This window comes from Mesorhizobium sp. KACC 23794, from assembly GCF_052180275.1.
Classification (GTDB): Bacteria; Pseudomonadota; Alphaproteobacteria; order Rhizobiales; family Rhizobiaceae; genus Kumtagia.
In genome coordinates this window covers 5,649,675-5,706,611 of sequence record NZ_CP197465.1, presented here as the reverse complement: position 1 = coordinate 5,706,611, position 56,937 = coordinate 5,649,675, and the positions used below count along the sequence as shown (strand labels likewise).

Sequence of the window (56,937 nt, the reverse complement as noted above, 5' to 3'; positions counted from 1 at the left end):
TGTCTCCTCATCACAGCCGCAGATTTTGGCGGCTTCAGCAGGGGTGAATCGCCACACTTCGATGAGCGACAGGGCCTCACGCATGGTCCGCGGCAGACGCATGAAGCGCGTTTGGAAGTCATCGTCTTCCCCTGAAGGCTGTCGCTTCCCAAGCGATGGCAAGGTCAGAGCAACCATCCCCTGTCGCAGGAATTCACCACGCAAGACGCTGAACGCAGCGACCTTGAGCGCGAGACCTCGCACGCCTTGATGCCTGGTCCAAATCTCGGGCAGCGCAGAATGAACAAGCTGGTCGGCATGCAACCGGTCCGGTGTCAGGCACAAGGCGTATGCCCTGAGGGAGGGAAGGAGCGAAAGAAGGGAACTTTTCAGTCCACGGCACATGATTGCGTTCTCCCTGAAAGCAGGTTTTACCCGCGTTCGACCGCATCATCGCGCGCGTCTGGCGAACCCGCTTTGAGCGGGATCAAAAACAAACGCCGCAACAGAGAATACAAACAGGAGGAGGCCTATGGCCGCGAGCACGGCGGCTGTGGCCAGACGACAGTCAGGCCGCCGCCGATCATGCGCTACGCCTCGATCGAGCATCTACCGCAAGCGGTTGCCACTCACCTGCTCGCCCATGCGCGGGAAATCTACCGCGCAGCCTTCAACAACGCCTGGGATATATGGGGCCATTTGATCTCTATCAAATCAGCGGCCCTTCAAATGCACCAACTTGAAAAATCAACCCGTTAATTTGTGTCGCCACCTGATGGTCGATATCATTTCGCGCCTCCTTGAAGATTGCAATTCGGCTCGGGAAGCGGGCCTGGACTTTCCGACGATATGGAAGAGCGTCCTGAGGCCGCATCCTTACATCGCGGGACTTCCGATTCAGGACAGAAAAGAACTTGGTCCGGTCCTGAAGATCCCATTGATCACGGGACGTTTCATTGTTTCAGATGCCTTCGGCTTTCATCTCGATTGAGCGGCTTTGACGAAAGGGAGACAACCCTCCGGCTCCCGTAACGCGTGTCAATCGCGCCCACGCACTTGGCGACAGCCCAGGCGCAACTATCAGGCTTGATCCGCGTCAAACTCAACTCAGCTACTCGATGGCACAATCAGGCCGCCGATTGAAAGGTCAAAGAGATGGCTCATAAGCAAGTGCTATTCCGTTCTGAGGCTCGGGAGAAGATTCTGCGCGGCGCCACGCAACTTGCGGATGCTGTGCGGGTCACGCTCGGGCCGCGCTCCAAATCTGTACTGATCGAGAAGAAATGGGGTGCGCCGATCGTCTGTAACGACGGCGTCACCATCGCCAAGGAGTTCGATCTCAAGAATCCGGAGGAAAATCTCGGGGCGCGCATGCTCAGGCAGGCAGCGGAGAAGACGGGCGACATGGTTGGCGACGGCACGAGCACATCGACCATCCTCGCCCACTCGATGTTTGCCGATGGCGTTCGCAATGTCGTGGCCGGTGCCAGCGCGATCGATATCAAACGCGGTCTCGATCGCGCCGCGAAGCGCGCTGTAGACACGTTGAAGGCGATTTCCAAGCCGATTCAGACCCGCCAGGAGAAGGAACAAGTCGCGACGATCTCGGCACACAACGATGCCGGCATCGGCGAATTGATCGGGGCAGCGATGGAGAAGGTCGGCGATGACGGCGTCATCACCGTCGAGGAGGCCAAGACGACCGAGACGGTTCTCGATGTAGTCGAGGGCATGCAGTTCGATCGCGGTTTTCTGTCGCCTTATTTCGTGAGCGATCCGGACAAGATGGAAGCCGTGCTTGGATGCCCTTGTTCTGGTCGTTGATCGCAAGATCGGCTCGCTCAATGACCTGGTCAAGCTTCTCGAAGCAGTCGCCAAATCGGCTGCTCCTTTGCTTATCGTAGCCGAGGAGGTAGAAGGGGACGCACTCGCCACGCTCATCGTCAACCACATCCGCGGCACACTGAAGAGCTGCGCGGTCAAAGCGCCCGGCTTCGGCGATAGGCGCAAGGCCATGCTTCAGGACATCGCGATCCTAACGGGCGCGCAGGTCATTTCCGAGGAACTGGGCATCAAGCTGGAAAACGTGACGGTCGAGCAGCTCGGCCGTGCAAGGCGTGTCGTCTGCGACAAGGAAAACACGACCATCGTCGGCGGCGGTGGGGACCGCAAAGCAATCAAAACAAGGATCGAGCAGATCCGGCGGGAAATCGAGGATACGACCAGCGATTATGACCGCGAGAAGCTCCGGGAACGGCTGGCCAAGTTGGCTGGCGGCGTTGCGGTGATAAAGGTCGGCGCCCCGACCGAGTCGGAGATGAAATCGAAGAAAGAAGCGTTGGACGATGCGATCAGCGCAACGAAGGCGGCGGTCGCCGAAGGCGTTGTTCCCGGCGGTGGGCTCGCACTGCTGAGGTGCATCGCGACCGTCGAGGAGGAGGAGAAGCTTGTTGAAGGCGACGAGCGTACCGGCGTGCAGATCCTGAAACGGGCGCTTGAGACGCCCGTACGTCAGATTGCCGAGAACTCCGCGGTCGACGGTGGCGTAGTCATCGCGAAGATGCTGGAAGGCAAAGGCAATTTCGGCTTCGATGCCGGTCGGAAGCGATATGTTGATCTTGTCGAGGCAGGCATCATCGACCCGACCAAGGTCGTCCGCGTTGCGCTGGAGAACGCGGTGTCGGTTGCCAGCACGTTGCTGCTGACCGAGGCGACGATGACCGAGATTCCGGAAGAGAAGCCGGCGCAGTCAATGACACCAGAAATGGCAATGTAGGGGGGATGGAAGGACACTGATCGATATGTCTTTCACGGATTTGATCCGCGTCAATGAGACAAGTCGCCAAGAAGAGTTTGATGAGGTCCTTGCTCGATTGAGCTGCATCCGGCGAAGCGAGACGAATGAAGCGTTCCAAACGCGATCGGCCAAGCGACGAACCGGGATCGGCGAAGACGTCCTGCTAGGCAGGTCCGCTGTCCTCCGGCCCTAGCGCCTCCGGGGAAAACCGAAGGTGGAAGGGGTAGAGGCAGGGACATATGCGAACATTTGTCCAACTCCGAGGAGATCAGCCATGGCCGAAGATGCCACCAAACTACCCGTCAAGAAATCTGCCGTCCCCGCAAAGAGTGAAGCGCGGATGCCGTTCGAAAGCTTGCGCCACGAGATCGACCGGCTGTTCGACGACTTCCGTCCGTTCGACTGGCGTCTGCCGTCTAGGGTTCTGGGTTTCGAAGTGCCGCGCGTCTCCCGCGCCGAATGGCAGGTCGCCCCGGCGATGGATCTCATCGAGAAGGACGACGCCTATGAGATCACGGCCGAACTGCCAGGCCTCGATGAGAAGAACGTCGAGATCGGGCTGTCCAATCACACGCTGACGATCAAGGGCGAGAAGAGCGAGGAAAAGGAAGACAAGCAGAAGGACTACTATCTGTCCGAGCGCCGCTACGGTTCGTTCCAGCGCAGCTTCCAGCTTCCCGAAGGTGTCGACGCCGACAAGATCGACGCCAATTTCGCCAGGGGCGTTCTGACGGTGAAGCTGCCGAAAACCGCCGAGGCGAAGAAGGCGGAGAAGAAGATCACGGTTAAGGCGGCGTGAATGCATCATCAAGCGCCGGTGCGCACCACGAGGCACCGGCGTGATGGTGTTTCGGCACAAAGCAGGAGATGCGACATGCGTCGCACATCAATCGTAAATTTCACGCAGGCTGCACAGCAGGCGCAGCAATGGGTCAATGAGCTTGCAGATGACCTCAACTGGGATGAACGACGGGCCTATCATCTGTTGCGATGCGTTCTTCATGCGCTGCGCGACTGGCTGTCACAGGAGGAGATGGTAGACCTTTCGGCACAGCTTCCCGTGCTCGTCCGCGGTCTGTATTTCGAGGGCTGGAAGCCTCTTGAAACGCCCGTCTGGGAGCGCAAGAAGGGTAATTTCATCGAGCGCGTGCAGAACGCCTTTTCCGACGATCTCCTGAACGACCCTGATGCCGCGGTCGCAGCGGTCTTCCGCCTGCTGGACCGGCATATCTCGCATGGCGAGATTGTCCATGTCCGGAATTCTATGAAGAAGTCACTGCGCGAGTTGTGGCCGGTGGACTAACGCCATGTTTCGGGATCGCCAGGAAGCCGGTCGCAAACTGGCAGAGGAACTGGTCAAGCTCAAGCTCGCCGATCCTCTTGTACTGGCCCTGCCGCGTGGAGGGGTTCCGGTTGCGGCGGAGATCGCCGACGCGCTGAAGGCGCCGCTCGATCTTGTCATCGTCCGAAAGGTAGGAGCGCCGGGAAATTCGGAACTGGCGGTCGCTGCCATCGTCGACGGCAACCCGCCCGACATCGTACTGAACCGCGAGATCGTTGAAGCTTACGATCTCGACGACGCGCAGTTGCGTTTTCTTGTCAGCCGTGAGCGCCCCGAGCTGGAGCGACGCCGGATTGCCTTTCTCGGCGATCGTCACCCCCTGTCCACAGCAGGCAAGACCGTGATCCTCGTCGATGATGGTGCAGCAACCGGAACCACGATGAAGGTGGCTGTCCGCGCCATCCAGCGGCGCTCTCCCCGCGAGGTCATCGTTGCGCTTCCCGTGGCCCCGTTCGATATCCTGACGGAGTTGGCAGAGGAAGCTGACAGGATCATCTGCCTCAACAAACCCATCCGCTTCGTTGCACTGAGCTATCACTATCATGACTTTCCCCAGCTTTCAGACGAAGAGGTAGTCAGCCTCTTTAAGCACCGCGCACCCGATAAGACGACATCGATAGGAAAGCGGAAAGGACGTCACGCGCTTCCTTGAGACCAGCTGCGTCGACAGCAACAATCGTCCCGCGTATCCGCGCTGCCTTTTCTGCGAGATCAGGACCCGTTGCTCGGCTCGCGCCTTCGGAGGATTCCGCATAGGTGAGATTGCCGCGACGGGCGTTTCCGGGAAGTGGTGGCCTTCTCCCGCCGCTGAAGCGGTGGGAGATCTTCTGGCGTAATAGTATCTCATACCAGAAGCCGACGCGCGCCGGCTTCTGGTCGTCCACACGCGAACGCAGCAGATCCTTGGTGGCGCGATAGGCCCATCGATTCACGCTCACGCACGGCCAGAGCGATTTCATGGGCGGTCGCCTCCGCATAGTCCTTAAGATGGAGCCGACTGTCGTTGCCCAGCCATTGCTGCTCTGCTTATCGAGCACTGCCCGGCCGACCTTGTCGCTCAAGCTAAAGCACGTGACGCCCGGGCAACGGTGGTCGCCTTTGCGAGGTCGTCGGCGCCGGTTGACACTTCGCCTTAAGACGATCGCCACCGCCGCGCGTCCCGTGAGCAACGCGGTCAAGCGTTCCTTCAACTCGCTGGTGGTGACGAGAAAGCGATTGTCGGTTGGACGCTGCGGCGTGAAACCCGAGGTGGCGTCGATCGACCGCCCACGGCAAGGGTCCGAAAAGGCAGTCTTTTTGACGCTCTTCCTTTCATTGCCTTGCAGATGTAGCCTTGATGTCGGTCAAAGCGCTCCATCCGATCTGGCACTGCGTTCACAACGAAACGGGGATAGCGGTCAGGCGCTTTTGCCAGTGAGGGTGCTTCATCGGAGCGATGGCGATGCCGGCCAGGGACATCCCCGGACTGCAGGGGAGATTCATTCAGGCGGTTTTTTCCAGCCGCTTCGAAGGTGCTGCAGGCTACTTGCTTGCGATATTCTGTGTCGCAGTTGTTTTCGTCGTTCGCCTGGCGTTGACGAATACCCTTGGCGGCGTCGCGGTGTTCGTCATCTTCACGCCTGCGATCCTCGTTGCGGCGATGGCCGGTGGCATCGGCCCGGGATTGCTGGCTGGAGCCCTATCGCTCCTGAGTGCCTACTTCCTCTCCGGTGCGAATGGCTCTTTTTGGCTGCAGATGCCGATTTTCACACTGGTGGGGCTTGCGATCGCCTGGATGGGAGAGATGCTGCACCATGCGCGCCGCGCCCTAGACCGGACGGAAGAAGTACTCAAGGCCCGTGAGGCGCATTTGCGCTCGATCCTCGACACCGTACCCGATGCAACGGTGGTGATCGACGACCGCGGCAATATCAACTCGTTCAGCGCGGCAGCCGTGCGCCAGTTCGGCTATTCGGAAGAAGAAGTACTTGGTCAAAACGTTAACATATTGATGCCTGAGCCGTATCATGGCGAGCATGACGGCTACATCCACCGCTACCTTGCAACAAATGAGAAGAGGATTATCGGTATCGACCGTGTCGTCGTCGGTCGTAGGAAGGATGGCTCCACCTTCCCCATGAAGCTCTCGGTCGGCGAAATGAAATCGGCGTCTGGCCGGTTCTTTACGGGCTTCATCCGCGATCTCACAGAACGGGAGGAATCAGAGGCTCGCCTACAGGAAGTGCAGAGCGAGCTCGCCCGCCTTGCACGATTGAATGAACTGGGAGAAATGGCCTCGACGCTTGCGCACGAACTCAACCAGCCGCTTGCCGCCATCGCGAACTATTCACAAGGCTGTGTCCGCTTCCTGAAAGAGATGGATGACTCGGCGGCCGCACATATCCGGGAGGCGCTCGAGGAGACGGCAAAACAGTCGCTCCGTGCCGGAGGTATCATTCGTCACCTGCGCGAATTCGTCACGCGCGGCGAAACAGAGAAATCCCCTGAAAATGTCCGCAAGCTCATTGAAGAGGCGGGGGCGTTGGCCCTGGTCGGTTCGCGGGAATTGGGCGTGCGCTCGGTCTTTGACTTCGCACCGAACACGGAGGATGTCCTGGTCGACAGGGTCCAGATCCAGCAGGTGCTGATCAACCTGATGCGCAATGCCATGGAGGCGATGCGGGAGAGTGACAAGCGGGAACTGCTCGTTCGGACCGCTCGAGACGGTGACCGCTACGTCACGATCGAAGTGGCTGATAGCGGGCCAGGCATATCGGACGAGGTAGCCTCTCGACTTTTCCAGCCTTTTGTCACGACCAAGGCGAACGGTATGGGCATCGGCCTTTCAATATCCAGGCGTATTATAGAGGCCCATGGCGGGCAGATTGTTGCCACTCGAAATGGCAACGGCGGTGCCACGTTCAGTCTCTCCCTGCCAGTGGTCGAGCAAGAGGCTTCCAATGCACGATAGCAACTACGTCGTTCACATAGTCGACGATGAGGAACCTGTCCGCAAATCGCTCGCCTTCCTGCTGACGATGGTGGGGTTTACGGTTCGGGTGCACGATTCAGCGACAAGTTTTCTTGCCGCGGCGTCCAATATCGGCAAGGCCTGCCTCGTCACCGACCTGCGGATGCCGGACATGAGCGGCGTTGAGTTGCTGGAACGGCTAAACCAGCAAAATGGGATGATACCAGCTGTCGTCATTACCGGCCATGGCGACGTTCCGATGGCGGTCGCCGCCATGAAAGCCGGCGCCGTTGATTTCATTGAGAAGCCATTTGAAGATGAAGTCCTGGTCGAGGCGATCAAAAAGGCGGCAAGCCGGCTTGGCGATTCCGAGACACGCGTCGAGGATGTCACAGTGCTACGCACCCGCCTCGAGCAGTTGTCCGAAAGGGAGCGTCAAGTCATGACTTTGGTCGTGTCGGGTCTTCCCAATAAAACGATCGGGTACAACCTTTCGATTAGCCCGCGTACCGTCGAGGTCCATCGGGCCAACATCATGTCGAAGATGCAGGCCCGAAGCCTGCCCGAGCTTGTACGGATGGCAATATCACTTGGCTTCGACGCCTGAGACGTCGAAAGATCTCGTCGTCAGTTCATATGCGGTATGGCCGAGACGGTGCGAAGCAAACGTGGCTCAGCCTACTCGGCGCGCGAACGCAACCATCTGGCGCAGTGCGTCTCGACCTGGCTCGGCGTCAAGATCGAATTGATATTCGTGACCAAGCGGCGGCTCGTGCATGGGGAAATAGAGCGTGTCCACTGTAACGCCGCGTGATCGAAGGGCATCCTCCAACGCGGCCGAATGCGGCAGCAAGGGATCGCCATTGCCGGCGGAGATGAAGCTTGGCGGGAACGCCGATGTCACGTACTTTGCGACCGACATCAGTTGAAATGATGGGTCCTCTCGGTGGTTGCGCCGACCGCTATAAGCCCATGTCGTTGTTCGCATGAACCAGCTCTGCCCCATGAGATCGAGGTCGTAAGGACCGCAAAATAGTATCGTCCCGCATAGCTGTTCAGGTTTGATTTTTGCCGCAAACCCGACCTGCCGCGCGTAGCCAGGCGCGGTGACCAAATTCGCTACCTGCGCTGCAATTTGCGCACCAGCAGAGTCACCAGCGATTATCAGCCGGTCTGGATCGATACCAAGGCGGTCTGCCTCGCGAGAGAGGAAGCCCAGTGCCTCGTTCACTTGCTGAACCGGCGTGGGATACGTCGCTTCAGGCGCGATCGTGTAGTCGACGTTGACGAGTGTGAAGCCTTCGCCAGCCAGAACCCTGGCGTAGTTTTCCACGTCGGCGCGTCGTCCGGAGATAAACCCACCGCCATGCACCCAGACGATCGTGGTGCCGGTCGCGGTGCCGGCGGGTGGGCGAACGATGTCCAGCACTGCATCAGGGTCAGATGGGTTATAGTGTATCTCTCCGTCCACGCTGATTCCGGACGGCAGGTGCTTTTCCAGCTTTGCCGAAGCTTCAGCTGCGCCGCGGTCGAAGATCGCGCGGATGACAAGTACGCTTGGCCAAGGCGTGACGAAATATGCGGCTGTCGCAAGCGCCACGGATAAGAGAGCGATGCAAGCAGCCAGCTTGCCAGCTAGACGTGCCATATCGAACCTGACACCGCGCACCATCCATCCGCCATGAGCCAGCGCCATGGGCCAGCAATTGTTCCACCGAGGCGTGATGCCTGCAATAAGTTGTTCGCGATGGCCTCTCTCATACCGCGCCTGGTGTCCGTTGCTCTGATTGCCGCGAAAATGGCTGGGCCTCTGCCAACAGAGCACTCAAAGCCGGCCAGCCGGGATTGCATCGGCTTGCGTGCCGCCTACAACTTTGATCTGCCTCAATGCTCGACCTCATCCGACAATATTAGCAATACAAGTCTGGCCCAGACGTGCGCGACAATGTGGAGACCGATGAGATGGCCGGGCCTGTGGTACTTGTGGCCGCCCCAAATGAGGCCTTTCGGCGCTCGATCGTCTTTCTGCTGGCGAGTGAGCGCCTGGAGACGGATTCTCACTGTTACGCCACCGGCGCATTTGCATCGACGCGTGCAGATCATGCCGCTTGCGCAGTGATCGACGACGAAGCTGTCGAAAACTGGGAGGATGCGCCTTTGCAGTTCGACCGGTTCGGCAGGCCGATCATTCTCCTCGTGAGCCTGTTCGGGAAAGTGCCGGATGGTCCACTTCTAAAGCAGCTGGTCAAACCGTTTCTTGGTGAACCCCTTATCAAAACGGTGCGTGATGCAATCGCGGGGGTCTGACAGCAGTACGTGGATTCCCTTACGGACATAACCGAATTTCGGCAAGCCGCGTTTCAGGCGACTGTTCCTTCATGTTCACCGAGGAACCAGTCATGAACACCTACGAGATTTCCAAGGCCTTCTTTCACTCAGGCGGGACGCCGTCGGGACGAGATTTGTTCCCGACACCGTCGAGCGGCAACTTCCAGGCACCGACGTTCTTTCCGGCCGGCAAGGAGATCTACGCACAGGGTGAAACGTGCGGAAACCTCTACAAAGTCGAATTCGGCGGCGTGCGCGTGTACCGGCTGTTGTCGGATGGACGCCGTCAGATCTCCGCTTTTCACCTTGCGGGGGAGACGTTCGGCTTCGAAGCCGACAAGACCCACCATTTCTTTGCCGAAGCCATCTGCGCAACCGGAATTCGCATCCTGCGTTCCAGGTCTGTTCACGAAGATCTCGCCGTTGAGCTTTTCCCGATGGCGCTGCAGAGCCTCGTCCGGGCGCAGGAGCACTTGCTGGTGCTTGGTCGCCAGAATTCGGTTGAGCGAGTGGCAGCATTTCTCCTTGAAATGTCCGAACGCCAGGGGGGCTTGCCGCAAGTCGAGCTGCCCATGTCCCGAACGGACATCGCGGATTATCTCGGTCTTACGATCGAAACCGTCTCCCGTGTCTTCTCAAGGCTCAAGCAGAAAGGCGTCATCCGGTTGCCGACCCTGCGCAGCGTCGAGATCGTCAAATGGCAAATCCTTCAAGATATGGCGACCTGACCTTTTTGGCACTCGCTTTGGCGGTCTCGAGAGAATCTGTGTGGCAGCCGATAGCGGCCGCACCCTTCGGGGTGGATCTGGAACTGTCGGTGATTGATCGTGATGGCACCCATCCGCTCGTCTTTCCCTGCCGCCGTGTCCTGACTGGATGGATTAGGTCTGGGAGTCGCGAGAGGGTCGACCTGTCGCCGACGCATTGGCGTGCTTGGCACGACCGCGCCAGGACTCCGAATCTTCCAACTCCGCAATGAGCCGGACCTTGCGGCTTTCTTTTGCCGATAGCCAAGGGTCCTCGACGTATCGCCATTGCGCTTTGCGATCGATCAAGAGATCGGCGATCGCGAGGGTCTATGGAAGGTAATGAACATTCCGACTGCCCCTTTTTCATCGATCACCGGCCTGGCTGAGGCCGAGGTTAGCGCCAGGCTTAGAGCCGAAGGCTTCAACGAATTGCCTAGGTCTGATTATCGGACACCGATTCGGATCTTGCTAGATGTCCTGCGCGAGCCGATGCTGGCGCTTCTCCTGGGAGGGGGCGCCATCTACCTCCTCCTTGGTGACCTGCAGGAGGCACTGATCCTGCTTCTCTTCGCGGGATTGTCGGTGGCAATCACCGTGGTGCAGGAGACGCGCACCGAGCGCGTGTTGGAGGCGTTGCGTGATCTGACCAGCCCCCGGGCTCTGGTCATCCGGGACGGAAGAAGGTTGCGCATTGCCGGGAGAGAGGTCGTGCGCGGCGATATCATCGTCCTCAGTGAGGGCGACCGGGTTCCCGCTGATGCGCGCCTGCTGGAAAGCCACAGTCTTCAGGTGGACGAGTCGCTGCTCACCGGGGAATCGGTCCCGGTTCACAAGCTCGTGGTGGTGAGTTTCGAACAAGCAGGTCCGCCGCGGCCGGGCGGAACCGATCAGCCCTATGTCTATTCAGGGTCGCTGGTCGTCGGCGGCGGAGCGACGGCTGAGGTCATCGCAACCGGACCGCGAAGCGAGATCGGCCGGATCGGCCAGTCGCTCCACGAACTGAAAGCGGAACCACCCCGCCTTCAGGCCCAAACCCGCAGGCTGGTGCGCCTCGCGGCCGTGGCAGGTGGCCTCGTAAGCCTTCTGGCGATCGTCTTGTACGGTATGTTCCGCGGCGGGTGGCTGGATGCTTTCCTGGCCGGCATCACCATTGGCATGTCGATGCTGCCTGAGGAATTTCCGGTCGTATTGGCCGTCTTCATGGCGATGGGAGCATGGCGTATTTCGCGTGCCCGCGTGCTGACCCGCCGCGCGGCCGCGATCGAAGCACTCGGTTCTGCGACAGTACTCTGCACGGACAAGACCGGCACCCTCACCGAAAATCGGATGTCAGTGGAGGAGTTGCACAGCGCCGGCGGCGATACCTACCGGCTGCGGGAACACCCCGGTGCTCCGTTACCGGAAGGCTTCGACGAGTTGGGCATGACCGGCCTCCTGGCAAGCGAGCCCGAACCCTTCGACCCCATGGAAAAGGCCTTCCACCAGATGGCCCGCGACCGGATTGTTGGCGCTGCAACACTCTCGCGAGGGGACTGGAGGTTGCTGCGCAACTACGGGCTCAGGCCAGATCTCCTGGCCGTGACGCAGGTCTGGCAGCCGGAGGGCAATGATCGCCTCATCGTGGCGGCGAAGGGCGCGCCCGAAGCGATTGCTGGATTGTGTCGCCTCGATCCGCAGCAGCGAGAGGCGATCCGTGGATCCGTCGACCGGATGGCCGTCGACGGCCTGCGTGTACTCGGCGTTGCCCGTGCGTTCCATGCGCAGGGCGAATTGCCCAATTCCCCGCGGAGCTTCCACTTCGAGTTCCTCGGCCTGGTCGGTCTTGCCGATCCGCTCAGGCCGAGCGTACCGGCTGCTATTGCCCGATGCCGCTCGGCCGGCATTCGCGTCATCATGATCACCGGAGACTATCCGGTCACGGCGGTAGCCATCGCCCGTCAAGCGGGCATCGAAGGCGAAGACGTGCTTGCCGGCAGCGAGCTTGCGAAGCTCGATGAAGCTCAGCTCGTTGCTCGCCTGAAAAGCCTGAATGTGTTCGCCAGGATCATGCCGGAGCAGAAGCTGCGCATCGTGCAGGCCCTCAAGGCTGGCGGCGACATCGTTGCGATGACTGGCGACGGCGTCAACGACGCGCCATCGCTGAAGGCAGCGCATATCGGAGTGGCTATGGGCGGGCGTGGCACCGACGTCGCCCGTGAGGCCTCTTCCATCGTGCTCCTGGACGACGATTTCGGTTCGATCGTCGAGGCCGTGAGGCTCGGTCGGCGCATTTACGACAACCTGCGCAAGGCGATGGGCTTCATTTTCGCCGTACATGTGCCGATCGCCGGCCTCGCGCTGCTGCCGCTGGCCTTCGGCCTGCCAATCATTTTCAGTCCCGTCCATATCGCCTTCCTAGAGATGATCATCGACCCGGTATGCTCTCTGGTCTTCGAGGCGGAGACGGAAGAGAAGGATGTCATGGACCGTCCCCCGCGCGAGCCGGACGAACCGCTGTTTTCATGGTCGCTGATCGGATGGAGCCTGCTGCAGGGCGGGCTCGTCTTCATGCTGGTGGCAACCATCTACCTTCTTGCGCTGCGCAACGGCCTGCCGCCGAACGAGGTGCGAGTGTTGTCCTTCTTCTCGCTGGTGCTGGCGATCGTCAGCCTGATCCTGGTCAATCGTTCGTTCAGTTCCTCCCTTATCGCAGCGTTGCATCGCCCCAACCCGGCACTTCGGTGGATATTGCTCTTGGTCGGAGCGATTATGGCGGCGAGCCTGCTCGTGCCTCGGCTCAGCGAATTGTTCCACTTCGGTGCGCTGCATCGGGACGATCTCGCGTTGGCATTCGGCGTGGGGGTGGCGGTGCTCATCCTGCTCGAACTGGCGAAGCCGCTTTGGCGCAAGTCCCTGCGTCTCTGAAGCCGCCAAGCGTTCGTTTTCTCCGGTTCAGCATAGCTGTTTTGACGCCGATCAAGGTCGATCACCCGGGACCGAGAGAAGCTGGCCCAGCGGTGCACGAACGCCGCGAGGAAACAGTGAGGTACAAGACCATGAATGACAGCACGCTCTGACAGGATATCATCGATGAACTCGACTTCGAGCCGAGCATCGATTCCGCCGATATCGGCGTCGCGGTGGAGAACGGAATCGTCACCTTGACGGGCCATGTCCCGACCTATGCCCAGAAGGTGACGGTCGAGGATGTCGTGCGCAGAGTGAAGGGTGTGAAGGGTATTGCCGAGGAGATCGAGGTTCGTCCCTTCGGCACCAACCGGACAGCGGACGACGAAATCGCCAAGCGCGCCGTCAACACGATCACCTGGAACACGTCCGTGCCGAACGGCGCCGTCCAGGTGAAAGTCCAACGCGGCTGGGTGACGCTTACCGGCAAGGTGGAATGGCAGTACCAGAAGACCGCTGCGGCCGACGCCGTAAGAATTCTTGCGGGCGTGGTCGGCGTCTCGAACCAGATCGAGATCAAGCCGCATGCATCGGCTTACGACGTCAAGAAGCGCATTCAGGACGCACTGAAGCGCAACGCCGAGATCGAGGCGCAAGCGATCAAGGTCAACGTTCTCGATGGAGGCAAGGTTACGCTGGAAGGCCGGGTTCATGCTTGGTCGGAGCGCAGCGCAGCCGAACGTGCGGCCTGGTCTGCTCCCGGTGTGATCACCGTCGAAGATCGGCTTACGATCGGATGACGATGCGCAAGATACGCACCAAAATCACGGGGTGGAAAGGCAGCCTTTCCACCCCGTGATTGCGAGGGGTGCCGCACAGTGGAGCTTGCAATGAAAGCGATGGTGCTCGAGCGGCTTGGGACGCCTCTGGTCCAGATCGATGGGCCGGATCCAGTGCCGGCGCCAGGTGAATTAAGACTGAAGATAGAAGCCTGTGCGGTCTGCCGGACCGACCTGCACGTGGTGGATGGCGACCTCGATCACCCCAAGCTGCCGCTGGTTCCCGGACATGAGATCGTCGGTATAGTCGATGCGGTGGGATCAGGCGTCGATCCTTCGCGGATCGGACAACGTGCCGGTGTCCCCTGGCTGGGCCATACCTGCGGCAATTGTATCTATTGCCAGACGAGCAGCGAAAACCTGTGCGACCATCCGCTCTTCACCGGCTACACGCGAGACGGCGGCTTCGCGACCCACGTCGTGGCCGATGCGGATTTCGCGTTCGAGCTCAGCAGCGAGGCCGATCCGGTCGCCTTGGCGCCGTTGCTGTGTGCCGGGCTGATCGGCTGGCGTTCGCTGAAGAAGGCGGGAACGGGAAAACGGATCGGTCTCTACGGTTTCGGCGCGGCGGCCCACATCATCGCGCAGGTTTGCATTTGGCAGGGCAGGGAAGTCTATGCTTTCACCCGGCCAGGGGACGTCGAGGCTCAACGCTTTGCACTTTCTCTCGGTGCGGCGTGGGCCGCCGCCTCGGATGTCCCACCCCTGGCCCCGCTGGATGCCGCCATCATTTTCGCGCCGGTTGGCGAACTTGTGCCTGCCGCCTTGCGTGCCGTGCGCAAGGGCGGACGAGTCGTCTGCGGTGGCATTCACATGAGCGACATTCCGGCGATGCCCTATTCCATTCTGTGGGAAGAACGCGAACTTGTCTCGGTCGCCAATCTGCCCCGCAACGATGCGGAGGAGTTTTTTCCGGTTGCCCGCGTCGCCGGGGTGCAGGTTCATTCCACCACTTATCCGCTCATCCGCGCCAACGAGGCGCTCTCGGACTTACGCGCAGGGCGATTGCAAGGAGCAGCGGTACTGGTCCCGTGAGCATGGCTGGCGCGCCGGTCGGCCACGCAGCACGAGTCAATCGGCAGCAGGCTCGGTCGCTATCCAGTCCACGATCAGCCGATATTGCACCTTGGTCTGCGAGTAGGTCCGGTAGAAGTCGAGCAGGTCCCCCATCGGTTCAACCAGGCGCTGGAATCCGGAGATGAACGCGACTACGATCCCCAGTGTTGTCTCGCCGTTGATCACGAGGTAGCCGCCAACAACAAGAACGCTGAGCGACCCTATCGAATTCGCGATATTGAGAATTGATTTCAGCCCGTATTTCAGCAGGTAGAGCGCGATCCTGTTGCGGAAAATCATCCCGACCACTTGCAAGGTGGTGTCGAGCATGTGTGCTTTGCTGGACTGACTGTCGACGGCTCTGTCGCCAAGCTCGCGAACCAGGGTCACCTGATGCTCGACCAGCGTATTGAGCTTCTTTTGCAGAAACCTAGCGAATACGACCTGCGGTACCAGCATAAACGAACTGAACACGGCGATCTGCGGCTGCACGTATACCATGTAGGAGAACACGGCAATAATCATGCTGATGTTAACGATGAACTCTGAGATGCTTGTCCCGACGAAGCCTCCGACCGCGTCGATCTCGTTGCCGATCACGTTGGCTGTCTGGTCACTTGCGAGGTTGAACCTCCCCAATCTGTTCGAAGCCACGACCGCCAACTGATCGCGGGCTGTCTTGACCGCGCTTTCGCCAACCCAGCCTTGGTAGACCATAAGCACGTATTTCAAGGTGGAGTACACGACGAGAGAAAGTAGATAGAGGCTACCCAACAGGATAAGCGCATGCAGGTCTCTGTTGCTGATGGCGTCGTCAACGATACGGCGCTGAAGCTCAATAGGAAGAAAGTTGAGAAGCGATACACAAACGGCGATCAAACCGACATAGAATTGATGAAGGCCGCTAGCGCTCCAGACAAACTCGCGCAGCGTTTGGTTGTTGCGGAGCGCCTCGGAGGACTTCAGCGGCTTCAGTTGTCGCACCGCCGCATCGAGAAGGTTCATGGGGGATAGTACCTAGCTTCCTCGCCTGCCAAGGTCGCGCATCCTGTCGATCCACTTCCCGCGTTTGGTGTCCGCGGCTCCCTCCACCATTCCAAAGAGGGTCTCCCGGACGGGACTGATGCCGACAAAGTTGAGGATGTTCCGGCGCATGCCAGCGATGCCATGGCCGAGGTACCAGAGCCGGTAGAAGAATGCCGGCATTCCCATGGTCACCACCACGCGGGCCGATTTTCCCTTGAGCAATGTCTTGGCAAAGCCACCCTTGCCAGGCTCGGGATAGGCAAACGCTACGCCCGGGCGCATCACCTGCTCCAGGAAGCCCTTGAGCAGAGCCGGCATGGTGCCGAGCCAGAGCGGGAACACAAAGACGATGTGCTCGGCATCCTTGATCGCGTTCGCCGCATGCTCGAGCGTAACCGGCACTGCACGCTGTCCAAACTCTTCCATTGTCCGTAGCAATGGAAAGTCGAGCGTGGCGACATCGATCATTCGCACGTCGTGGCCCGCCGAGCGAGCGCCCTCGGCATAAGCAGCCGCAAGCGCCCTACATAGTCGTTTTTGGTCGGGATCCGGGTGGCCAATGATGATGAGGATGCGACGCGCCATGATAGTTTCTCCCGTGACCGCGCCATGAGACGGTTTTTCCCGGCACGTGCCTTGACGGCGGTCAAACGCCGCGTTTGCGCTTGGCGTGACGATGCTCGCGCGCAAAGAACCAGCGTTTCGTAACCTCCGATGCGGCGAGGTAGCCAACCGTGATAACCGCGAGCCCGGCCATGATCGGCAAGGGCAGCGGCGCGAAGCCGAACCAGTCGGCTCCCGGAAGATAGGGAATGGCGAAAGCCACAAGGGCGACCGCCAGCGTCAGCCAGGAGAGCAAGGTGCCAGGATGACTTTGCCAGAATGGCTTGTGGGTGCGCACGATCAGCACGATGGCAAGTTCGGTGATGAGGGATTCGACGAACCACGCCGTCTGGAAGACCTGCGCGGTCGCGCCGGCGAGCAGGACAAGGAAGCCGAAGGTGACGAAGTCAAAGGCCGAGCTGACAAGGCCGAAAGCAATCATGAAGCGACGAACGTAGCCGATATCCCAGCGATGCGGGGTCCGCACCTGATCGGCGTCAACGTTGTCGGTGGCGATCGCCAGCGAGGGAATATCCGACAGGAAGTTGTTGAGCAGGATCTGCGGGGCTAGCAGTGGCAGGAATGGCAGACCCAGCGAGGCTATCGCCATCGAGACCATGTTGCCGAAATTGGCGCTTGTCGTGATGGCAATATATTTCATCGTATTGGCGAATGTCCGGCGCCCGTCGTCGACCCCGCGGAGCAGCACATTCAGATCGCGCCGAAGCAGGACCATGTCGGCGGCCTCGCGCGCGACGTCCACGGCGCTGTCGACGGAGATGCCGATGTCGGCTTCGTGAAGGGCCGGCGCATCGTTAATGCCGTCGCCGAGATAGCCAACGACATGGCCGCGTCGCCGTAGCGCGGCGATGACGCGCTCCTTCTGGTTCGGGTCGATTTCGGCAAAGATGTCGGTGCGTGCGGCGCGCGCAAATAGCGCAGTCTTCGTCAGCTTCGCCAATTCCTCGCCGGTGAGAATATTGCGATGCGGCAAGCCGATAATCTCGGCCAGATGCCCGACGACATGACGGTTGTCGCCGGATATGACCTTCACCTTGATGCCCCGCTCGGCCATCGCCTTGAGCGTGTCGGCCATGCCTGGTTTGGGCGGGTCGAGAAACAGGAGGAAGCCGGCGAAAGCGAGCTCCGCTTCGTCCTCACGGCACCAGCTCTCGCGTCGCGGGCGCCGGCGCACCGCGAGGCCTAGCACGCGGAAGCCCTGCATGCTCCAGTCACGCACCTTGTTGTCGATGGCGTGCGCCTGGTCTGCGTCGAGCGGCTGTATGTCGCTCCCTGAGAGGACGGATGAGCAGGCCTCGACGATGTTCTGCACAGCGCCCTTGCAGATGAGCAGGTCTTCATCGGCAGCATCTTTGCGCCGAACGATCACGGAGAGCCGTTTGCGGATGAAATCGTAAGGCACCTCATCGGCCTTCTCGTAAGCGGATAGATCGTCGTCCGCCCTCCTGCTGGCCGCGATCCCTTCGTCAAGCGGATTTGCCATTCCGGATTGCAGGGTCGCGTTGAGCAGCGCCCATAGCCGGACCTGATCCGACTCCACCCCTTTGGCATCCAGGCAGCCATCGAGGCGGATCGTGCCTTCGGTCAGCGTTCCTGTCTTGTCGGTGCACAGGATGTCCATGCTGCCGAGATTCTCGATGGCGTCGAGCCGGCGCACGATGACGCCGCTTGCCGCCATGGCGCGGGCACCGCGAGCCAAGGTGACGCTTATGATGGCGGGCAGCAGTTCCGGCGTCAGGCCGACCGCCAGCGCCAGGGAAAACAGCAGCGAATCCACTGCTGGCCTTTCGAGCAGCAGATTGGCAAAGAAGACCAGGATCACGATGACCAGCATGATTTCGGTCATCAGATAGCCGAAGCGGCGGATGCCTCTGGCGAATTCGGTTTCCGGGATACTGCGGGCGATGGCGGCGGCAATGGTGGCGAACTCGGTCCGCTCGCCGGTTTGGACGACCGCCATGGTCGCAGTGCCGCTGCGCACGGACGTGCCCGTGAAGACAGCATTGCCGCGCTGCCCGATCTGCGCCTCCGGAGCGGAGACACCGGGACCCTTTATAACCGGGAACGTCTCCCCAGTGAGCGCCGCCTCGCTGACATTGAAGTCGCGCGCTTCGAGCAAAATGCCGTCAGCGGGGATGAGGTTTCCCGCCGAAAGCCTGACGATGTCACCGGGGACGAGCTCCTCCACCGCGACAGAGCTCTCCTTTCCGTCGCGCAGCGCAGTGGTCCTGCGCGCGATGCGTGCCGTCAGCGCTTCCATGGCACGGGAGGCGCCATATTCCTGCGTGAAGGAAAGCACGCAGCTCGCCAGGACGATGATGCCGATGATAACCGCTTCACTGCCTTCGCCGACAAAGACCGAGACCACTGCCGCGAACATGAGGATCAGGACGAGCGGGCTGCGGAATTGTTGCGCAAAAGCCGCCAACGCCGTCGCACCGCCCTTGCGGCCGATGGCGTTGGGACCGGTATCGCGCAACCGGGCTTCCGTTTCGGTTGAAGACAGGCCCCTCGGTTGCGTCTGTAACCGAGACAAAAGCTCGTCCGCGGGAACGGACCAATAGGCCGGCTCCTCGGGTGCTAGTGTCTGCAAAGCTTGCGGCTGCATAGGCTCAGTCCGATCCGTCGCGCTGGAGGCTCGTCCATCGGTGCTGCCGACCGATCGTGACAAGTCGACGACTCCTCGTCAGCTCGACATGAAGCGATTGAGCCGGCTTTCATCCAGCAATGAGCGGGTCACGCCACCGAATACCCACTCCCTCAGACGGCTGTGCCCGTAGGCACCTGACACCACGAGATCGGCGTTGCTGGCGTCGATGAAATTGAACAATTCGATATACTCGTCCGGACCTTCGATCAGTTTCGGCGCGGCTTTGATGCCATGCGCAGCGAGGAAAGCGACGACATCGTTCAGGCCATCCCGAATCCATTGATCGGCCTCGGCGTTGACGGACACGACCGTAACCTCTTCCGCCCCGAAGATCAGAGGCACCGCGTCGGCGACGGCGCGTCGTGCTTCACGCGTGTCTTTCCAAGCCACGATGACCTTTTCTGTCCATATGCGCTCGACCTTGTCGCCAACCACGAAAACCGGGCGGCCGGCACGCAGAACCACACCGGCCGGGTCGGCGACCCGATAGGAATCTCCAGTGGCGGCGCCCTTGGAAGCGGCCATGACGATGAGATCGGCCGATCGGCTTGCTTCGACCACCGCAGGTGTTGGACTGGACAGGTTTTCGCGCCATTCGGCTTTCACCTCTCCCGCCGCCAGCCGGTCGAATTCGGCATGGACTTCTTTGAACCTCTTTTCGATGTCATCCCGCATCTGCCGCCATGCTTCCGCGGCGAGTGCTCCACCTTCCGGCCCTGCCATGATCAGCGGCGCATCGGCCGCGCAATGGCCGATCAGTTTCGCTTCGTGCCGTCGCGCAAGATCGATCGCCGCCTTCACGATTGGGACCATCGGTCCGTCGATATCAATGTTTACGAGGATGGATTTGTAGCTCACAGCGGATCTCCCTGAGGCATTGGTTGCTTCAGGAACTTTAGGCGGCGCCGGAACCGTAGCATTGACGTTGGTCAAACCTGTTCGACGCGCGATGCGCTGGCATCTGAGATGGTTTCTCATGGCGGCGATGCGATGATCGACCACATGGGTAGGGGTGCAAGGGTCTCGAGGCTTGTTGCATTGCCGCCTCGGGAAAGTCGATCTGCGATGCTTCATTTGATGCGGGTCAATTACTTTTCATTAGCGGGCAGGCAATCTTCGCTGGTCTTTTCGGCTCGGCGTTATGGGAGGTTTCCAATGACTCGGCTCGTCACCACCACCGCACTGGCATTTGCAATAAGCGTATCGGCGCTGTTGCCGTCCTTGGCACAGCCTGCGGGCGGACGAGGGATGATGGGTGGCGGATGTCCCACAATGGGGATGATGGGGTATGGCATGATGGGCCGCGGTGGTTGGAGCGACGATGGTTTCGGCCGCGGCATGATGAGGGGCCAACCCAGGATGGGCGCCATGGTTGACGGACGCTTGGCCTATTTGAAGGTCGAACTCGGCATCACGGACGCCCAGACAAATGCGTGGGACGTCTATGCCGCTGCCGTAAGAGCGCGCGTCGACCTCATGCAGGACATGCATTCGAAAATGTTCGAGACCATGCAGAATGGGTCCGCAGTCGAGCGGATGGATGCGCGTATCGCGGGCATGGAAAAAATGCTGGACACTTTGAAGGCACTGAAACCCGCTACGGAAGAATTGTATGCGGTTCTGACCGGCGAGCAGAAAAAAGTGGCGGACGATCTGATCGGAGCGGACTGCGGCGCCATGTGATGCACGCCTTCCGGCGGTTGGGCTCATTGCAAGCAGATCGACTTCCGCAGAGGGGGCGACTGTCTGTTGAGGTTTCTTTGTGTCAGCTTGTATCGGGGCATCTTTCAATCGACGCGAGAGGCTGCACCCATTGTCGGGATTGATCGAGTTGTTGAAGCTGAAGCGGATAGGGATCGATACCGACAACGAGAGCATCGCCTATGTCGACAGGCACTGCCCGATATTCAGGCCTGACCAGCACCGGGCGCTGAAGAAGGTGAGCATCACCGGTGAAGGAGGTCGCGAAATTCTCGGCTCGCTCGCCATAGCCGACGACAAGGGCATCGTGGCGCATGACGAGTTGGGGCTCTCTGAGAAGGGATTCGCCAGCCTCGGCCTTCCGGAAGGCTCTCCCGTCGCGATCGCACCGGCGATTCCTCCCCGAAGCCTCGAAAGCGTGCGCGCCAAGATCAGGGGCGAAACGCTCTCATCTGACGATATCCGCAACATCGTCGTCGATATCGCCCACCGCAGATACAGCGAAATGGAACTGGCAGCCTTCATGATCGGGTCTGCGAGTTTCCTGACCACGGACGAGTTGTTGGCTCTCACAGAGGCAATGATCGAAGTCGGCAGCCGGATCGACTGGCACCAGCGGATGGTCGTCGACAAGCACTGCATCGGCGGGATACCCGGGAACCGCACCTCGATGATCGTCGTCCCGATCGTGGCGGCTTACGGCCTGACAATTCCCAAGACATCCTCTCGATCGATCACATCTCCGGCCGGGACGGCGGACACGATGGAGGTGCTGGCACGCGTCGACCTTTCGGTCGAGGAAATGCGGCATGTCGTGACCGCTTGTGGCGGCTGCATCGTCTGGGGCGGCAGCGTCAACCTCTCGCCAGCCGATGACATCATGATCTCAGTGCAGCGTCCGCTTGGAATAGATACGCGTGAGCAGATGGTGGCGTCCATTCTCTCGAAAAAAGTGGCAGCTGGGTCAACGCATCTCGTCGTCGACATTCCGGTCGGACCATCCGCCAAAGTGCGGGGGGCAGGAGGACGCGGTGCGCCTGCGCAAGCTTTTTGAGTTCGTCGGTGACAAGCTTGGACTTCATATCGACGTCGCGGTCACCTCGGCAAACGAGCCGATCGGACGAGGCATAGGGCCTGTGCTCGAGGCGCGCGACGTGATGGCCGTTTTGCGTTGCGAATCTGGAGCGCCCGCGGATTTGCGCGAGAAGTCGCTTCAGCTTGCCGCGCGCATCATCGAACTCGATCCGGCCTGCCGGGGTGGGACCGGCTACGCACGTGCAAGGGAGTTGCTGGATACCGGATCGGCGTTGCGCACAATGGAAAGGATCATAGCGCTACAAGGCCCGCCGCCGATGGACGTTCGCCTTGGTGATCTAACCCAGAATATCCTGGCGCCGGCGACTGGGACAGTGAAAGACATGGACTGCTATCGCCTGGCGCGGATCGCCCGACTGGCCGGGGCTCCTCTTGATCGCGGTGCCGGAATCGACCTGCTTCGCAAGACAGGCGATCATGTCGAAAAGGGTGACGCCGTCTACCGGATACACGCGGTCCGGGCGGGCGATCTCGGGCTGGCGACCGAGGCGGCAGTCCGCAATGCCGGATTTGCCGTGGACTCGAGCAATCAAGCTCATAATCTCTGAATAATGGTCGCTTCAGTCCATTCTTTTGCCGATCACGAGGAACCGGCGCGGCGGCTGGCGACAGCACTGGATTCGCCTTGGCGTCCAATAAGCGTACGAAGATTTCCGGATGATGAAAGCCTGGTGCGGGTGGTGCCTCAGAAAGGTATGGCTGTCGTCTACTGTCCTCTCGATCATCCGAATGGAAGGCTGGTTGATCTTCTGCTGGCAGCCTCAGCACTGCACGACGCAGGTGCCTTGCCGGTCGTGCTGGTAGCGCCGTACCTGTGTTATATGAGGCAGGATGTGGCTTTCTATCCGGGGGAGGCGGTCAGCCAAAGGGTGACGGCACGGCTGCTCTCGGACGCCTTCGATCGGATTGTGACCGTGGATCCACATCTGCATCGCACTCATGACCTGACGACAGTCTTTAGCATCCCTGTCACGCAACTAAGCGCGGCAACGCTCCTAGGCGCTGCCATCGCGAGCGACAACCCCGAAGGCGAAGTGGTTCTTGTAGGCCCTGACGAGGAATCACGGCCTTGGGTTGAGGCGGCGGCAAGAACGGTGGCCTGCTCCTGTCTCGTAGGCCGCAAAGTCCGCAGCTCAGACCGTGATGTGCAGATCGAGATCGAGCGTGCCGACGCTGTGAAAGGCAAGATCGCGGTGCTCGTAGACGACGTCGTATCGACCGGCTCGACCGTTCGCAAAGCTACACGTCTGCTGCTTGATGCCGGAGCGGTCCGCGCCGACCTGTATGTCACACACATGCTGAGTTCCGATGAGGACACTGCTGCGCTACGTGCCTCCGGCATTGTCCGGATCGTTTCGACCGACAGTGTACCCCATCCTACGAATGTTGTGCGACTTGCGTCGCTGCTGGCGGGAGCGCTCGTGACCGAATAGCCTCAGTCGAGGAAAATGCCTTGGTTCTCAGTCCGGGCGGTTTAGTTTAACATGGAAGTGGTGTGCCACGCGCCGGGATAGGATGCGTCGAGCGATGGTTGGCCCTACCGAACGATCTGTGTGCCGCGGACGCCGGCCACGATCGCCGCGGCATCTTCGAGCCGACCGATCGCGGCGGTCTTCCCCGTCGATTTGACAAATTCGATCGCGGCCTCGACCTTCGGCCGCATCGAACCGACAGCGAAGTCCGCCGTCGACAAGTCGGAAATCGCAGCCTCTGTGAGTGCTCGTGCGCTGGGTGTGCCCCATCCAGCATAAACCGCGTCGACGTCGGTCAGCATCAGCAACATGTCTGCGCGAAGCTGTCTTGCCAGGAGCGACGAGGCGTGATCCTTGTCGATGACTGCTTCGATGCCTGCCAGGCTGCCATTGTCCAGCTCGACGACGGGTATTCCGCCACCGCCCGCGCAGATGACGATGACCCCGTGTCCGATCAGGAAAGCGAGCACGTCTGCTTCGATGATTTCTAGCGGCTTCGGCGAGGCGACGACGCGGAGCCATTTGTCGTTGTCCCGCGCGATCTGCCAGCCGCGCTCGGAAGTCAACCTGCGGGCCGTGACTTCGTCATATCCCGGACCGATCGGCTTGGTCGGATTGCCGAAAGCAGGATCCCGCGGGTCGACCTTGACCTGCGTCAGGAGCGTGGCAAAGAGCTGATCCTTTATGACATTGCCGAGCTCCTGCTGGAGCACGTAACCGATCATCCCAGCACTCTCTGCATCGAGCACGTCGAGCGGAAACGGCGCTTCCTGGGATGCTGCTGCCTGTAGCGCGAGCAGCCCCACCTGTGGGCCATTGCCGTGCGTGATCACCAGCGAATGGCCCATGCGGACAAGTTCGGCGATCGCCGAGGCGGCCTTTCTGATGTTGGCGCGCTGGTTGTCGGCCGTCATCGGCTCTCCCCGTTTGAGCAGGGCATTGCCGCCGAGCGCCATGACGATGCGCATCTCAATTGCCGATCGTGGCGACCAGGATGGCCTTGATCGCGTGCATGCGGTTTTCGGCCTGGTCGAAGACGATCGAAGCTTCGGACTCGAAAACGGCATCCTCGACTTCCATGCAGTCGATGCCGAATGCATGGGCGATTTCGGCGCCCACTGCGGTCTCAGCATCGTGGAACGCCGGCAGGCAGTGCATGAATTTGGTATAGGGGTTCCCGGTCGCGGCCATCAACTCGCCTGTTACGCGATACGGCGTCAGCAGCTTTATGCGCTCGCCCCAACCGCTCTCGTCCTCTCCCATGGACAGCCACACGTCGGTATAGATGAAATCGGCTCCCTCGACACACGCCTTGACATCTTCATCGAGTCGGAACCGCCCCCGGCTTCGTTCAGCCAGCCCTTTGACATGGGCGCAGAAACGCTCGTCGGGCCACAGCGTTCGGGGAGAAGCGATGCGCATATCCATGCCGAGCTTGGCTGCACCTATGGCCAGCGACTGGGCAACATTGTCCCGGCCCTCGCCGACGAAGGCTACGGTCATGTCCGAGAGATGCTTGTGGGTGAATTCGCGCATCGTCATGAAGTCGGCAAATATCTGGGTCGGATGCGCTTCGTCGGTCAGCCCATTGTAGATGGGCACGCCGGCATAAGCCGCCAGCAACTCGATCTGATGCTGGCTGAAGCCCCTGTATTCGATGGCATCGTACATGCGGCCAAGGACACGCGCTGTGTCCTTCATCGATTCCTTATGTCCGATATGGCTGCCCGACGGGCCGATATACGTGACGTGTGCGCCCTGGTCATAGGCAGCGACCTCGAATCCGGAACGGGTGCGCGTGGAATCCTTTTCGAAGATCAGGGCGATGTTCTTGCGGGTCAACCGGGGCACTTCCGTGCCGGACTGCTTGGCCGCCTTCAAGTCGGCGGCAAGGCGCAGCAGATAGCGAATCTCGGCGCCGGAGAAATCGTCCAGCGTCAGCACGTTACGCCCATGCAGGTTGACTGGCATATCAGGGTCCTCTCAGATCGAATCGCGCGCAATCGGGCACGTCATGCAATTGCCTCCGCCGCGGCCGCGGCTCAATTCCGCGCCTTCGAAGGTGATGACCTCGACACCGGCGCGGCGAAGCAGCGTGTTGGTGTAGACGTTGCGGTCGTAGCCGATGACAACGCCCGACTCGACGGCGATGACGTTGTTGCCGTCGTCCCACTGTTCACGCTCGGACTCATAAGCGTCACCACCGGTGGCGACGACGCGTAGTGTTTTAATCCCGAGTGCCTCTCTCACAACCTCAACGAATGGTTTCGTCTCCTCGATCACGTCGACGGCCGCCTCGCCCTCGCCGGGTCGCAGCGAAAACGTGCGCAGCCGTTCGATCACAGGGGGATACATCGTCGCCAGATCGCGGTCGCAGAACGTGAAGATTGTATCGAGATGCATGAAGGACCGATCACGCGGCATCAGCGCCGCGATCACGCGGGTCGCTTCGCCGGCTGCGAACAGGCTGCGCGCCAGACCGCCAACCGCCTGGGGTGTGGTGCGCTCGCCCATGCCGACCAGGACCACACCGCCGCCAACCGGCATGACATCGCCGCCCTCCAGGCTGACGCCGGGTCCGGGATTGTCGGGCGACACGAAGGGAAGACCTGCTTCGCTGAAGCGGGGGTGGAAGCGGTAGACTGCTTCCACGTTCGCGGCCTCTGGTTTGCGTGCCGACCAGAACATCGCGTTGACTGACACTGAGCGGTATATCCAGCATGAACTGTCACGGGTGAAGAGCTGGTTGGGCAGCGGCGGCAGAACGAAATCCTGCGGCAGCAGTGTCTTGCCGGTCAGGCCGGCGGGTTCGAAGGGCAGTTCGGCACGCGCAATGCCACCCACAAGCAGCGATGAAAGCTGGTCGGCGGGCATCGCGTCGAGCCAGCCGCGCACCTCCCCCACCATGTCATAACCCACAACCGAGGCGTCGACCCGCCGGTCGAGCAGCCAGTCGCGTGCCTCGGTGATCGCCACCGTCTCGGCCAGCAGTTCCCCGAACAGGTGCACGGTGACACCGCGCTCGCGTAGCGCATCGACAAAGATGTCGTGTTCCTGGCGCGCCCGCTTGACCCACAATACGTCGTCGAACAGCAGCGCCTTGCAATTGTCGGGAGTCAACCGGCGCAGGCTGAGATCGGGCCGGTGCACGATGACTTCGCGCAACCGGCCGGTTTCGGAATGAACACCGAGTGCAGCCATGACAGACCCTTTCGCGAGGCTGGGCGGGATCAAAGCGCGCTCACCGCCCCGGTCCACATCTCGTAGGCGGCGTAGAGTGCAACCGCGACCAGGGCTGCAGCGAGGATGGCTTCAACGGGATGGAAGATGCGTGCGCGATTTTCGCGCCGCGCCCAGACGAAGAAGATGATGCCGGGCGCGTAGAGGATCGCGCACATGAACAGGTACGACAGCCCGGCGGCGTAGACGAGCCACAGGCCGTAGACCGTCGCCACCAGGCCGATGAGCATCGGACCGTTGCGATTCTCGCCGATCCCATAGCTTTCGCCGGTGATCGCAAGCTTGGCCGCGTAGGCGCCCGAGAAGATGTAGGGCACCAGGATCGCCGCGGAAGCAATGTAGAACAGCGCCTGATAGGTGCTCTGCGCAAACAGGGTGATGATAAGGAAAAGCTGTACGAGAAGATTGGTGATGATCAACGAGGTGGACGGCACGCCCCGCTCGTTCTCATGGCCGAAGAAAGCCGGCATGGTGCCGTCCTTGCCGGCGACATGCGGGACTTCGGCGGCGAGCAAGGTCCAACTCAGGAATGCGCCGATCACAGACATGACCAGCGCCAGGTTGATCAGGATAGCACCCCACGGCCCGACGACGGCCTCGAGCACGCCCGCCATCGACGGGTTCTTCAGCCCGCCAATTCCGGCTGGCTGATGATGCCGAGCGACAGCAGCGAGACTAGTGCGTAAAGCGCAAGGCAGGTGAAGAAGCCAAGAACGGTCGCGGTAGCGATATCCTTGCGCCGCTCTGCACGGGCCGAGAATACGCTGGCGCCCTCTATACCGATGAAGACCCAAAGCGTCACCAGCATGGTGCTCTTCACCTGGTCCATGACAGACCCAAGGCTGGCATTGCCGAGACCGCTGAAGTCGGCGTTGAAGATGTCGATCCTGAAAGCCACGGCGACGATGCCAATGAACAGCACGATGGGAGCGATCTTGGCGACGGTCACGATCAGATTGACGAGCGCCGCTTGCCGCACGCCGGCCATGATAAGGAAGTGGATTGCCCAGAGCAGAACCGACGCGCCGATCACGGCTTGCCAGGTGTTTCCATCCCCAAAAGCCGGGAAGAAATAGGAAAGCGCGCTGAACACGATGACCGCGTAGGAGACATTGCCGACCCACGCGCTGATCCAGTAGCCCCAGGCGCTGTTCAAGCCTACGAACGGTCCGAAGCCAGCTTTGGCATAGGCATAGGGTCCAGCGTCGAGTTCCGGCTTGCGGGTCGCAAGTGACTGATAGACAAACACCAGCGCCAGCATGCCGACGGCGGTGATGCCCCAGCCTATCAAAATGGCCAGCGGCCCGGCCCCCGCGGCCATGTTTTGTGGCAGGCTGAATACTCCCGAGCCGACCATCGAGCCGATGACAAGGGCTGTCAGCGCTCCAAGACGCAACCTGGTTTCTCCTGCGGTAGAGGCGGAGTTCGCGGATGCGGAAGAGATATCTGTTGCGGCCATGATGCAGCTCCCAGAGGTCTGGTTATCTGCTCAGAGACTGCGCCGGATCCGACGATGCGGCTTTGATGCGCGTCAAATGACTTGCGCACGCGCGTGCGCCCGGAAACCTCCGGTCAAGGCATGCGCGAGGCGATGTGAATGATCTCTCCATCGACCGAAAAAGAGCCATACCCGCGATGGTGGGTCGTCTTCGCATCGGCCCGATTTGAATCGACCCAGGCCTTCGTCACTTCAAGGATGAATAGGCAATACTTGTTCACCATGCGGGTATCGATCACGCGGCACTCCAGGTTGGCGAAGCATTCTGATATCAGCGGCGCCTCGATCGTGCTGGCGGTTGCGGCCGTCAGACCGAAGGCGGCAAATTTCTGGACATCCCTGCCGGAGCAATTGCCGACCTTCACCACTTTCTCCGCCAGTTCCACCCCTGGAATGGCGATCGCGCACTCTTTCGTGGCACGCAGCGCGGCAAAGCTGAAATCGCCGCTCGAAACGATGCAGGCGATCAGCGGCGGGGTGAACTAGACCATCGTGTGCGATGACATGTCATGACATTTGACCCGCGCTTTCCCTGTGTGGTGAGCAGCACGACCGGATCTGGTTCGATCAGTTGGTAGACCTTCGCAAGCGGCAGTTGTTTCATCGACTCATTCTCCCGACGTCTTGGCCAGGTTGGCCGTCCGCATCGCCGGGTCATTGACCGGCGTCAAAGCCGGCCGACCCGGATGCGGGCAAGGTCATGAGCGAAACGTGCACTCGACAGGAGAATGATGATGAAAGCTCTCGTCTATGAAGGACCGGGCAAGAAGTCGCTGCAGGAACGGCCTGTTCCGGCGATTTCAGTGCCCACGGATGCAATCGTGAAGGTCACGAACACGACGATCTGCGGCACGGATCTGCACATCTTGAAAGGCGACGTGCCGACTTGCACGCCTGGCCGCGTTCTCGGCCACGAAGGCGTCGGCATAGTCGAAGAGACGGGCGCAGGGGTGACCCAGTTCAAAAAGGGCGACCGCGTGTTGATTTCCTGCATCTCGTCCTGCGGCAAATGCGAATATTGCCGGCGCGGCATGTATTCGCACTGCGCGACGGGCGGCTGGATCCTTGGCAACACGATCGACGGGACGCAGGCCGAATATGTGCGCATCCCGCATGCCGATACGAGCCTCTATCATATTCCCGAGGGCGCGGACGAGGAGGCGCTGGTCATGCTCAGCGACATCCTGCCGACCGGTTTCGAATGCGGCGTGCTGAACGGCAAGGTGCAGCCGGGCGGCACGGTTGCGATCGTCGGCTCAGGGCCGATCGGGCTTGCGGCTTTGCTGACGGCGCAATTCTATTCCCCAGCTGAAATCATAATGGTGGATCTCGACGAGAACCGTTTGGAAGTGGCGAAAAGCTTCGGCGCCACGCAGACGGTCAAGGCCGGCGGCGAAGGGGCGAAGCGGCAAATCCTCGATCTGACGGGAGGCAAGGGCGTCGATACGGCGATCGAGGCGGTTGGAATTCCCGCAACGTTCGAACTTTGCCAGGAAATCGTCGCAGCGGGCGGCACCATCGCGAATGTCGGCGTGCACGGCGTCAAGGCCGACTTGCACTTGGAAAGGCTGTGGTCGCACAATATTTCGATAACGACGCGGCTTGTGGACACGGTGACGACGCCAATGTTGCTCAAGACCGTGCAAGCGCACAAGATCGATCCGAAAAAGCTGATCACGCACCGCTTCGATCTCAGCCAGGTCCTTGACGCCTACGATACGTTCTCGCGCGCTGCGAATACGAAGGCATTGAAGGTGATTATCGAAGTCGGCAAGTCAGGAGCCACCAAGACTGACGACTGGAGTCGCGACCTCGTGACACGAACCGGGCTGACACTCCATGTGCGGCCTTCGGCGCCGGATGACGAGGCGCTGCTGGCCGAGTTCTTCAGGCATGTGACGCCGGCCGACCTGCGCTTCCGCTTCCTTGGCGGCGTTCGCGAGGTCAGCCACGATCGCCTCGTCGCCATGACCCACGTCGATCACAGGCTCACCGAGAATTTTCTTGCCTTTGCGGACGGCGCAAAAGCGGTCGTTGCCACGGCCATGGTCGCTTGCGACGCATCCATGACGAAAGCGGAGGTCGCCATCTCCGTTCACGGCGATTACAAGCACCAGGGCGTCGCGTGGGAGCTGCTGCGCCACATTGCGCGCTACGCGTCGGCACAAGGCGTGGAAGTCTTGGAATCGATCGAAAGCCGCGAAAATCACGATGCTATCGAACTTGAGCGGGAACAGGGTTTTGTCGCCATGACCTACCCCGACGATCCCACTTTGATACTCATTCGCAAGGAACTCTCCGGCAGCAAGTAACCCGGCCGCGCTGGGGGACGACAGCACCTGATTCAGGCGCTGTCGCGGCCGCTGCCGATGCGACGTGCCGATAGGCAAGAGCCTTGGCCGGGTCGATGTGCGGAAGCGCATTGATCCATAACGGCTCGAGAGGCGAGGATCAGCTTTTCTCATGCGGCGCGGATTGCGTCCTGTATCTCGGAGACCGCAAAACCTGTCAGGTTCTTCTCGATCTGCCCGGACAGCTTTTCGGAGAGAGCGCCATGAAAGTGGCGCCGCATCTCGCCCAGCGTGCGCGCGTCGGCAACAATCACCAGATGGTCAATCTGGCCAGAGAGAGCCTTTTCGTTCAGATAGCCGGCCACAGCGGCGGCGAAATTGTCCTCGCGCAGACGCGATCGATCAGGATTGGCGGTCGAGTTGCGGTGCCGCGCTCCGGAACCGATGTTGACCGGCTCGAGATCAGGGTCGGGTTCAGGCACGAGCCTGATCTCAGGCTCGTGGCCCTGGTTGCGAAACAGTCTCACATGCGCGCCATCCGCGACGGCGACGATCGTTCCATTGGCAAGGATCATTGATTGCTCTCCAAGAAAATACGACTAATGCCCCGTTGCGGTGCAAACCACTGGCACGGACCAACCGTGCGGTATCTAGGTCCGTTGGAGTTTTCTTCCCCGAGAATATATCCAGGGAATTTGGCAGCCGACCTCCGCTAATTGGACATGAAGCGGTTCGTCGACTCGTCTTTAAGCAAGCTGCGCGTTACGCCGCCGAAGATCCATTCCCGCAGACGATTGTGTCCGTAGCCACCGGAGACCATGAGGTCGGCCCCAACTTCGGTCGCGATCTCGGCAAGCGCCTCGCTCGCGTAACCGCGGCCCACGTCAACGACCTCTGAACGCGCCTTCGCGCCATGCTTCATGAGAAAGCGAACGATGTCGGCCGCGCTATCGCGGGCACCGTCCCGATCGTCCTCCTCGATGGTCGCCACCACGACCTGTCGGGCATCTGTGAGAAACGGCATCGCATCGACAACTGCGCGGCGAGCTTCGCGTGTGTCTTTCCAGGCGACGAGTATACTTTCGCCTTTGACGGGTCGTTGACCTTCCGCGGGAAAGAGAACCGGCCGGCCGGCTGAAAGGATCAACTCACCGGGGTCCACGGTGCGGAGACGACCGAAACCGGAGTTGCCGCAGCCGGCGATCAACAAGTCGGCCGATCGCGCATGCAACGCCAAATGTCGGGTTGGATCTCCAACTATCCCGCGCCAGGACGTGCGATTTTTGTCCTTTACGAGGTTGTCGAACTCAGACTTCAAGGCCTCTAGCCGCTCTTCAATATCTGCGACCTGCCTCTCCACCGTGTCTGTTGAAGCGGTGCCATCGACATCGCCGGGAATTAGTAGGTAAGGCTCGGCTGCGCAAAATGCGATCAAGTCTGCTTCGAAGCGTTGCGCGAGGTTCCAGGCGAAGGTCAGTCGTGGCGTAGCTCGCATGTCGATGTCGAGCTGAACCATAATTGTATTGTAGATCATCGCTTTCACCTCCCTTTCATCGAGACAGCATGACGCCTGGAGGCCTCGCGCCGCCTTGACGCTGGTCAAAAAGCTCCTTCGTGAGCGAATGGCCCGCGGATTTGACCGGGATCAATGCTTCAAACAGCGCATCAGCGAAAATGCTGGCAAGTCCGTCACCAGTTTGCCCTAGGAGAATGTCATGCCTTCAAGCCGCGTATCTTCGCCGACGACCACGCCGCCCCTGCCTTTCATGGCCGCGAACCAGAAGCTGTTTCAGGCTGGGGCGCGCCTCCAGGCATACGCAGTAAGAGCTGCAATGCGCTACCACATCGAAACGCTGTCCTTCCTCAAGCGTCGTTGTGAAGCCGATGCCAAGCTCATGGACGACCTGGCGGACAGCCAGGAATTCAACGACGCCTTCGACGTTGTGAGCAATTTCGTCCAGAATGCCGCAGCCGAATACACCACGGAGGTGTCCAAACTCGCGTCCATCGGCTCAAGGCTCGCTTCCGAAACCGCGAAGTCCACGCGCAATGAGGCACGGGACATGATCGAGGACCTTGCTGCCGCCACAGCGGCGTAACCCTTTTGGATCCAGCCAGTGATGGAAACGCGGAGAAGGCGTGCGGCAAGGATTTGCGCCACGGATGTGGATCCTGGGGCCGAGCCAGCGCCTCGGGAATTGCCGGCAATTGCTGCCGCCACTTCGTCGGGAGAAGTGTTCCGCGATGTCGACAGGCTGTTCCATGCGTGGATGGCCGCTGGCACGTTCGGGATCTCTCCCATCAGTCTCTTCCAGGCATGGCAGGACTGGTTCCTGCATCTTGCCATCTCGCCCGGCAAGCAAAGAGAGGTTCAGATCAAGGCGATTGAGAAGACGGTCCGGCTCCAGCGCTTGCTTGCCGCCTGCGCGCTTGGGCCACGCCCCTGTATCTCGCCTTTGCCGCAGGACCGCCGGTTCGCCCACCCATCATGGCAGTCGTTTCCGTTCAACGCCGTTTACCAGTCCTTCCTGCTGTCGCAACAATGGTGGCACAACGCAACGACCGGGTTGCCGGGCGTAACGAGGAAACACGAGCAGCTGGTCGAATTCTACAGCCGCCAGATGCTCGACATGGTCTCGCCATCGAACTTGCCTGCTCTCAATCCGGAAGTCATCGACAAGACCCTGAACGAAGGCGGCCTCAATCTGTTGCGCGGCATGCAAAACCTGATCGACGACTTGGTGCGATTGGTCGAGGGTACGCGGCCGCCGGACACAGAAAGGTTCCGGCCGGGTATCGAAGTAGCCTCGACTCCCGGCGATGTGGTCTTTCGCAACGAGTTGATCGAACTCATCCGCTACAGGCCGATGACGGAAGCCGTAAAGCTAGAGCCGATCCTGATCGTTCCTGCCTGGATCATGAAATACTACATTCTCGACCTCTCGCCTGAAAACTCGCTTATCCGCCACCTCGTCGCGGAAGGCTTCACGGTCTTCTGCATCTCCTGGCGAAATCCGGGCCGCGAACAGGCTGACCTTGGTTTGGACGACTATCGCAGGCTCGGCATCATGGCCGCTCTCGATGTGGTCGAGCGTTCTACGGGAAGCAGCAGAATCCACGGCGTGGGATATTGCCTTGGCGGGACGCTGCTCTCCATCGCGTCCTCCGCTATGGCGCGGGACGGGGACACACGGCTGGCCAGCCTGTCGCTTTTCGCTGCGCTGGTCGATTTCGATGAACCTGGCGAACTTGGTCTGTTCATCGACGAGAGCCAGATAGCCCTGCTCGAGGATGTGATGTGGGTCGAAGGCACGCTCGACCAGCGCCGGATGGTCGGCGCCTTCCAGATGCTGAGGTCGCAGGACCTGCTATGGTCGAGAATGGTGCGCGAGTATCTGTTGGGGGAGCGGACGCCGCCGAACGATCTCATGGCCTGGAATGCTGATGCGACGCGCATGCCTTCTCGCATGCATTCCGAGTATTTGCGGCGGCTTTATCTCGGGAATGACCTGGCACAGGGACGTTTCGATGTGGGCGGTCATCCTGTCTCGGTCGAGGATCTAGACGTTCCTGTCTTTGCCGTCGGCACCGAGACCGATCACGTTGCGCCATGGCGCTCGGTCTTCAAGCTTACCCATTTGCTCGATACCGACCTGATGTTCGTGCTGACGAGCGGTGGCCATAACGCCGGAATTGTGTCGGAGCCGGGCCATGCGAGGCGATCGTATCGCCTGCTCGACCATCGCCGCGCATCGCACCATCCCGACCCTGACCGCTGGGCTGCCGACGCGCCCCGGGTGGACGGATCATGGTGGCCGGCATGGGTCCGATGGTTAAGGGACCATTCGGGTCGCGACGTGCCGGCATCACGCCGCCATTGCGAGATAAACAATCTCTACCCGGCGCCCGGAGTTTACGTGCTGCAGGAGTGACGTGGCGCAGGGGCTCGGCCGTTGTTTTGCGTCAGATCAATGCGCTGTCCTGCTTTCCCGCGCAGAAAGCCAGCAGTCCACCTGGGCGCCTTGACAATGATCAGATGTCTGCTGACCATCGCTTTACTCGCTGCGACGCCCTTGGCCAGAGCGGACGATCGGCAGATTGCCTATGGCTGGGATCTGGTCGAGGCGAACTGTTCACGCTGTCATGCCGTGACATTGAGCGACCGCAGCCCGCACGCGGACGCACCGGCTTTTCGTCTGCTTTCCCGACGCTGTCCCATCGAAGCGCTCGCGGAAGCCTTGGCGGAAGGCCTCTCAACCGGTCATCCCGATATGCCCGAATTTGTCGCTTCTCCGGCGCAGATCGACGCGATCCTCGCCTACATCCGGAGCATCAATCCATGACAGGTTCAGATGTAAAATCACCCAGCCCGATTCATGAGCCTTTCCGGTGCATACTTGTTGGCATTTCCTCGGAGGGTGAAGCCATAGCGACACCGGCTTTGAACCAGGCCATCGACCTTGCTCAGGCAGAAAAGGCAGCACTTTCGCTCTACGTCTTCGCCCCACGATTGCGCCAGCCTTTGCCAATGTCCGCGGCAGCCGCATCGACGTGGCTGGCGAAGGAATCCGAACGCCTCGAAAAGTTCACGTCGGAAGCAACCCGCCGCGCCTTGGACATTGTCGGCCAAGCGGGACTGGACGTCGTCAGCGAACATCCGCACTCGCCATTCGAATCGCGGTCGGGGCGCTTCGTGCAACTGGCGAGGGTCCACGATCTGACCATTCTGGACGCGGCCGATATTTCGGATACGTCACAGTGTACAAGTGTTGAAGACGTCCTGTTCGACAGCGGCCGGCCCTTGCTTCTGATACCGTCCCACGGCGGAATGGTCAGGCCACGCCGCATAGCAATCGCCTGGGATGGAAGCGCACGCGCGGCACGCACCGTGAAGGATGCCTTGCCGCTGTTAGCTTCCGCGGAAGCAGTCGTGGCGGTAACGGTGGAGGGCGAGAAGGATCTTTCTCGCATGGCCCCGGGGACCGACCTCGCCAGCTATCTTGCCCGCCATGGGGTCGAGTGCAAGCTCGCGACACTCGCCGCTCAGTCGAGAGACGCTGCCCAGCGTCTGAGACTATTCATCACCGACGAGGACATGGATATGATCGTCATGGGAGCCTTCGTACACTCACGCTTCCGGCAGGCGATCCTGGGAGGGTTCACCCAGTCCCTTCTCGACGAACCGCCGGTGCCATTGTTCATGGCGCACTGAGAGAAAAGCCCGGTCGGGCCGTCGTTTGAGGCAAACAAAGCGCCGCCGGCCAACGCACGCGATCATGAGTGGATAGGAGGAGAATATGAAGCTCGAAGTCTTCGTCCCGTTTGTCACCTATCCGGAATCCAATTCGGACGCGTTCGCGGCGCACGCTGCCTCGCTCGCTGCCCAGATTGATGCCAGGCTCCACGCCGTTGCCATCAATGCCGATATCCCGGACGTCTCCAACACGCTTTCAAAGTGGTTGCTCGACACGCCCGCTCTCATCCAGCAAGCGGAGTCCGCAAGTCGGCAGCGTGGCCAGCATCTGCTCGCCCTTCTCAAGAAAGAGGCCGATGACGAAGGCGTTGAGATTACGACGGCCACCGTCGCCGCACCGATCGCGATGCTGGGCGACGTCGCGGCGTCGCGGGCGAGATACTTCGATCTGAGTTTCGTTGGATGGGAGGCGAGCAATGCGACCTCGCGTATGACCGCTGAAGCCGTGATCTTCGGTTCGGGCCGTCCGACCGTCCTGCTGCCGGAATTGTCGGACATCGTCACGCTCGACCATGTCGCCATCGCGTGGGACGGTAGTCGCGTTGCGGCTCGCGCCGTGGCCGACGCCGGCTTCCTTCTGCGGCGCGTCTCGCGCATATCGGTCATCACCGTGCTCGACGAAAAGCCATTGGCGGAAAAGGACGCCGGCGAGCGGTTGGCCACTGCACTTCGCGAACGCGGCCTCAACGCTGAATCGGTTTCGGTCAAGGCGCAGGATTGCCCAATCGCGGAGACACTCCAGCAAACAGCGATCGAGAAAGGCGCCGGGTTGCTGGTGATGGGTGGCTATGGCCACTCGCGTATCCGCGATTTCGTCCTTGGCGGAGCTACCGAAGGGGTGTTGAACGACCTCTCGATGCCCGTTCTGCTCTCACACTAGGGCCCAAAATGGGCTTGGCCGCCGGCCGCCGCCCGCGTGAGCATCATGTTTTTATATTCGCGAGGTTGAGGGACGTGTTGACGATGCGCACATCGACGGGATTCGGTTCCAGTTCGAACCCGACCTCACGGCACATTTCAAGCATCCTGGTATTTTCTCGCAGGACAATACCTTCGATACGTTTCAGTCCGTCCTGGCGCGCAAAGTCGATGAGCCGATGCAGCGTTGCCCATCCGAGGCCGCGGCCTTTCAGGTCGCTGCGGACGAGAAGCGCATATTCGGCGGTCTCGTGCTCCGGATCACTCGACAGCCGCCCGACGCCGCACAGCGCGCCATCTCGACTATCCAGCGCCACGAAGGCCATATCCCTATCGTAGTCGAGCTGCGTCAGGCGAATGAGCAACTTGTCCGAGATGGGTTTGCCAGATCGGAAGAACCGAAGCCGAAGATCTTCTGCCGTGACCTTGCCGAGGAAAGCCGGATAAAGGGCCGCATCGCCTGGCCGGATCGGCCGGATGTGGTAGTTCCGGTCCCCGACCGCGACGTCCCTGGCCAACTCGGCAGGGTAGGGCCGGATGATCAGCGCCGGATTGGGACCAGGCTGCTCAACCACGTCGGGCTCGATCTCGATGCGAGCGTCGAGCGCGACCACGCCGTCCGGATCGGCCAGCAGCGGATTGATATCGGCGGCCACAATGCACGGGAAATCGGTAATCATCTGCGACAAGCCGCTAAGGGCGCGAATGATCGAGGCGCGATCCGCCGGCTTGCGATCGCGAAAGCCTGCCAATAGACGGCCGACGCGGGTTCCGTCGATCAGGTCTCCGGCCAGGACATCATCGAGTGGCGGCAGGGCGACGGCCGTATCGTTCATCACCTCGACGGCCACGCCTCCGGCGCCAAACAGGATAACTGGCCCGAAAAGCGGGTCGCGGCTGATGCCCAAGATCAGCTCAATCGCGCTCTTGCGCTCGATCATCGGCTGTACTGCAAACCCGTCGACGGATGCAGTCGGGGCATGCTGTTGGAGGCGGCGCTTGATGGCTTGGGCGGCATCACCTGCGGCGGTGGCCGTCTCAATGTTCAGGACCACGCCGCCGACATCCGACTTGTGCGAAACTCCTTTCGACAAGAGCTTGACGGCAACCTTTCCTGAAGCCCTCAGCAGGCCAATGGATGCTCGCTCGACCTCTTCGGCGGTTCGGGCCACGAGGGTCTCCGGCACCGGGATCCCGTAGGCTTTCGCCACGGCCTTGGCTTCCAGTTCGGTCAACATGCGCCGATGTTCCGACGCGACCTGCCGGAAGATCTGATGGACAGCCTCCCGATCGGCTGAGATCACCGCGGCTGCCGCAGGAACGCGCTGAAGGGCTTTCTGCGCCCGCGACCAATTCGTGAGGTAGGACACCGCTGTGGCAGCCGCGTCCGGTGTTTCGTAGGTGGTGATTCCTGCCGTCTGCAGCAGATGCCGCGCTTCACGCGCCGTTGCCTCGCCCAACCAGCATGAGAGCACGGGCTTGCCGTTGATCCGTCCTTCCCGCGCGAGCGCTGCAATGGCGGCTGCGGCATCCAACGAAGATGCTATTCCAGTCGGGCAGTTCATCACCAGCAGCACATCAACGGCCGGATCGGCGGCCACCGTTTCGACGGCTGCACGATAACGGTCGGGGGAAGCATCCCCGACGATGTCCACGGGATTGGCCCGCGACCAGTTTGCCGACATCGTTCGGTCGAGCACGGCCAAGCTCTGAGACGACAGGACGGCAAGCTCGATGCCAAAATCCATCAGCCGGTCGACGGCCAGAACGCCTGCCCCGCCACCGTTCGTGACGATGCCGACACGCGCGCGGTCCAGCGGCGCAAAACGGGCGAGGGTTTCGGTTGCATCGAACAACTCGGCAAGATCGTGGATCCGCAGGATGCCCGCACGGCGAAGCACCGCATCGACGGTCTCGTCTGCACCGGAAAGTGCTCCGGTGTGCGTGGCGGCCGCCTTCGCGGCCTCGGCATGTCGCCCCGGCTTGATGGCAATAACCGGCTTGACCCGTGCAGCTGCTCTTGCGGCGGACATGAACTTCCTGGGATCGGGGATCGATTCCAGGTAGAGTACTATCGCCCTCGTCTGACCGTCTGCGGCGAGCCTGTCGAGACAATCGCCCACGTCGACGTCTGCCATGTCGCCGAGAGAAACGATCTGTGAAAATCCGACGCCGTTGGCTGCCGCCCAGTCGATCAGCGACGCCGCGATGGCGCCCGACTGCGATAAGAGCGCGATATCGCCGGGCGCCGCGGCCATGTGGAAAAAGCCAGCATTGAGCTTGGCATGTGGCAAGATGAGCCCGAGGCAGTTCGGGCCAATGATGCGCAGGAGATGGGGCCGGGCCGCGTCGAGCATTCTCTGCCTGAGCCCGTTCGCCTTGGTGAGGCCCGCCGTGAGAACGACCGCCGCGCGCGTTCCCTTCTCTCCGAGTTCGCCGATCAGCGTAGGCACCGTGTCGGCCGGCGTCATGATCACTGCCAGGTCGGGGACGGACGGGAGCGCATTCACGGTGGCGTAACAGAGACGGCCCCTTAGCTCTCTGTATTTCGGGTTCACCGGCCAGACCTCTCCCTCGAACCCGCCCTTCAGAATATTGTCGAGAACGACGGATCCGACTGAGCCCTCCCTGCACGAGGCGCCGATCACGGTCACCGATCGCGGTTCGAAGGCATGATTGAGATTGCGGATGGTCACTGCCCACTCCCATGGTTGCGCGGAACTATTCTCTGCCCCGGCCGCTCCGGCGGCATTGATGGGCATCAAACAGCTTCAAGGCGAAGTGTTTGGATCGGGACTCGAACCGACAATCCATGAAGGACGTCCGATTCAAATTAGCAGCGGCAACCGGCGGCGCGAGGGCTATCGTCGCGGCCATGATCATTCTGTTCGGATCCCGAGCCTCGTAGCGGTGCAATCCCGGGAAAGCTCTTTGCTGTCCGCGTCGGCAAAGGCCTTGACATTGTAGATATGTCGATTAGTCTCGACATATGGAATCACAGAAAGCTATTCTCGCCTTGGCAGCACTCGCCCAAGCCACACGGCTAGACGTGTTCCGGCTGCTGATGGAGCATGAGCCCGACGGGTTGCCGGCGGGAGAGATCGCCCGGCATCTGGCGGTTCCGCACAACACCATGTCCACGCATCTCGCTGTCCTTAGCCGCGCCGGGCTGATCGAGGCCGAACGGCAGAGCCGGTCGATTATCTATCGGGCGAAGCTCGACGCGGTGCGCGACCTCACCGGCTTCCTCGTGAAGGATTGCTGCGGCGGCCATCCGGAGATTTGCGCGCCGTTGGTCGCCGAGCTTTCACCCTGTTGCACTCCGAAGAAGACCGCCGTCAGGGAGGCGGCGACCCATGAGTGATCAGATCTTCAACGTCCTGTTTCTCTGCACCGGCAATTCGGCCCGCTCGATCCTCGCAGAGGCAATCCTCAACCGGGAGGGACAGGGGCGGTTCAAAGCCTTCTCCGCCGGCTCGCACCCGAAGGGAGCGGTCCACCCCTACACGCTCCAACTTCTGAAGACGATGAACCACGACACATCGTTCGCCCGCTCGAAGGACTGGGAAGAGTTCGCCACGGCGGACGCGCCGAAGATGGATTTCGTGTTCACCGTCTGCGACGACGCCGCCAACGAGGCGTGCCCGGTCTGGCCAGGGCAGCCGATGACGGCGCACTGGGGCGTGCCCGACCCGGCTCCGGTCGAAGGAACCGAAGCCGAGAAGCATTTTGCCTTTGCCGACACATATAGGATGCTCGCGAACCGCATCTCGATCTTCATCAACCTGCCGATGACGTCGCTCGACAAGCTGGCCCTGCAGCGCCGGCTCGACGAGATCGGCCGCAACCTGCCCAAAGCGGGCTGAGGATCATGGCGTTCAACCTGTCGCGGCGCCTGGCGGCGGAGGCGCTTGGCACAGCGTTTCTGGTCGCAACCGTTGTCGGCTCCGGCATCATGGCCGACCGGCTGACGAACGACGTTGCCTTGGCGCTGCTCGGCAACACCTTACCAACCGGCGCGATCCTCGTGGTGCTGATCACGATACTCGGCCCGATCTCCGGCGCACACTTCAATCCGGCCGTGAAGCTCGTCTTTGCGCTCCGTCGCGAGATCGAGGCGAACGCAGCCCTTGCCTACGTCGCCGCGCAAGTGCTCGGCGGCATTGCTGGAACGCTGCTCGCGCACGCCATGTTCGAGCTGCCGCTCCTTCAGGCCTCGCAGACTATGCGGACTGGATCGGGCCAATGGATCGCCGAGGCCGTCGCGGCCTTCGGCCTCGTCTTCACGATCCTTGCGGGCCTGCGTTTCCGGCCGGAGGGCGTTCCCTGGCTGGTCGGGCTCTACATCACCGCCGCGTACTGGTTCACGGCCTCGACGTCCTTCGCCAATCCGGCAGTGGCGATCGCCCGCGCCTTCACCGACACCTTTGCAGGCATTCGCCCGATCGATGTGCCGGCATTCATTGCTGCCCAGCTTGTCGGTGCAATCATCGCCATGGCCGTGGCGGGCTGGCTTGCCGCCGAACCGAAGCCCAAGACCTCCGCCAACCTGGAACCGGAAGCAGCCCAATGACGATCGCGATCTACCACAATCCCGATTGCGGCACGTCCCGCAACACCCTCGCGATGATCCGCCAATCCGGCGAAGAGCCGGAAGTGATCGAGTACCTGAAGAACCCGCCTTCAAGGGCAAGGCTTGCGGAACTGATCGCGGCGCTAGGGCTCACGCCGCGCGAGTTGCTTCGCGAGAAGGGCACGGCCTATGCCGAACTCGGTCTTGGGGATCCGAAGTGGACGGACGACGAACTGATCGACTTCATGCTCGCGCATCCAATTCTGATCAATCGCCCCGTCGTCGTCACACCGCTCGGCACGAAGCTGTGCCGTCCGTCGGAGGTGGTGCTGGAGGTCCTGCCGAACCCGAACATCGGAACGTTCACGAAGGAGGATGGCGAAGTGGTTACGGCTCCACTGAGACGAGCATGACGGGGCAAACCGGCGGGTCGCTATTTCCATGATTGTCGAACTTTGCGCTGGACACAGGCGCCAAGCCGTGCAAGCTTATTTCGATGAATCTCGAACAAGCAGCAAAGCAACTCGAAGCCCTCGGCAACCCGATCCGCCTTCAGGTCTATCGGACCCTAGTGCGTGCGGGCGACAGCGGGCTGCCGGTCGGCCGTCTGCAAGAGCGTCTCCGCATCCCTGCCTCGACGCTCTCCCATCACCTGCAGCGGCTGATCGCGACCGGGCTGGTGACGCAGGAGCGCCGGGCCACTACGCTGATCTGCCGCGCCAACTATCCGGCAATGAATGGCCTCATCGGGTTCTTGGCCGACGAGTGCTGCGCCGATGCCGGTTGCGTCGCGAGCAGGGAGGAGGCTGCCGCGTGAGGGCCTCTCTTTTTTGTCCGTTATTTCGATGATCCCGGAAGGACCGAACATGCTGACACAAGCTATCGAATCTCTGCCCGTCGCGGTCATCGGCGGCGGGCCTGTCGGCCTTGCGGCCGCTGCTCATCTCGTTGAGCGCGGTCTGCCGGTGAAGCTCTACGAGGCCGGCTCGCAGGTTGGTGCAAACATCCGCGATTGGGGCCATGTGCGCGTGTTCACGCCATGGCGCTATTGCGTCGATGCGGCGTCGGTCAAACTGCTCGAACGTAAAGGCTGGACGTTGCCGCGCGCCGGCGTGTTCCCAACCGGCAGCGACCTTGTCCGCAATTATCTCGAACCGCTCGCTGCGACGCCCGAGCTCGCCGCCGTCATCGAGACGGACGTTCGCGTCACCGCGATCTCGCGGCTCGGCATGGACAAGGTGGTGAGCCACGGCCGGAACGAGCGGCCGTTCATGCTGGCGGTAAAGACAGCCACGGGCACGCGCCGCAACCTTGCGCGGGCCGTGATCGACGCCTCCGGCACTTGGTCTACGCCGAACCCGCTCGGCGCGAGCGGCCTGCTGGCCGATGGGGAACAAGAGTTTGCCGATCGCATCGCCTATGGCATTCCCGATGTGCTTGGTCGGCATCGTGACATCTATGCCAAGCGTACCACACTGGTTGTGGGCGCCGGACACTCGGCCGCAAATGCCTTGCTCGACCTGGTTCGGCTCTCGGATACCGATCCGGATACGAAGGCGACCTGGGTGACACGTAGCACCAACCTCGTGCGCATCTATGGCGGCGGAGACGCCGACCAGTTGCCGGCGCGCGGCGAACTCGGTGCGGACACGCGCGAGCTGGTCGAGAGTGGCCGCGTGCCCCTCATCGCCGGCTTCGCGATTCTCGCCATCCGCGAGGAAGGCGGTCGACTTATGGTAGATGGCGAGACGGCTGAAGGCCCCCGCACGATCGGCCCTGTCGACCGCATCGTCGCTGCGACCGGCCAGCGGCCGGACCTGTCGCTGACGCGGGAACTGCGTCTCGATCTCGATCCCTGGCTGGAAAGCACCAAGGCGCTTGGGCCGCTGATCGATCCGAATGAGCACTATTGCGGCTCGGTTCCGCCCCACGGCCACCGCGAACTCGCCCACCTCGAGCCGGGGTTCTACACGGTGGGCATCAAGAGCTACGGCCGCGCGCCGACTTTCCTCTTGCTAACCGGCTACGAACAGGTCCGCTCCGTTGCCGCCGCGCTCGCCGGCGACATGGTCACGGCCGACAAAGTTCAGCTAGTCCTTCCGGAGACAGGCGTTTGTGTCACTTCATTCGAGGTCGAGGGCGCTTCGGCCGAATGCTGCGGCGGTCCCGCGCCGGACAGGGCCGACGCCTGCTGTGTCGCCGATGCCGTGGCGAAGAATGAGGGCAAGACGGGATGCGGCTGCGGGGTTGCCGCGTGAGCGTCTCCACTTTGGACGCGACCTCGTCGACCTATCGGCCTCCAAGCTTTCTTGCCGTCATCCCCGTTCTTGGCGTCACGCAGATCCTCGCATGGGGCTCGTCCTACTATCTGCTCGCCGTCCTGGCACAGCCGATCGCCGGCGACACTGGGTGGCCGCTGGCATGGGTCGTGTGTGGGCTGTCTCTCGGGCTCCTGGTCGCCGGCGTCATCTCGCCGCGTGTCGGCGACAGCATCCAGAGGCTCGGCGGCCGGCTCGTGCTCGCAGCCAGCGCCGTCTTTCTGGCTCTCGGATTGATCGGCCTGGCGCTGTCGCCAAATCTCCCGCTATACATCGTCTCGTGGCTGGTGCTCGGCATTGGCATGGGCGCGGGCCTGTACGATGCGGCGTTCGCCACACTTGGCCGACTCTACGGAAAGCGGGCTCGCACCGCGATCGCAACCCTGACCCTATTCGGAGGCTTCGCCAGCACCGTCTGCTGGCCACTCTCGGCGCTGCTCGTATCCGAACTCGGCTGGCGCGGCGCATGTCTGGTCTATGCGGGAGTTCATCTCGCCGTGCTGCTCCCGCTGTACGTGTTCGCGCTGCCGAAGGAGCCGAAGCGACACATCTACGGCAGCGCACATACGAGGATCGAGCAAGGCGGCGGCACCGTCGATCGGCCGGTGCCCGAAGGGTCGCGCCTGCTGTTCGTGCTGATCGCGCTGGTCATTACTGTCAGCTCGATGATCTCCGCGTTGATCTCCGTCCATCTTCTGACGATTCTCCAGGCCCGCGATATAGCTCTCGCTGCCGCGGTCGCGCTCGGCGCGATCGTGGGACCAGCCCAGGTCGGAGCGCGTGCGATCGAGATGGCGATCAGCCGTTTCCATCACCCGATCTGGACGAAGTTCGCCTCGGTCGTCTTTGTTGCGACGGGCGTGGGACTGCTCTGGATAGGATTCCCGATCGTCGCGGCCTCGCTCGTATTCTACGGTGCAGGCATCGGCATCGAGTCGATCGCGCGCGGCACGCTGCCGCTGGCGGTTTTCGGCGAGGACCGGTACGCATCGATCATGGGCCGCATCGCCATGCCGAGCCTGATCATCCAAGCCGCGTCGCCATCACTAGGCGCATTTCTGATCGACGGATTTGGAGCAGACGGTGCGATCGCCGCACTCTTCGTCGTGGCTCTGCTGAACGTGTTGTTCGTGGCCGTCCTGTTCGTTCTGCTGCGGAGACGGGCCACGTAGTTTCCTGGCGCGCACCCGATCGGCTGCGCGACCCGCCTAGCTCACCACCGGCCGGGCGCTCGCATCGGCACCAAGCATCGCGTCACTGTCGGATTTCTCACTTGCTAGAGAAGTCGCATCCGTATCTTGCTTTCCTATGATCGGAATATCGGCTTTGCCGAGGAAAGCGCTACACCTACCGACGATCGCACGGCCAATCGTACTCCAATCGGCCGCTTCGCCCGCGCCGAATCGGGATTGGCGCGGACCGTCGAGCCCGGCAACGCCGCCGCTACTCGCCATCCTATCCGTTAGCCAGCATTTTTCCGGAGACAACGTGGAGACAAAGGCTTGGCAGAAAGCAATGTCTCCAACTCGGTGGCTCGGACGGTTGGATATAGGCTATTGATTTTTCTGAGAATTTTTGGTGCCGCTTGCGTGACTCGAACACGCGACCCCATCATTACGAATGATGTGCTCTACCGACTGAGCTAAAGCGGCGACAGGCCTCGGGAGCGACCCCGAACGGTGTGGGCCTGATAACCGCATTGCGCGGCAAATACAAGACGCCCTGCTGTCGAATTGCAGGGGATTGCAGGTCGCCTCCACGTCGGCGATGCGTGAAGAACAGAATCAGGGGATGCCGCGTCGGTCACAGTCAGCCGGCGCGGGGCGCGAAATGTTCAGCTTCCAGCTTGGCCGAAACTGCCGGAATTCGTGCGTGGACAGGTTTTCCAGAGCGCAGAGCCCTATTTGCGTCTGCGCCGCCGTTGCTTGCGACGCCGGCTGCGTTTAACGATCATCCGGGGTGGTTTGTGGGGAGTACGGTTTGGACCCGATCGAAAAAGCGATCCGCAGCGCCTTCGAAAAAGGCGACGCCGAGGACAGGACGTTTCGCGAGAACGTCTACCGCAAGGCGTTCGCGGCGCTGGACCGCGCTCTCCAGGCCAATCCGAACCTGACGGTCGAAGCGGCGATCAATCGCCGCAAGGTCCTGCAGGCCAAGATCGTCGAGATCGAGACGGAGTTCATTCCGGCGGCTCCGGCGATCGAGCCGGACCTGCCGGCGGATCCGCTTGCCGGCGCCTTCGAGGTGCGCATGGAGCCCGGCCTGGCTCCGCCGATCGCCATACCGGAAATAGCGCTGGACGCGGCCGATGGAGGGCGCGATCCGGGCGGTTTCGGCGATCTCGGCGCGTTCGACGTCCGCAGCGAGCTTGCGTCGCCGCAACCGGGCGCGGCGGACCGGCGTGAGCAGTCGGTCGCGCCAGATCCTGACGCCACGCGCTCGCGCGGCAGCCGCCGGCCGCTGGCGGTATTCTTCATCGTCGCCTCGCTGGCGGCCCTTCTCGGCATGGGTTTCCTGTTCGCCTTCCAGACGGGGCTGTTCAAGTCGCCCTCCGAACGCGACACGTCCGTGCACAACCCGCCGGCGACCGCCGAAGGCGAGGACTTCATTCCCGAGAACGAGGAGCCGCCGGTGCTTTCCAGCCAGCCCGGCGAGGATCGCGCCTGGGTCGGCATCTTCACGCCCGCCGACGCGACTTCGGTCAGCGCGCCTACGGACACGACCGCCGAGGCGAGGGAAGATGAGTCGGGAGCCTTCTTCCGCATCCGGTCGGGCGACTCCGGCTCGGCGATCGTCTTCGATGTCGGTCAGGGCGTCCTGGAGCAGATCGCCGGCAAGAAGGCGACGTTCGATATCGTCGCGCGCGCCGCCGAGGGCCAGGAAACCGAAATGGCCGTGGATTGCAATTTCGGCGAACTCGGCGACTGCGGGCGCAAGCGGTATGCGGTTGGCTATGAGAAGGCGGACTTCCTGTTCGAACTGACCTTGCCCGCGAAGCGCCCGGGCGCCGGCGGCACGATCGCCATCGTTTCGGACTTTGCCAACCAGGGCAAGGCGGTGGACATCTACGAGATCAAGGTGTCGGTCTCACCGTAAGCGCACGGCAGGCCGGATCGCTATCCGGTCGCCGCCAGCTTCGGCTTGTCGAGCAGCGCCTGCAGCGTCTCGATCCGGTCGGCTTCCGCAGTCGGCTTGTCCCAGCGCAGGCGCGAAATGCGCGGAAACCGCATGGCGACGCCGGATTTATGCCGTGTCGAGCGGTTCAGCCCCTCGAAGGCGATCTCCAACACCAGCCCGTTCCTGCGGTCGGCGCGTACCGAGCGCACCGGGCCGAAACGCTCGATCGTGTTGTCACGCACGTATTTGTCGATCTGTTTCAGTTCCTCGTCGGTGAAACCGAAATAGGCTTTTCCGACGGGCACAAGTTCCTCTCCGCCCTCCGGGCCGGCCCAGACGCCGAACGTGTAGTCGGAATAGAAACTGGAGCGTTTTCCGTGACCGCGCTGCGCGTACATCAGCACGGCGTCGACCGTGTAGGGGTCGCGTTTCCATTTGAACCAGGGGCCTTTCGGCCGACCGGCTACATAGGGCGAGGTTTTCTGCTTGATCATCACACCCTCGATCACCGGATGCGGCGGATGGCGGCGCATGCGGTCGAGGGCTGCCCAATCCGCAAAGCCGGTGATCGGCGACAGGTCGAAGCGCGCCGGATCGAGTTTTGCCGCGAAGATTTCCAGCCGGGCGCGGCGCTCGAGGAAGGGCAGGGCACGCAGATCGTCGGCTCCATCCTGCAACAGGTCGTAGCAGCGCATGAACACCGGAAAGCGCTCGCGCATCTTCGGCGACACGCTCTTGCGGTTCAGCCGCTGCTGCAGGTCGGAGAACGTGCCGGTGTGGTCCGGCGGGTGGCCGACAAGCAACTCGCCGTCGAGCGCGCCGTCGAAGGTCATGGCGTCCATCAGATCGGGAAAGGCGCCCGAAATATCGTCGCCGGTGCGCGAATAAAGTTTGCGCAAGCCGCCCTCCGACACCGCCTGCACGCGAATGCCGTCCCATTTCCATTCGGCGGCATAATCGGCCGGGTCGATCCTGGCAAGATCGCTGTCCTCGACCGCGTGCGACAGCATGACCGAGCGGAACAGCGCCCGCGCTGTCTTCTCCGGCCGGAGCGCCTTGCCTTCCAGCCAGGCGAACAGCGAGATGTAGGGCGGGTCGAGCCCGTGCCACACTTCCTCGATCTCGGCGATCTCGATCTTGCCGAGATCGGCCAGCGCCTGTTTGGCCAGCCGCGCCGACACGCCGATGCGCAGGCCGCCGGTGACCAGCTTGATGATGGCGTAGCGCGCCGAAATGCCCGCGGTGTCGAGCAGATGCGCCAGAACCGACGGTCCGTCCGAGCGACTGGCCGCCTGCAATGCGCCGACGACATCCGCGAGGCTGGGTGAACGGTTCGGCGTGCGATGCGCCTCCGCATCCGGCCAGACCAACGAGACGGTTTCGGCGAGATCCCCGACATAGTCGTAGGAATAGCCGAACAGAACTGGGTCCATGCGCTCTATGACCAGCGTGCGTAGCATCGCCGGCTTGACCGAAGCGATGTTGAGGTCGCCGGTGATGGCCGCCAGCGCAAAACCCCGGTCGGGATCGGGCGTGGCGGCAAAATAGTCGGTGAGCAGCTTGAGCTTGCCGTTGCGCGACGGCGTCAGGACAAGGCGGTCGAGGAGTTCGGCGAAAGCCTCCATCAATCCCCCTCGTCCTCGTAGCCGACCAGATGCAGCGGCCGCGCCGCGATACCGACAAGCTCGCACCAGCGCACCAGCGCTTCCTCCCGTCCGTGCGTCACCCATACTTCCGACGCGCCGGTCTCCAGGATTGTCTCGGTCAGCTCGTCCCAGTCCGAATGGTCGGAGATGATCAGCGGCAGCTCGACGCCGCGCTGTTTTGCGCGCTGGCGGATGCGCATCCAGCCTGAGGCGAAGCAGGAAATCGGCTCGGGAAAGCGCCGCGCCCAGCGGTCGACGAAAGCCGAAGGCGGGCCGATGACGATGGCGCCGGCGAAGTCGCCCTTGGCGCCCGTCTCCAGCGTCGCCGGCTGGAGGTCGCCGAGATCGATGCCGCGGCTCTGGTAGTAGCTACTGAGTTTGGCCAGCGCGCCGTGGATGTGGATCGGCTTTTCGAAACCGGCCTCGCGCAGCAGCTTCATCACGCGCTGTGCCTTGCCCAGCGCGTAGGCGCCGACGAGATGCGCGCTTTGGGGAAACTGTTTTACCGATTTGAGCAGCCGGCCGATCTCCTCGGTGTCCGGCGGATGGCGGAAAACGGGAAGGCCGAAGGTCGCTTCGGTGATGAACACGTCGCAGGCGACCGGCTCGAAGGGTGTGCAGGTGCTGTCGCGCCGGCGCTTGTAGTCGCCCGACGCGACGATGCGGATGCCGCCATGTTCGACCGCGATCTGTGCGGAGCCGAGCACATGGCCTGCGGGATGGAAGGTCACGGAAACGCCGTTGACGTCGATCGTTTCCCCGAGAGCAGTCGCCTGTGTCGCGCCGGCAAAGCCCTCGCCATAGCGCAGCGCCATGATGTCGAGCGTTTCGCGCGTGGCAAGTACCGAGCCGTGCCCGGCCCGCGCATGGTCGGAATGGCCGTGGGTTACCAGCGCGCGGCCGACCGGCCTGACCGGGTCGATGAAAAAATCGCCGGGCGGGCAATAGAGGCCTTCCGGCCGGGGATGGAGCAGGTCGCGGGCGCGCATCCGCCGAAGATAGGCGTTTATTCGGCTGCGGGAAGTCCGTTGAAACGGGCTCCTGACTCGATCATAGATGTCGGGCCCGACATTCGCCGACCCGCGCTTGCCATGAAACCGTATCCTGCATCATCCGGCGACCTGATCGCCGACCGCCGCGCCGACTATGCGGAAATGCTGTTCGCCGATGGCGAGCATGCGGCGGCGGCCGAGCTGATGCTGGGAACGCTGGAGCTTGAGCCCGGATGGGCGATGGGCTGGTTCCGGCTCGGCGAGTTCCAACAGGCGGCGGGCGCACTCGATGCGGCCGAACAGGCCTGGCGCATGGCGCTGAAACTGGAGCCGGCGGACCGGCCGGGCGCGGCGCTGAAGCTGCAACTCATCGGCGCGGCGCCGGCTGCCGATGCCCCGCCGATTGCCTTCGTCGAGGCCCTGTTCGACCAGTATGCGGAGAAATTCGACGAAGCGCTGGTCGGCACGCTGGGGTATTGCGGACCGGAGCGCATCGCGCGAGCCATCCACGCCGCGGCGCCCGAACGGATGTTCGGCCGCGCCGTCGACCTCGGCTGCGGCACCGGCCTGATGGGCGAACGGCTGCGGCCCTTCGTCGGCCACCTTGAAGGACACGACATTTCCGCCGCCATGCTCCGGAAAGCGCGGGCGCGAAAAATCTACGACCGGCTGGTGAAGTCCGATCTCCAGTGCCTGACCCTGGAAGCGCAAAGTGCCGATCTCATGACGGCTGCCGACGTCTTCATCTATGTCGGCGCGCTGGAGCGCATCGCAGCAACCGTCAGTTCGGCCTTGCTGCCCGGCGGCCTCTTTGCATTCTCGGTGGAGAGGCATGACGGCCCGGAGGATTTCATCCTGCGCGAGACGCGCCGTTACGCCCATTCTGAGGATTATGTGCGCAAGACTCTGCGAAATGCGGGCATGGAACTCGTCGTGCTGTCCACCGACACCATCCGCATGGACCGCGCCGAGACGGTGGCCGGACTGTTCGTTTTGGCGCAGGCCAGGTCGGGCGGCCTCACAGACGGATGAGCAGCGCCGTTTTTTTGACAGCACGGATCGCCGCCGGGCCACGGAAAAGTCAGCGCCGGCAGTCAATCCTTCCATTGTGGCGTCGGGAGCGGTGGGGTCACGACGTGTCGGAATATTCCAGCGCGTATTCTGCCAGCGCGTGGGCGTGTGCCAGGATTTCGTCGACCTCGCGGATTCTGCGAGGATGGGTGGCGGATGGGTCGTAGTGCGACAGCCGACCGCCGGGCGGACGCCCGCGCCTGAGCGGCGAGACGCGCCGGAACCGCACCGTGGCGGGGCGGGCCTCCTTGTCCAACGCAAGTGCCGCGTCATTGCGCGCCTTCCAGCGGGAAAACCGTTTTGCCTGGCCCGGCAGATCGTCAAGCGCGGCGGCCAGCGCATCCAGCCGCCGCATCAGGCGCGTAGCATCGATCGGGTCATCCGGCGACGGTGGCGCAGGCAGCGGGCGGCGCTCCGCGTCGAAATCGAGCAAAGTGATGCGCGGCATGGCATGGGCGGGTGTGTAGCGGCGACGGATGCGGAACGGACGTTTGAGCGGATCGAGCAGCGGCAGGCTCAAGACGCGCGACTCCGGTCTTGTCCGTTTCTTCGGCTTTGTCGGCGTGAAGGCGTGGGATCCTCGCCGGATCGCGGGTTTCGGCTTCGGCTTTCCCGGGTGCGGCAAGGTCACCACGATCCCGTACGCCGCTGCGATGATCAGTCGCCGGGCAGCGGATTCGGCCGGGCGCAGCAGCCGCACTATGGCGCGGTAGAGGCGGCGGGGCAGGGTCGGCGCGCCGCCGCCGAGTTCGGCCATCCCGACGAGCATCGCCAGGATACGCTTCAGCGCCTCCCGGTTCCACTCGATTGCCACAGCCGCGTCCATCCTTTGCCGCTCCAGTCGCTACCGCCTCCTCGCGCAATCGCCATCGGCGTTCGCGCGAGAGCGGCAACTATGAGGCAGGTTTTCGGAGAGGGGACAAGAATCGTGTTCTCCAGCGTTTCAGGGGTGGAGTTGAAGAAGGCGGGTCAAGCAAAAACAAGAGCTTGGGACATTTGGCAGGGCGCCACTCAGAAAAATTTGCGGGCGAGACGAAAATTCCATCCCCTTTTGACAGGGCAATTCGGGAACTGGAGTTGAGCAGACTGTCCCCGTCGTTGCGTTGGGGAAGCCGGCCCAACGCGCCCAGGTGTGACCTGCTCATAGTCATCTGATCTCTTTTTGTTCCAGATTTCGCTTGGCGGCTGACGGTCGCCGCGCTACCTCTTGCGCGTGACCGACCAGAGCCGCGTCCTGTCCGCGAATGCCGCAGCCCTTCTGCCCGAGCCGTTCCTCAGATGGTTCGCGGAGCGCGGCTGGTCGCCGCGCGCCCATCAGATCGAGCTTCTGGCCAAGGCGCAGGCCGGCAATTCGGTGCTGCTGATCGCGCCGACCGGGGCTGGCAAGACACTGGCCGGCTTCCTTCCCGCGCTGGTGGATCTCGCTCTTCGGCCGAAGCGCAAGCCCGGCGAGGCGTTTCGCGGCGTGCACACGCTTTACATCTCGCCGCTGAAGGCGCTGGCCGTGGACATCGAGCGCAATCTGGGAAAACCCGTCGCCGAGATCGGGCTGGCGCTGTCGATGGAGACGCGCACCGGCGACACGCCGGCGCACAAGCGCCAGCGCCAGAAGCTGTCGCCGCCCGATATCCTGCTGACGACGCCCGAGCAACTTGCGCTGCTGATCGCCACGCCGGACGCCAGTCGGTTCTTTGCGGGACTGCGCTATGTGGTGCTCGACGAGTTGCACTCGCTGGTCACCTCGAAACGCGGCCATTTGTTGTCGCTCGGCCTTGCCCGGTTGCGGCGCTACGTGCCCGGCCTCCAGGCGATCGGCCTGTCGGCCACGGTCGCCGAACCGGACGAACTGCGACGTTGGCTGGTGCCGCAATCGTCACCCTCCCCCCTTGAGGGGGAGGTGCCGCCGGAGGCGGCGGTGGGGGTACCCTCAGAAGGCACCGCCAGAACGTCGAGCACCGCCGCGGCGACCCCCTCCGCCCGCTACGCGGGCACCTCCCCCTCAAGGGGGGAGGGTAACGCTGCGATGGCCGAACTGATCACCGTATCGGGCGGTGCCAAACCGGATATTTCGATCCTCGATTCCGAGGAGCGCGTGCCCTGGGCCGGGCATTCGTCGCGTTATGCGATCCCGGAAATCTACGACGCCATCAAGAAGCACGGCACGACGCTACTTTTCGTCAACACACGCAGCCAGGCGGAAATGCTGTTCGCGGAACTCTGGCGGGTCAACGAGGATACGCTTCCCATCGCGCTGCATCACGGTTCGCTGGATGTCAGCCAGCGGCGGCGTGTCGAGAAGGCGATGGAGACTGGTAGCCTGCGCGCCATCGTCGCCACCTCGACGCTCGACCTCGGTATCGACTGGGGCGATGTCGACCTCGTCGTGCATGTCGGCGCGCCGAAGGGCGCCAGTCGGCTGGCCCAGCGCATCGGCCGCGCCAATCACCGGCTCGACGAGCCGAGCAAGGCGATCCTCATTCCCGCGAACCGGTTCGAGGTGCTGGAATGCCGTGCAGCGGTCGAGGCCAACTATCTCGGCGCGCAGGATACGCCGCCGCTGGTGGACGGCGCGCTGGACGTCCTTGCACAGCATATTTTAGGCAGCGCCTGCGCGGAATCCTTCGATGCCACGGAGCTTTACGAGGAGGTAAGGGGGGCGGCGCCCTACGCACGTCTGCCGCGCGAGACTTTTGATCGCGCGGTCGATTTCGTCGCGACCGGCGGCTACGCGCTTCGGACTTATGAACGTTATGCAAAGATCCGGCTGACCAAGGAGGGCAAATGGCGCATCTCGCACCCGCGCTTCGCCCAGCAGTACCGGCTGAACGTCGGCACCATCGTCGAGGCGCCGTATCTGACGTTGCGTTATGCACGCGCCGGCCGTGGCGCGTCCTCGCGCGGCGGACCGACGCTTGGAAAGATCGAGGAAGGGTTTCTGGAGTCGATCTCGCCGGGCGACACGTTCCTGTTCGCGGGAAAGGTGCTACGGCTTGAAGGCATCCGCGAGACGGAGGCTTTTGTCTCCAACGCAGTCGGCAACGATCCGCGCATCCCGGTCTATGCCGGCGGAAAATTCCCGCTCTCCACCTATCTCGCCGACCAGGTGCGCGGCATGCTGGCCGATCCCGATCGGTGGAAGGCGCTGCCGAACCAGGTCTCCGACTGGCTTCGCCTGCAGTCGGAAAAATCCGTGCTGCCGAGGCGTGGCGACCTGTTGGTCGAGACGTTTCCACGCGGCAATCGCCACTACATGGTCTGTTATCCCTTCGAGGGTCGTCTGGCGCACCAGACGCTCGGCATGCTTTTGACGCGGCGGCTGGACCGCGCCGGCGCGCGGCCGCTGGGTTTCGTCGCCACCGACTATTCGCTGGCCGTCTGGGGGCTCGACGACATGGGCGCGCTGTTCCGCAACGGCCGCCTGCCGTTGTCGCAACTGTTCGACGAGGACATGCTGGGTGACGACCTCGAGGACTGGCTGGCGGAAAGCTGGCTTTTGAAGCGAACTTTCCGCAATTGCGCCCTGATCTCCGGGCTGATCGAGAAGCGGCATCCCGGCCAGGAAAAGAGCGGGCGGCAGGTCACCGTGTCGGCCGACCTGATCTACGACGTGCTGCGGACGCACGAGCCCGACCACATCCTTCTGCAGGCGACACGGGCCGATGCCGCGACCGGCTTGCTGGATGTCAGGAGGCTGGCCGAGATGCTCTCGCGCATCCGTGGTCGAATCGTGCATAAGCAACTCGAACACATTTCGCCGCTGGCGGTGCCGATCATGCTGGAGATCGGCAAGGAACGCATTGCCGGCGAGGCCAACGAGACGCTGCTCGAAGAAGCGTCGCTGGTCGAGGAAGCCATGGGCGGCGCATGACGGCGATACAGCTTTTCAGGAACACGGATGTGAACGGCGCGGGCGAATTCGCCGGCGAAAGCGCTGTCTGCGACTGGCGCGGCGCCCTGTTCTTTCCGGACCTCGGCCTGCTCGCCGTGTCCGATTTGCACCTTGAAAAGGGTTCGTCGGCGGCGCGCCGCGGCTCGCTGGTGCCGCCTTATGACACCGCGGCGACGCTCGCCCGGCTGAAATCGGCGATCGACGATTTCGCGCCGAAGATCGTCGTCAGCCTCGGCGACAGCTTTCACGATGGCGAAGGCTCGGCCCGCATGCCGGACATTTTTCGCGATATGCTGGTCTCGCTGATGACCGGCCGCGACTGGTTCTGGGTGAGCGGCAATCACGATCCCGATCCGCCCAAGGGCGTAGGCGGCGAAAGCGTGCGGGAATTGTCGGTTGGCTCGCTGCTTTTCCGGCACGAGCCTTCGCTCGATGCCGGCGAGGGCGAGATTGCGGGACACCTGCATCCTTGCGCCCGCATCGTCCAGCGCGGGCGCTCCGTGCGCCGCCGCTGCTTCGCCGCCGACGGCAGGCGGATGATCATGCCCGCCTTTGGCAGTTATACGGGCTCGCTGAACGTGCTCGACCGCGCCTTCGCCGGCCTGTTCCGCCGCGACGGGCTGATGGCCTATATGCTGGGCGCCGACCGCACCTACGCGATTGCCGGCAGGATGCTGCGGCCGGGCTGAAGACTCAGCTGGTCGACGCGAAGGCGAGCAGCAGCATGGCGACCGCGCAGGCCGTGAGCACCATTCGCAGGCGTCCATACCATTGCGGCAGTCTGTTCTTGTGCGCCGCCAGCGCGTCCCATGCGCCAAGCGCGGCGAAGGCGACGGCCAGGACCGCGAAGGAGAGCGGCACGGGAACGATCACCGCTATCCAGCCGACAAGCGCCGGCGGCAGCGCCAGCCACAACTCGCCCGGCCGCTTGTCTGCGCCTTCCGCCGTAAGTGCCACGCCCCAGCGGACGCCGCCGAGAAACGACAGCACGACCGCGCTGTAGACCAGCAGCAGCAGGATGGTGCCGCTCCGCCATGGATGGTCCGGCGCGATGCCGTAGAGCCAGAGCGACAGGACGATGAAAGGGGTGAGCCCGAGCCAGCCGGCGACACGGCCGGCGGCCTGGAACGGGCCATCGGGATCGCCGGCCGCCGCCTTCGTATCGTCGGCCAGGTCAGTCACGGCGGAAGACGATGCGGCCGAGCCAGCCGGTGACGATCGCCAGCGCGACGGCGCAGACCCCGTAGAACAGGCTGTGGTTGCTGGAAAGCCTGAACAGCATCTGCTCGAAGCCGGACTTGACGATCGCCAGTTGCGCCGACGTCTCCTTGACGAACATGCCGTTCCGGAACAGGAAGGCGCGCGCCTTGTGGGTGCCGACCGGCACGTCGGGCGCCAGCCTCAGCGTGGCGCGGAACAGGTTCGCGGACAGGAACTGCACGCCGCCGATCCGTTCGTTGTAGAGGCCGACCGCCCTCTTGCGCTCGCGCAACGCCGCCCGGAACTCATGCAGCGTCGCGGGGTTCTCGCCCTTCTCGTCCGGCTGGATGTGGATGTAGTCGGCGCCGAGGGCCAGTTGTTTGTAGCTGTTCGGTTCGGTGATGTCCTGCGGCATCTTCGTGGTTGCGATCGAATAGGATTCCGGCACGTTGACGAACGTCTCGGACTGCGTGTTCACCCAGATGCCGAGCACCCGTTCCTTGCGCCTGACCGTCACCGAGCGGGCCGGGCCTTCCAGCACGACGATTACATCGTAGCGGCCCTGCCGGTTGATCTGCGGGTCGGAATTTTCGAGCGACCCGAAGATGGTGAGATCGGCGCCGGCGAAGTCGGCGGTGATGCGGATGACGTCGGTGGAGAGGCCGATCTGGATGCCTTCGGGCAACTGCGCCGTCTGCTCCTGCGCGGATACCGGCCGGGACAGGCAGAAAGCGGCGAGGAGGATGATCGATATGCGGCGCAGGCCAGGCATCGTCAGATCCCCGGGGCCAGCGAGTAGATGTTGGGAGGCGGCAGGAACAGGTCGAAGGCCAGCCGGATCGCCACCGCCAGCACCAGCAGCGCCAGCAGCGCCCGCAACTGTTCGCCGCGCAGTTTCTGCCCCGCCTTCGCGCCATATTGCGCGCCTGCCACGCCGCCCACCATGAGGATGAAGGCCAGCACCACGTCGACGGTCTGGTTGGTCGTGGCATGCACGATCGTCGTGTAGGCGGCGACGAAGATGATCTGGAACAGCGAGGTGCCGACCACCACGTTGGTCGGGACCTTCAGCAGGTAGATCAGCGCCGGCACCATGATGAAGCCGCCGCCGACGCCCATGATCGAGGACAGCAGGCCGATGCCCGCGCCGAGGCCGAGGACGGGGATGACGCTGACGAACAGTTTCGAGGCGCGGAAGCGCATCTTCAGCGGGAGCCGGTGGATCCAGTTGTGCTGGCCGGAACGCTTCAGCGAGGGCGGAACGCCGCCGCGGGTGCGCCGGATCGCGTTGACGCTTTCGACCAGCATCAGGCCGCCGATCAGGCCGAGGAACACCACGTAGATCAGCGAGATGATGAGGTCGAGTTGGCCAAGGCTTCTCAGCAGCGAGAAGATATAGATTCCGATCGTCGATCCGAAGATGCCGCCGACAAGCA

Annotated in this window: 49 protein-coding genes, 1 tRNA gene and 4 pseudogenes (2 of these 54 running past the window's edge); 33 read left to right on the top strand and 21 right to left on the bottom strand. The window is 62.2% G+C overall.

Translation table 11 applies throughout. The annotated features are described in order from the left end of the window. Positions 1–384, bottom strand: the 5' portion of a protein-coding gene (locus ACSBOB_RS27800; protein ID WP_442579267.1) for a hypothetical protein. It extends 129 nt beyond the left edge of the window; the window shows 384 of its 513 coding nt (coding positions 1–384); it begins with the start codon at positions 382–384; the stop codon falls past the left edge of the window. A gap of 72 nt (positions 385–456) precedes the next feature. Here ACSBOB_RS27800 and ACSBOB_RS27795 point away from each other — a divergent pair, with 72 nt between their 5' ends. The 7 genes and pseudogenes from ACSBOB_RS27795 to fixJ all read left to right on the top strand — a co-directional run bounded on the left by ACSBOB_RS27795 (position 457) and on the right by fixJ (position 7,675). Continuing rightward, entirely contained in the window at positions 457–738 is a 282-nt protein-coding gene (locus ACSBOB_RS27795; protein WP_442579266.1) for a hypothetical protein, read from the top strand. 396 nt (positions 739–1,134) lie between these two features. Continuing rightward, positions 1,135–2,755 (top strand): annotated as a pseudogene (gene groL / locus ACSBOB_RS27790) (chaperonin GroEL). Positions 2,756–3,050: 295 nt separating this feature from the next. Then, the gene (locus ACSBOB_RS27785; protein WP_442579265.1) at positions 3,051–3,575 is read left to right on the top strand and encodes an Hsp20/alpha crystallin family protein; all 525 of its coding nucleotides are present in this window, start codon (positions 3,051–3,053) and stop codon (positions 3,573–3,575) included. Then, complete coding sequence (locus ACSBOB_RS27780; RefSeq protein ID WP_442579264.1) at positions 3,576–4,079, top strand: DUF2267 domain-containing protein; 504 nt, start codon at positions 3,576–3,578, stop codon at positions 4,077–4,079. 4 nt (positions 4,080–4,083) lie between these two features. Beyond that, positions 4,084–4,770, top strand: coding sequence for a phosphoribosyltransferase (locus ACSBOB_RS27775; RefSeq protein ID WP_442579263.1), 687 nt, complete (start codon positions 4,084–4,086; stop codon positions 4,768–4,770). A gap of 789 nt (positions 4,771–5,559) precedes the next feature. Further along, positions 5,560–7,068 (top strand): PAS domain S-box protein, encoded by a 1,509-nt coding sequence (locus tag ACSBOB_RS27770; RefSeq protein ID WP_442579262.1) that lies wholly within the window; start codon positions 5,560–5,562, stop codon positions 7,066–7,068. After that, positions 7,058–7,675, top strand: a complete 618-nt coding sequence (gene fixJ, locus ACSBOB_RS27765; protein WP_442579261.1) for a response regulator FixJ — start codon at positions 7,058–7,060, stop codon at positions 7,673–7,675. Before ACSBOB_RS27770 ends, fixJ begins: the two co-directional genes overlap by 11 nt. 66 nt (positions 7,676–7,741) lie before the next feature. Here the strand turns inward: fixJ and ACSBOB_RS27760 are convergent, their stop codons facing one another. Then, a complete protein-coding gene (locus ACSBOB_RS27760) occupies positions 7,742–8,764 on the bottom strand; it encodes an alpha/beta hydrolase (protein ID WP_442579260.1) in 1,023 nt (340 codons plus the stop codon). A gap of 266 nt (positions 8,765–9,030) precedes the next feature. Between ACSBOB_RS27760 and ACSBOB_RS27755 the strand changes: the two genes are divergently transcribed. From ACSBOB_RS27755 to ACSBOB_RS27735, 5 genes are all read left to right on the top strand, one after another. Then, the gene (locus ACSBOB_RS27755; RefSeq protein ID WP_442579259.1) at positions 9,031–9,375 is read left to right on the top strand and encodes a hypothetical protein; all 345 of its coding nucleotides are present in this window, start codon (positions 9,031–9,033) and stop codon (positions 9,373–9,375) included. Positions 9,376–9,467: 92 nt separating this feature from the next. Further along, positions 9,468–10,124 (top strand): helix-turn-helix domain-containing protein, encoded by a 657-nt coding sequence (locus ACSBOB_RS27750; protein ID WP_442579258.1) that lies wholly within the window; start codon positions 9,468–9,470, stop codon positions 10,122–10,124. Between the two features lie 360 nt (positions 10,125–10,484). Then, positions 10,485–13,049 (top strand): cation-translocating P-type ATPase, encoded by a 2,565-nt coding sequence (locus ACSBOB_RS27745; protein ID WP_442583854.1) that lies wholly within the window; start codon positions 10,485–10,487, stop codon positions 13,047–13,049. Positions 13,050–13,207: 158 nt separating this feature from the next. Further along, positions 13,208–13,831 (top strand): BON domain-containing protein, encoded by a 624-nt coding sequence (locus ACSBOB_RS27740; protein ID WP_442583853.1) that lies wholly within the window; start codon positions 13,208–13,210, stop codon positions 13,829–13,831. Positions 13,832–13,921: 90 nt separating this feature from the next. Further along, positions 13,922–14,905: a zinc-dependent alcohol dehydrogenase family protein gene (locus ACSBOB_RS27735; RefSeq protein WP_442579257.1), complete on the top strand. Its 984-nt coding sequence runs from the start codon at positions 13,922–13,924 to the stop codon at positions 14,903–14,905. A gap of 36 nt (positions 14,906–14,941) precedes the next feature. On the opposite strand, the gene ACSBOB_RS27730 is transcribed toward ACSBOB_RS27735, so the two are convergent. From ACSBOB_RS27730 to ACSBOB_RS27715, 4 genes are all read right to left on the bottom strand, one after another. Next, positions 14,942–15,931 carry a hypothetical protein gene (locus ACSBOB_RS27730; RefSeq protein ID WP_442579256.1) on the bottom strand — a complete coding sequence of 330 codons (990 nt, stop codon included), beginning with the start codon at positions 15,929–15,931 and terminating at the stop codon, positions 14,942–14,944. 12 nt (positions 15,932–15,943) lie between these two features. Next, positions 15,944–16,537 (bottom strand): NAD(P)H-dependent oxidoreductase, encoded by a 594-nt coding sequence (locus ACSBOB_RS27725; protein ID WP_442579255.1) that lies wholly within the window; start codon positions 16,535–16,537, stop codon positions 15,944–15,946. Positions 16,538–16,598: 61 nt separating this feature from the next. Next, positions 16,599–19,184, bottom strand: coding sequence for a magnesium-translocating P-type ATPase (gene mgtA / locus ACSBOB_RS27720; protein WP_442579254.1), 2,586 nt, complete (start codon positions 19,182–19,184; stop codon positions 16,599–16,601). 78 nt (positions 19,185–19,262) lie between these two features. Continuing rightward, a complete protein-coding gene (locus tag ACSBOB_RS27715) occupies positions 19,263–20,159 on the bottom strand; it encodes a universal stress protein (RefSeq protein WP_442579253.1) in 897 nt (298 codons plus the stop codon). Between the two features lie 222 nt (positions 20,160–20,381). On the opposite strand from ACSBOB_RS27715, the gene ACSBOB_RS27710 reads away from it, so the two are divergent. The 3 genes and pseudogenes from ACSBOB_RS27710 (at position 20,382) to ACSBOB_RS27700 (ending at position 23,455) form a co-directional block, all read left to right on the top strand. After that, entirely contained in the window at positions 20,382–20,909 is a 528-nt protein-coding gene (locus ACSBOB_RS27710; RefSeq protein ID WP_442579252.1) for a Spy/CpxP family protein refolding chaperone, read from the top strand. Between the two features lie 121 nt (positions 20,910–21,030). Beyond that, positions 21,031–22,570, top strand: a pseudogene (locus ACSBOB_RS27705) (thymidine phosphorylase family protein). A gap of 3 nt (positions 22,571–22,573) precedes the next feature. After that, on the top strand, positions 22,574–23,455 hold the full coding sequence (locus ACSBOB_RS27700; protein WP_442579251.1) for a ribose-phosphate diphosphokinase: 882 nt from the start codon (positions 22,574–22,576) through the stop codon (positions 23,453–23,455). Between the two features lie 104 nt (positions 23,456–23,559). On the opposite strand, the gene arcC is transcribed toward ACSBOB_RS27700, so the two are convergent. From arcC to ACSBOB_RS27675, 5 genes and pseudogenes are all read right to left on the bottom strand, one after another. Continuing rightward, positions 23,560–24,462 carry a carbamate kinase gene (arcC, locus tag ACSBOB_RS27695; RefSeq protein WP_442579250.1) on the bottom strand — a complete coding sequence of 301 codons (903 nt, stop codon included), beginning with the start codon at positions 24,460–24,462 and terminating at the stop codon, positions 23,560–23,562. Between the two features lies 1 nt (position 24,463). Beyond that, positions 24,464–25,465 (bottom strand): ornithine carbamoyltransferase, encoded by a 1,002-nt coding sequence (gene argF, locus ACSBOB_RS27690; protein ID WP_442579249.1) that lies wholly within the window; start codon positions 25,463–25,465, stop codon positions 24,464–24,466. A gap of 12 nt (positions 25,466–25,477) precedes the next feature. After that, positions 25,478–26,695 (bottom strand): arginine deiminase, encoded by a 1,218-nt coding sequence (locus ACSBOB_RS27685; protein WP_442583852.1) that lies wholly within the window; start codon positions 26,693–26,695, stop codon positions 25,478–25,480. Positions 26,696–26,724: 29 nt separating this feature from the next. After that, a pseudogene (locus tag ACSBOB_RS27680) lies at positions 26,725–28,091 on the bottom strand (basic amino acid/polyamine antiporter). A 215-nt stretch (positions 28,092–28,306) separates the two neighbouring features. Continuing rightward, positions 28,307–28,657: a flavin reductase family protein gene (locus ACSBOB_RS27675; protein WP_442583851.1), complete on the bottom strand. Its 351-nt coding sequence runs from the start codon at positions 28,655–28,657 to the stop codon at positions 28,307–28,309. A gap of 309 nt (positions 28,658–28,966) precedes the next feature. On the opposite strand from ACSBOB_RS27675, the pseudogene ACSBOB_RS27670 reads away from it, so the two are divergent. Together ACSBOB_RS27670 and ACSBOB_RS27665 are read left to right on the top strand one after the other, a co-directional pair. Further along, a pseudogene (locus tag ACSBOB_RS27670) lies at positions 28,967–29,998 on the top strand (zinc-dependent alcohol dehydrogenase family protein); the annotation flags it as partial. A gap of 201 nt (positions 29,999–30,199) precedes the next feature. Then, entirely contained in the window at positions 30,200–30,544 is a 345-nt protein-coding gene (locus ACSBOB_RS27665; RefSeq protein WP_442583850.1) for a GNAT family N-acetyltransferase, read from the top strand. A gap of 149 nt (positions 30,545–30,693) precedes the next feature. On the opposite strand, the gene ACSBOB_RS27660 is transcribed toward ACSBOB_RS27665, so the two are convergent. After that, positions 30,694–31,098, bottom strand: a complete 405-nt coding sequence (locus ACSBOB_RS27660; RefSeq protein WP_442579248.1) for a host attachment family protein — start codon at positions 31,096–31,098, stop codon at positions 30,694–30,696. 137 nt (positions 31,099–31,235) lie between these two features. Continuing rightward, positions 31,236–32,057, bottom strand: coding sequence for a universal stress protein (locus ACSBOB_RS27655; RefSeq protein WP_442579247.1), 822 nt, complete (start codon positions 32,055–32,057; stop codon positions 31,236–31,238). A 181-nt stretch (positions 32,058–32,238) separates the two neighbouring features. Here ACSBOB_RS27655 and ACSBOB_RS27650 point away from each other — a divergent pair, with 181 nt between their 5' ends. From ACSBOB_RS27650 to ACSBOB_RS27630, 5 genes are all read left to right on the top strand, one after another. Beyond that, complete coding sequence (locus tag ACSBOB_RS27650) at positions 32,239–32,622, top strand: phasin family protein (protein ID WP_442579246.1); 384 nt, start codon at positions 32,239–32,241, stop codon at positions 32,620–32,622. Positions 32,623–32,757: 135 nt separating this feature from the next. Beyond that, positions 32,758–34,455, top strand: a complete 1,698-nt coding sequence (locus tag ACSBOB_RS27645; protein WP_442579245.1) for a PHA/PHB synthase family protein — start codon at positions 32,758–32,760, stop codon at positions 34,453–34,455. A 96-nt stretch (positions 34,456–34,551) separates the two neighbouring features. Continuing rightward, positions 34,552–34,866 carry a c-type cytochrome gene (locus tag ACSBOB_RS27640; protein ID WP_442579244.1) on the top strand — a complete coding sequence of 105 codons (315 nt, stop codon included), beginning with the start codon at positions 34,552–34,554 and terminating at the stop codon, positions 34,864–34,866. After that, complete coding sequence (locus ACSBOB_RS27635; protein ID WP_442579243.1) at positions 34,863–35,735, top strand: universal stress protein; 873 nt, start codon at positions 34,863–34,865, stop codon at positions 35,733–35,735. The genes ACSBOB_RS27640 and ACSBOB_RS27635 overlap by 4 nt, the downstream gene beginning before the upstream one ends. Before the next feature lie 85 nt (positions 35,736–35,820). Next, a complete protein-coding gene (locus ACSBOB_RS27630) occupies positions 35,821–36,657 on the top strand; it encodes a universal stress protein (RefSeq protein WP_442579242.1) in 837 nt (278 codons plus the stop codon). A gap of 43 nt (positions 36,658–36,700) precedes the next feature. Here the strand turns inward: ACSBOB_RS27630 and ACSBOB_RS27625 are convergent, their stop codons facing one another. Further along, positions 36,701–39,391, bottom strand: coding sequence for a bifunctional acetate--CoA ligase family protein/GNAT family N-acetyltransferase (locus ACSBOB_RS27625; protein ID WP_442579241.1), 2,691 nt, complete (start codon positions 39,389–39,391; stop codon positions 36,701–36,703). Between the two features lie 293 nt (positions 39,392–39,684). Here ACSBOB_RS27625 and ACSBOB_RS27620 point away from each other — a divergent pair, with 293 nt between their 5' ends. The 7 genes from ACSBOB_RS27620 to ACSBOB_RS27590 all read left to right on the top strand — a co-directional run bounded on the left by ACSBOB_RS27620 (position 39,685) and on the right by ACSBOB_RS27590 (position 44,758). Beyond that, positions 39,685–40,059 carry an ArsR/SmtB family transcription factor gene (locus tag ACSBOB_RS27620; protein ID WP_442579240.1) on the top strand — a complete coding sequence of 125 codons (375 nt, stop codon included), beginning with the start codon at positions 39,685–39,687 and terminating at the stop codon, positions 40,057–40,059. Next, complete coding sequence (locus tag ACSBOB_RS27615; RefSeq protein ID WP_442579239.1) at positions 40,052–40,561, top strand: arsenate reductase ArsC; 510 nt, start codon at positions 40,052–40,054, stop codon at positions 40,559–40,561. The genes ACSBOB_RS27620 and ACSBOB_RS27615 overlap by 8 nt, the downstream gene beginning before the upstream one ends. A 5-nt stretch (positions 40,562–40,566) precedes the next feature. Continuing rightward, positions 40,567–41,268 carry an aquaporin gene (locus ACSBOB_RS27610; RefSeq protein WP_442579238.1) on the top strand — a complete coding sequence of 234 codons (702 nt, stop codon included), beginning with the start codon at positions 40,567–40,569 and terminating at the stop codon, positions 41,266–41,268. Further along, positions 41,265–41,681: an arsenate reductase (glutaredoxin) gene (gene arsC, locus ACSBOB_RS27605; RefSeq protein ID WP_442579237.1), complete on the top strand. Its 417-nt coding sequence runs from the start codon at positions 41,265–41,267 to the stop codon at positions 41,679–41,681. The genes ACSBOB_RS27610 and arsC overlap by 4 nt, the downstream gene beginning before the upstream one ends. 83 nt (positions 41,682–41,764) lie before the next feature. Further along, entirely contained in the window at positions 41,765–42,085 is a 321-nt protein-coding gene (locus ACSBOB_RS27600) for an ArsR/SmtB family transcription factor (protein ID WP_442579236.1), read from the top strand. Between the two features lie 49 nt (positions 42,086–42,134). After that, complete coding sequence (locus tag ACSBOB_RS27595) at positions 42,135–43,526, top strand: FAD-dependent oxidoreductase (RefSeq protein ID WP_442579235.1); 1,392 nt, start codon at positions 42,135–42,137, stop codon at positions 43,524–43,526. Next, complete coding sequence (locus ACSBOB_RS27590; protein ID WP_442579234.1) at positions 43,523–44,758, top strand: MFS transporter; 1,236 nt, start codon at positions 43,523–43,525, stop codon at positions 44,756–44,758. Before ACSBOB_RS27595 ends, ACSBOB_RS27590 begins: the two co-directional genes overlap by 4 nt. Positions 44,759–45,162: 404 nt before the next feature. Here the strand turns inward: ACSBOB_RS27590 and ACSBOB_RS27585 are convergent. Then, a tRNA-Thr gene (locus ACSBOB_RS27585) sits at positions 45,163–45,238 on the bottom strand. Between the two features lie 328 nt (positions 45,239–45,566). Here ACSBOB_RS27585 and ACSBOB_RS27580 point away from each other — a divergent pair. Next, the gene (locus tag ACSBOB_RS27580; protein ID WP_442579233.1) at positions 45,567–46,682 is read left to right on the top strand and encodes a hypothetical protein; all 1,116 of its coding nucleotides are present in this window, start codon (positions 45,567–45,569) and stop codon (positions 46,680–46,682) included. 20 nt (positions 46,683–46,702) lie between these two features. Here the strand turns inward: ACSBOB_RS27580 and ACSBOB_RS27575 are convergent, their stop codons facing one another. Further along, complete coding sequence (locus ACSBOB_RS27575; RefSeq protein ID WP_442579232.1) at positions 46,703–48,328, bottom strand: cisplatin damage response ATP-dependent DNA ligase; 1,626 nt, start codon at positions 48,326–48,328, stop codon at positions 46,703–46,705. After that, on the bottom strand, positions 48,328–49,338 hold the full coding sequence (locus tag ACSBOB_RS27570) for a ligase-associated DNA damage response exonuclease (RefSeq protein WP_442579231.1): 1,011 nt from the start codon (positions 49,336–49,338) through the stop codon (positions 48,328–48,330). The genes ACSBOB_RS27575 and ACSBOB_RS27570 overlap by 1 nt, the downstream gene beginning before the upstream one ends. A 102-nt stretch (positions 49,339–49,440) precedes the next feature. Between ACSBOB_RS27570 and ACSBOB_RS27565 the strand changes: the two genes are divergently transcribed. Next, positions 49,441–50,373, top strand: coding sequence for a methyltransferase domain-containing protein (locus ACSBOB_RS27565; RefSeq protein WP_442579230.1), 933 nt, complete (start codon positions 49,441–49,443; stop codon positions 50,371–50,373). A 97-nt stretch (positions 50,374–50,470) separates the two neighbouring features. On the opposite strand, the gene ACSBOB_RS27560 is transcribed toward ACSBOB_RS27565, so the two are convergent. Further along, the gene (locus tag ACSBOB_RS27560) at positions 50,471–51,238 is read right to left on the bottom strand and encodes a hypothetical protein (RefSeq protein ID WP_442579229.1); all 768 of its coding nucleotides are present in this window, start codon (positions 51,236–51,238) and stop codon (positions 50,471–50,473) included. 387 nt (positions 51,239–51,625) lie between these two features. On the opposite strand from ACSBOB_RS27560, the gene ACSBOB_RS27555 reads away from it, so the two are divergent. Both ACSBOB_RS27555 and pdeM read left to right on the top strand, forming a co-directional pair. Continuing rightward, complete coding sequence (locus tag ACSBOB_RS27555) at positions 51,626–54,280, top strand: ligase-associated DNA damage response DEXH box helicase (protein WP_442579228.1); 2,655 nt, start codon at positions 51,626–51,628, stop codon at positions 54,278–54,280. Further along, positions 54,277–54,990 (top strand): ligase-associated DNA damage response endonuclease PdeM, encoded by a 714-nt coding sequence (gene pdeM, locus ACSBOB_RS27550; protein WP_442579227.1) that lies wholly within the window; start codon positions 54,277–54,279, stop codon positions 54,988–54,990. Before ACSBOB_RS27555 ends, pdeM begins: the two co-directional genes overlap by 4 nt. Positions 54,991–54,994: 4 nt before the next feature. Here pdeM and ACSBOB_RS27545 read toward each other — a convergent pair whose 3' ends face one another. The 3 genes in view from ACSBOB_RS27545 to ACSBOB_RS27535 are tightly spaced (at most 2 nt apart) and all read right to left on the bottom strand, a layout consistent with a single transcriptional unit that may run on beyond the window. Then, positions 54,995–55,483, bottom strand: a complete 489-nt coding sequence (locus tag ACSBOB_RS27545) for a DUF3429 domain-containing protein (protein ID WP_442579226.1) — start codon at positions 55,481–55,483, stop codon at positions 54,995–54,997. After that, positions 55,476–56,273 (bottom strand): TIGR02186 family protein, encoded by a 798-nt coding sequence (locus ACSBOB_RS27540; protein WP_442579225.1) that lies wholly within the window; start codon positions 56,271–56,273, stop codon positions 55,476–55,478. The genes ACSBOB_RS27545 and ACSBOB_RS27540 overlap by 8 nt, the downstream gene beginning before the upstream one ends. 2 nt (positions 56,274–56,275) lie before the next feature. Next, positions 56,276–56,937 carry the 3' portion of a sulfite exporter TauE/SafE family protein gene (locus tag ACSBOB_RS27535; RefSeq protein ID WP_442579224.1) on the bottom strand. It continues 256 nt past the right edge of the window, so only the last 662 of its 918 coding nucleotides appear in the window; its start codon lies beyond the right edge, outside the window — the gene reads right to left on this strand; the stop codon is at positions 56,276–56,278.

What these genes read in the sequence shown, in the direction of transcription:
- ACSBOB_RS27755 (WP_442579259.1), top strand. Translation starts at nt 9,031, where the DNA reads ATGGCCGGGCCTGTGGTACTTGTGGCCGCCCCAAATGAGGCCTTTCGG.
- ACSBOB_RS27785 (WP_442579265.1), top strand. Translation starts at nt 3,051, where the DNA reads ATGGCCGAAGATGCCACCAAACTACCCGTCAAGAAATCTGCCGTCCCC.
- ACSBOB_RS27595 (WP_442579235.1), top strand. Translation starts at nt 42,135, where the DNA reads ATGCTGACACAAGCTATCGAATCTCTGCCCGTCGCGGTCATCGGCGGC.
- fixJ (WP_442579261.1), top strand. Translation starts at nt 7,058, where the DNA reads ATGCACGATAGCAACTACGTCGTTCACATAGTCGACGATGAGGAACCT.
- pdeM (WP_442579227.1), top strand. Translation starts at nt 54,277, where the DNA reads ATGACGGCGATACAGCTTTTCAGGAACACGGATGTGAACGGCGCGGGC.
- ACSBOB_RS27570 (WP_442579231.1), bottom strand. Translation starts at nt 49,338, where the DNA reads ATGCGCGCCCGCGACCTGCTCCATCCCCGGCCGGAAGGCCTCTATTGC.
- ACSBOB_RS27665 (WP_442583850.1), top strand. Translation starts at nt 30,200, where the DNA reads ATGACCCACGTCGATCACAGGCTCACCGAGAATTTTCTTGCCTTTGCG.
- ACSBOB_RS27615 (WP_442579239.1), top strand. Translation starts at nt 40,052, where the DNA reads ATGAGTGATCAGATCTTCAACGTCCTGTTTCTCTGCACCGGCAATTCG.
- ACSBOB_RS27710 (WP_442579252.1), top strand. Translation starts at nt 20,382, where the DNA reads ATGACTCGGCTCGTCACCACCACCGCACTGGCATTTGCAATAAGCGTA.
- ACSBOB_RS27600 (WP_442579236.1), top strand. Translation starts at nt 41,765, where the DNA reads ATGAATCTCGAACAAGCAGCAAAGCAACTCGAAGCCCTCGGCAACCCG.
- ACSBOB_RS27700 (WP_442579251.1), top strand. Translation starts at nt 22,574, where the DNA reads ATGGTCGCTTCAGTCCATTCTTTTGCCGATCACGAGGAACCGGCGCGG.
- ACSBOB_RS27660 (WP_442579248.1), bottom strand. Translation starts at nt 31,098, where the DNA reads ATGATCCTTGCCAATGGAACGATCGTCGCCGTCGCGGATGGCGCGCAT.
- ACSBOB_RS27760 (WP_442579260.1), bottom strand. Translation starts at nt 8,764, where the DNA reads ATGGCGCTGGCTCATGGCGGATGGATGGTGCGCGGTGTCAGGTTCGAT.
- mgtA (WP_442579254.1), bottom strand. Translation starts at nt 19,184, where the DNA reads ATGCAGCCGCAAGCTTTGCAGACACTAGCACCCGAGGAGCCGGCCTAT.
- ACSBOB_RS27635 (WP_442579243.1), top strand. Translation starts at nt 34,863, where the DNA reads ATGACAGGTTCAGATGTAAAATCACCCAGCCCGATTCATGAGCCTTTC.
- ACSBOB_RS27775 (WP_442579263.1), top strand. Translation starts at nt 4,084, where the DNA reads ATGTTTCGGGATCGCCAGGAAGCCGGTCGCAAACTGGCAGAGGAACTG.
- ACSBOB_RS27640 (WP_442579244.1), top strand. Translation starts at nt 34,552, where the DNA reads ATGATCAGATGTCTGCTGACCATCGCTTTACTCGCTGCGACGCCCTTG.
- ACSBOB_RS27620 (WP_442579240.1), top strand. Translation starts at nt 39,685, where the DNA reads ATGGAATCACAGAAAGCTATTCTCGCCTTGGCAGCACTCGCCCAAGCC.
- argF (WP_442579249.1), bottom strand. Translation starts at nt 25,465, where the DNA reads ATGCCAGTCAACCTGCATGGGCGTAACGTGCTGACGCTGGACGATTTC.
- ACSBOB_RS27650 (WP_442579246.1), top strand. Translation starts at nt 32,239, where the DNA reads ATGCCTTCAAGCCGCGTATCTTCGCCGACGACCACGCCGCCCCTGCCT.
- ACSBOB_RS27565 (WP_442579230.1), top strand. Translation starts at nt 49,441, where the DNA reads ATGAAACCGTATCCTGCATCATCCGGCGACCTGATCGCCGACCGCCGC.
- ACSBOB_RS27750 (WP_442579258.1), top strand. Translation starts at nt 9,468, where the DNA reads ATGAACACCTACGAGATTTCCAAGGCCTTCTTTCACTCAGGCGGGACG.
- arcC (WP_442579250.1), bottom strand. Translation starts at nt 24,462, where the DNA reads ATGCGCATCGTCATGGCGCTCGGCGGCAATGCCCTGCTCAAACGGGGA.
- ACSBOB_RS27745 (WP_442583854.1), top strand. Translation starts at nt 10,485, where the DNA reads ATGAACATTCCGACTGCCCCTTTTTCATCGATCACCGGCCTGGCTGAG.
- arsC (WP_442579237.1), top strand. Translation starts at nt 41,265, where the DNA reads ATGACGATCGCGATCTACCACAATCCCGATTGCGGCACGTCCCGCAAC.
- ACSBOB_RS27540 (WP_442579225.1), bottom strand. Translation starts at nt 56,273, where the DNA reads ATGCCTGGCCTGCGCCGCATATCGATCATCCTCCTCGCCGCTTTCTGC.
- ACSBOB_RS27630 (WP_442579242.1), top strand. Translation starts at nt 35,821, where the DNA reads ATGAAGCTCGAAGTCTTCGTCCCGTTTGTCACCTATCCGGAATCCAAT.
- ACSBOB_RS27725 (WP_442579255.1), bottom strand. Translation starts at nt 16,537, where the DNA reads ATGGCGCGTCGCATCCTCATCATCATTGGCCACCCGGATCCCGACCAA.
- ACSBOB_RS27735 (WP_442579257.1), top strand. Translation starts at nt 13,922, where the DNA reads ATGAAAGCGATGGTGCTCGAGCGGCTTGGGACGCCTCTGGTCCAGATC.
- ACSBOB_RS27575 (WP_442579232.1), bottom strand. Translation starts at nt 48,328, where the DNA reads ATGGAGGCTTTCGCCGAACTCCTCGACCGCCTTGTCCTGACGCCGTCG.
- ACSBOB_RS27770 (WP_442579262.1), top strand. Translation starts at nt 5,560, where the DNA reads ATGCCGGCCAGGGACATCCCCGGACTGCAGGGGAGATTCATTCAGGCG.
- ACSBOB_RS27560 (WP_442579229.1), bottom strand. Translation starts at nt 51,238, where the DNA reads ATGGACGCGGCTGTGGCAATCGAGTGGAACCGGGAGGCGCTGAAGCGT.
- ACSBOB_RS27610 (WP_442579238.1), top strand. Translation starts at nt 40,567, where the DNA reads ATGGCGTTCAACCTGTCGCGGCGCCTGGCGGCGGAGGCGCTTGGCACA.
- ACSBOB_RS27655 (WP_442579247.1), bottom strand. Translation starts at nt 32,057, where the DNA reads ATGATCTACAATACAATTATGGTTCAGCTCGACATCGACATGCGAGCT.
- ACSBOB_RS27730 (WP_442579256.1), bottom strand. Translation starts at nt 15,931, where the DNA reads ATGAACCTTCTCGATGCGGCGGTGCGACAACTGAAGCCGCTGAAGTCC.
- ACSBOB_RS27685 (WP_442583852.1), bottom strand. Translation starts at nt 26,695, where the DNA reads ATGGCTGCACTCGGTGTTCATTCCGAAACCGGCCGGTTGCGCGAAGTC.
- ACSBOB_RS27780 (WP_442579264.1), top strand. Translation starts at nt 3,576, where the DNA reads ATGCATCATCAAGCGCCGGTGCGCACCACGAGGCACCGGCGTGATGGT.